Annotated in this window: 35 protein-coding genes, 1 rRNA gene and 2 riboswitches; of the genes, 7 read left to right on the forward strand and 29 right to left on the reverse strand. The window is 41.3% G+C overall.

Going from position 1 to position 45,042, the window contains the following annotated elements:
- The 9 genes from ACFPOH_RS02565 to ACFPOH_RS02605 all read right to left on the reverse strand — a co-directional run.
- Positions 1 to 405: ribosomal RNA gene (locus ACFPOH_RS02565) — 16S ribosomal RNA — on the reverse strand; the annotation flags it as partial.
- 364 nt (positions 406 to 769) lie between these two features.
- Complete coding sequence (locus tag ACFPOH_RS02570) at positions 770 to 2,074, reverse strand: NCS2 family permease (protein ID WP_342471112.1); 1,305 nt, start codon at positions 2,072 to 2,074, stop codon at positions 770 to 772.
- A gap of 130 nt (positions 2,075 to 2,204) precedes the next feature.
- Positions 2,205 to 2,306: riboswitch (purine riboswitch) on the reverse strand.
- A gap of 333 nt (positions 2,307 to 2,639) precedes the next feature.
- Complete coding sequence (gene guaA / locus ACFPOH_RS02575) at positions 2,640 to 4,187, reverse strand: glutamine-hydrolyzing GMP synthase (RefSeq protein ID WP_342471111.1); 1,548 nt, start codon at positions 4,185 to 4,187, stop codon at positions 2,640 to 2,642.
- 67 nt (positions 4,188 to 4,254) lie between these two features.
- On the reverse strand, positions 4,255 to 6,423 hold the full coding sequence (locus ACFPOH_RS02580) for a transglutaminase TgpA family protein (protein WP_342580526.1): 2,169 nt from the start codon (positions 6,421 to 6,423) through the stop codon (positions 4,255 to 4,257).
- Positions 6,420 to 7,601, reverse strand: coding sequence for a DUF58 domain-containing protein (locus tag ACFPOH_RS02585; RefSeq protein ID WP_342580527.1), 1,182 nt, complete (start codon positions 7,599 to 7,601; stop codon positions 6,420 to 6,422). The genes ACFPOH_RS02580 and ACFPOH_RS02585 overlap by 4 nt, the downstream gene beginning before the upstream one ends.
- A 2-nt stretch (positions 7,602 to 7,603) precedes the next feature.
- Positions 7,604 to 8,548 (reverse strand): AAA family ATPase, encoded by a 945-nt coding sequence (locus tag ACFPOH_RS02590; RefSeq protein WP_342580528.1) that lies wholly within the window; start codon positions 8,546 to 8,548, stop codon positions 7,604 to 7,606.
- 297 nt (positions 8,549 to 8,845) lie between these two features.
- The gene (locus ACFPOH_RS02595; RefSeq protein ID WP_342580529.1) at positions 8,846 to 9,190 is read right to left on the reverse strand and encodes a hypothetical protein; all 345 of its coding nucleotides are present in this window, start codon (positions 9,188 to 9,190) and stop codon (positions 8,846 to 8,848) included.
- Between the two features lie 225 nt (positions 9,191 to 9,415).
- Positions 9,416 to 10,282: an ammonia-dependent NAD(+) synthetase gene (gene nadE / locus ACFPOH_RS02600; protein ID WP_342471106.1), complete on the reverse strand. Its 867-nt coding sequence runs from the start codon at positions 10,280 to 10,282 to the stop codon at positions 9,416 to 9,418.
- A complete protein-coding gene (locus ACFPOH_RS02605) occupies positions 10,260 to 11,720 on the reverse strand; it encodes a nicotinate phosphoribosyltransferase (RefSeq protein ID WP_390308791.1) in 1,461 nt (486 codons plus the stop codon). Before ACFPOH_RS02605 ends, nadE begins: the two co-directional genes overlap by 23 nt.
- Before the next feature lie 217 nt (positions 11,721 to 11,937).
- Here ACFPOH_RS02605 and ACFPOH_RS02610 point away from each other — a divergent pair, with 217 nt between their 5' ends.
- The gene (locus ACFPOH_RS02610; RefSeq protein ID WP_342471104.1) at positions 11,938 to 12,150 is read left to right on the forward strand and encodes a hypothetical protein; all 213 of its coding nucleotides are present in this window, start codon (positions 11,938 to 11,940) and stop codon (positions 12,148 to 12,150) included.
- 118 nt (positions 12,151 to 12,268) lie between these two features.
- Positions 12,269 to 13,246, forward strand: coding sequence for a proline dehydrogenase family protein (locus ACFPOH_RS02615; RefSeq protein WP_342471103.1), 978 nt, complete (start codon positions 12,269 to 12,271; stop codon positions 13,244 to 13,246).
- A 53-nt stretch (positions 13,247 to 13,299) separates the two neighbouring features.
- On the opposite strand, the gene ACFPOH_RS02620 is transcribed toward ACFPOH_RS02615, so the two are convergent.
- The 9 genes from ACFPOH_RS02620 to ACFPOH_RS02660 form a co-directional block, all read right to left on the reverse strand.
- Positions 13,300 to 13,908, reverse strand: coding sequence for a response regulator transcription factor (locus ACFPOH_RS02620; protein WP_342471102.1), 609 nt, complete (start codon positions 13,906 to 13,908; stop codon positions 13,300 to 13,302).
- The gene (locus ACFPOH_RS02625) at positions 13,905 to 15,038 is read right to left on the reverse strand and encodes a sensor histidine kinase (RefSeq protein WP_465270735.1); all 1,134 of its coding nucleotides are present in this window, start codon (positions 15,036 to 15,038) and stop codon (positions 13,905 to 13,907) included. The genes ACFPOH_RS02620 and ACFPOH_RS02625 overlap by 4 nt, the downstream gene beginning before the upstream one ends.
- An 87-nt stretch (positions 15,039 to 15,125) precedes the next feature.
- Positions 15,126 to 16,151, reverse strand: a complete 1,026-nt coding sequence (desA, locus tag ACFPOH_RS02630; RefSeq protein ID WP_342471100.1) for a Delta(5) desaturase DesA — start codon at positions 16,149 to 16,151, stop codon at positions 15,126 to 15,128.
- Between the two features lie 153 nt (positions 16,152 to 16,304).
- Positions 16,305 to 16,793, reverse strand: a complete 489-nt coding sequence (locus ACFPOH_RS02635) for a GNAT family N-acetyltransferase (RefSeq protein WP_342471099.1) — start codon at positions 16,791 to 16,793, stop codon at positions 16,305 to 16,307.
- 211 nt (positions 16,794 to 17,004) lie between these two features.
- Entirely contained in the window at positions 17,005 to 20,436 is a 3,432-nt protein-coding gene (gene metH, locus ACFPOH_RS02640) for a methionine synthase (protein ID WP_390308794.1), read from the reverse strand.
- Positions 20,429 to 22,276, reverse strand: a complete 1,848-nt coding sequence (locus ACFPOH_RS02645) for a bifunctional homocysteine S-methyltransferase/methylenetetrahydrofolate reductase (RefSeq protein ID WP_342580534.1) — start codon at positions 22,274 to 22,276, stop codon at positions 20,429 to 20,431. The genes metH and ACFPOH_RS02645 overlap by 8 nt, the downstream gene beginning before the upstream one ends.
- Before the next feature lie 101 nt (positions 22,277 to 22,377).
- Positions 22,378 to 22,481, reverse strand: a riboswitch (SAM riboswitch).
- 79 nt (positions 22,482 to 22,560) lie between these two features.
- Positions 22,561 to 23,952, reverse strand: a complete 1,392-nt coding sequence (gene hemG / locus ACFPOH_RS02650) for a protoporphyrinogen oxidase (RefSeq protein WP_390308795.1) — start codon at positions 23,950 to 23,952, stop codon at positions 22,561 to 22,563.
- A gap of 185 nt (positions 23,953 to 24,137) precedes the next feature.
- Positions 24,138 to 25,016, reverse strand: coding sequence for a tetratricopeptide repeat protein (locus ACFPOH_RS02655; RefSeq protein ID WP_390308796.1), 879 nt, complete (start codon positions 25,014 to 25,016; stop codon positions 24,138 to 24,140).
- A 16-nt stretch (positions 25,017 to 25,032) separates the two neighbouring features.
- Positions 25,033 to 25,920: a LysR family transcriptional regulator gene (locus ACFPOH_RS02660; protein WP_390308797.1), complete on the reverse strand. Its 888-nt coding sequence runs from the start codon at positions 25,918 to 25,920 to the stop codon at positions 25,033 to 25,035.
- A 221-nt stretch (positions 25,921 to 26,141) separates the two neighbouring features.
- Here ACFPOH_RS02660 and ACFPOH_RS02665 point away from each other — a divergent pair, with 221 nt between their 5' ends.
- Entirely contained in the window at positions 26,142 to 26,888 is a 747-nt protein-coding gene (locus ACFPOH_RS02665) for an alpha/beta hydrolase (protein ID WP_342471092.1), read from the forward strand.
- A 177-nt stretch (positions 26,889 to 27,065) separates the two neighbouring features.
- Here ACFPOH_RS02665 and ACFPOH_RS02670 read toward each other — a convergent pair whose 3' ends face one another.
- Positions 27,066 to 28,226 (reverse strand): endonuclease Q family protein, encoded by a 1,161-nt coding sequence (locus ACFPOH_RS02670; RefSeq protein WP_390308798.1) that lies wholly within the window; start codon positions 28,224 to 28,226, stop codon positions 27,066 to 27,068.
- Positions 28,227 to 28,496: 270 nt separating this feature from the next.
- Between ACFPOH_RS02670 and ACFPOH_RS02675 the strand changes: the two genes are divergently transcribed.
- Positions 28,497 to 29,942 carry a tryptophanase gene (locus tag ACFPOH_RS02675; RefSeq protein WP_342471090.1) on the forward strand — a complete coding sequence of 482 codons (1,446 nt, stop codon included), beginning with the start codon at positions 28,497 to 28,499 and terminating at the stop codon, positions 29,940 to 29,942.
- Between the two features lie 61 nt (positions 29,943 to 30,003).
- Here ACFPOH_RS02675 and ku read toward each other — a convergent pair whose 3' ends face one another.
- Positions 30,004 to 30,828, reverse strand: a complete 825-nt coding sequence (ku, locus tag ACFPOH_RS02680) for a non-homologous end joining protein Ku (protein WP_390308799.1) — start codon at positions 30,826 to 30,828, stop codon at positions 30,004 to 30,006.
- 96 nt (positions 30,829 to 30,924) lie between these two features.
- Here ku and ACFPOH_RS02685 point away from each other — a divergent pair, with 96 nt between their 5' ends.
- Positions 30,925 to 32,766 carry a DNA ligase D gene (locus ACFPOH_RS02685; protein WP_390308800.1) on the forward strand — a complete coding sequence of 614 codons (1,842 nt, stop codon included), beginning with the start codon at positions 30,925 to 30,927 and terminating at the stop codon, positions 32,764 to 32,766.
- Between the two features lie 30 nt (positions 32,767 to 32,796).
- On the opposite strand, the gene ACFPOH_RS02690 is transcribed toward ACFPOH_RS02685, so the two are convergent.
- The 6 genes from ACFPOH_RS02690 to groES all read right to left on the reverse strand — a co-directional run bounded on the left by ACFPOH_RS02690 (position 32,797) and on the right by groES (position 39,863).
- The gene (locus tag ACFPOH_RS02690) at positions 32,797 to 33,756 is read right to left on the reverse strand and encodes a cation diffusion facilitator family transporter (RefSeq protein WP_342580537.1); all 960 of its coding nucleotides are present in this window, start codon (positions 33,754 to 33,756) and stop codon (positions 32,797 to 32,799) included.
- A 46-nt stretch (positions 33,757 to 33,802) separates the two neighbouring features.
- A complete protein-coding gene (locus ACFPOH_RS02695) occupies positions 33,803 to 34,135 on the reverse strand; it encodes an ArsR/SmtB family transcription factor (RefSeq protein ID WP_342471086.1) in 333 nt (110 codons plus the stop codon).
- A 454-nt stretch (positions 34,136 to 34,589) separates the two neighbouring features.
- Positions 34,590 to 35,879, reverse strand: a complete 1,290-nt coding sequence (locus ACFPOH_RS02700) for a glycoside hydrolase family 18 protein (RefSeq protein WP_390308804.1) — start codon at positions 35,877 to 35,879, stop codon at positions 34,590 to 34,592.
- A 158-nt stretch (positions 35,880 to 36,037) separates the two neighbouring features.
- Positions 36,038 to 37,243 carry an EAL-associated domain-containing protein gene (locus ACFPOH_RS02705; protein WP_390308802.1) on the reverse strand — a complete coding sequence of 402 codons (1,206 nt, stop codon included), beginning with the start codon at positions 37,241 to 37,243 and terminating at the stop codon, positions 36,038 to 36,040.
- Positions 37,244 to 37,852: 609 nt separating this feature from the next.
- Positions 37,853 to 39,475 (reverse strand): chaperonin GroEL, encoded by a 1,623-nt coding sequence (gene groL / locus ACFPOH_RS02710; protein WP_342471083.1) that lies wholly within the window; start codon positions 39,473 to 39,475, stop codon positions 37,853 to 37,855.
- A 106-nt stretch (positions 39,476 to 39,581) separates the two neighbouring features.
- Positions 39,582 to 39,863: a co-chaperone GroES gene (groES, locus tag ACFPOH_RS02715; RefSeq protein ID WP_342471082.1), complete on the reverse strand. Its 282-nt coding sequence runs from the start codon at positions 39,861 to 39,863 to the stop codon at positions 39,582 to 39,584.
- A gap of 243 nt (positions 39,864 to 40,106) precedes the next feature.
- Here groES and ACFPOH_RS02720 point away from each other — a divergent pair, with 243 nt between their 5' ends.
- A complete protein-coding gene (locus ACFPOH_RS02720; RefSeq protein WP_096549776.1) occupies positions 40,107 to 40,838 on the forward strand; it encodes a CPBP family intramembrane glutamic endopeptidase in 732 nt (243 codons plus the stop codon).
- A gap of 70 nt (positions 40,839 to 40,908) precedes the next feature.
- Here the strand turns inward: ACFPOH_RS02720 and tatC are convergent, their stop codons facing one another.
- The 3 genes from tatC to ACFPOH_RS02735 form a co-directional block, all read right to left on the reverse strand.
- The gene (tatC, locus tag ACFPOH_RS02725; RefSeq protein WP_342471081.1) at positions 40,909 to 41,781 is read right to left on the reverse strand and encodes a twin-arginine translocase subunit TatC; all 873 of its coding nucleotides are present in this window, start codon (positions 41,779 to 41,781) and stop codon (positions 40,909 to 40,911) included.
- 19 nt (positions 41,782 to 41,800) lie between these two features.
- A complete protein-coding gene (locus ACFPOH_RS02730; RefSeq protein WP_096549778.1) occupies positions 41,801 to 42,055 on the reverse strand; it encodes a twin-arginine translocase TatA/TatE family subunit in 255 nt (84 codons plus the stop codon).
- A gap of 91 nt (positions 42,056 to 42,146) precedes the next feature.
- Positions 42,147 to 42,779 (reverse strand): redox-sensing transcriptional repressor Rex, encoded by a 633-nt coding sequence (locus tag ACFPOH_RS02735; RefSeq protein ID WP_342471227.1) that lies wholly within the window; start codon positions 42,777 to 42,779, stop codon positions 42,147 to 42,149.
- A 136-nt stretch (positions 42,780 to 42,915) separates the two neighbouring features.
- Between ACFPOH_RS02735 and ACFPOH_RS02740 the strand changes: the two genes are divergently transcribed.
- Positions 42,916 to 44,856: an ABC-F family ATP-binding cassette domain-containing protein gene (locus tag ACFPOH_RS02740; RefSeq protein ID WP_390308803.1), complete on the forward strand. Its 1,941-nt coding sequence runs from the start codon at positions 42,916 to 42,918 to the stop codon at positions 44,854 to 44,856.
- The last annotated feature ends 186 nt before the right edge of the window (positions 44,857 to 45,042 follow it).

The following is a 45,042-nucleotide window of genomic DNA, read 5'->3' on the forward strand; positions in this document are numbered from 1 at the left end:
TGCTCCATCAGGCTTTCGCCCATTGTGGAAGATTCCCTACTGCTGCCTCCCGTAGGAGTCTGGGCCGTGTCTCAGTCCCAGTGTGGCCGATCACCCTCTCAGGTCGGCTACGCATCGTCGCCTTGGTGGGCCGTTACCCCACCAACTAGCTAATGCGCCGCGGGCCCATCCTATAGTGATAGCAGAACCATCTTTCAACCCCGAAGCATGCGCTTCGATGTGTTATCCGGTATTAGCACGCGTTTCCGCGAGTTATCCCGGTCTATAGGGCAGGTTACCCACGTGTTACTCACCCGTCCGCCGCTAACCAATCAAAAAGCAAGCTTTCTAATTGGTCCGCTCGACTTGCATGTATTAGGCACGCCGCCAGCGTTCGTCCTGAGCCAGGATCAAACTCTCCATAAAAGAAAATTTGATTAGCTCAAACTTTTGTCCGTATNTTTCTTAACCGCTTCAACAGCGACGTTTAATATAATAACACGTTCCAAAAACCGTGTCAAGAACTTTTTTTGCTGTTTTTTATTTTCAGCAGCAACGTTTATTAATATAACACCGTTGATTTAGTTTTTCAAGCATAAATTAATAAAAAATCAATTCCTATTTTTCGCTCTATTCTAAAATTGACTTCATAGAATATGTACCCTCTATTAAATAAGATAAACTTTAAAAGAAAAAAACAGCCAAATGAAAAAGGAGAATTTGAGCAAACTCAAATTCTCCTTTTACTTAGGTTGGGGATTTCTGAATAATCGGTTTAAATTTGATTATATCAATGACCTGTTGTCGCCAAGAAAAGTAGGAAAATTACTGCAAAGACATACATGATCCAGTGCACTTCTTTTGCTCTTCCTTTTAGTACCATTGTGATTGGATAGAATAAGAAACCTACCGCGATACCAGTTGCGATGGATCCTGTAAATGGCATCATAACCATTGTCAAGAAGGAAGGCACTGCAATCTCGAATTTTTTCCATTCAATCTCACCTAAAGATGCAACCATCAATACTCCCACTACAATCAGAGCCGGTGCAGTAACCGCATTTGTTACTATATTTAAGACCGGTGAGAAGAATAATGCTAATAAGAATAAAATTCCTGTAACAAGGGAAGCAAAACCTGTTCTTGCACCAGCTGCCACACCTGAAGAAGATTCAATGTAAGATGTAACAGTGGATGTACCAAAAATGGAACCGATAATTGACGCAATTGAGTCAGAAATCAATGCTCTGCCCGCGCGAGGCAATTTGTTATCTTTTACAAAGCCCGCTTGGTTTGCTACGGCCATTAATGTACCGGCATTATCAAAAAAGTCTACGAATAAGAATGTTAAGATTGAAGTTAACATCGGAATCGTATAGAACGCCGGATCACCGAATGCGGAAAATAACTTGCCGAATGTCGGTTCAACACTTGGAGGTGTTGATAAAATACCGTTTGGCGTTTGAATAAGGCCAAAAATCATACCAACAATCGCTGTCAACACCATACCGATGAATACGGCACCTCTGACATTTAACACCATCAAAATGACGATTACAAAAATACCGAAAATCGCTAATAACACTTGAGGCTCTCTTAAATCACCGATGCTCAATAAATTATCCGGATCATCCACAACAATTCCGGATAGTTTTAAACCGATAAAAGCAATAAACAATCCGATTCCGGCACCTACAGCCAGTTTTAATTCCATCGGGATTGCATTAATCAATTTTTCGCGCAATCCAGTCAAAGTCAAAATAAAGAAGAAAAGTGATGAAATGAATACAGCCGCTAACGCATATTCCCATGGGAAACCATGTCCTAAAACCACTTCGAAAGTGAAGAATGCGTTTAATCCAAGTCCCGGAGCCAATGCAAGCGGATATTTGGCAAATAGTCCCATGATAAAACATCCGATTGCGGAAGAAACCGCTGTTGCAACAAATACCGCCCCTTGATTCATTCCACTTTCCGAAAGAATGGCAGGGTTAACAGCCAAAATGTAAGCCATCGCTAAGAATGTTGTAAGCCCACCGATAATTTCCTGACGATATGTGGTTCCCAGTTCATCAAATTGGAAATATTTTCTCATAATTTCCTCCGTCTTCCCGTCGCTTCTGTCGATTCAGCTTCAGTATGTCCCACCTTGCCTATAAAATTCAAAAAAATAAAAAGTCATGCCACATTTGCACGACTACAACTCCATAATAGAATCCAAAGGGAAACTCTATTAACAAAGTCGTAGTCAAGCCATTTACGGTAGCTTGGTAGAGACTATCGAGCCATATTCTCGACATTATACGACGTTTTATTTAATTATTACTCAAGTAATATAGCATCTATTTTTTCCTATTTCAATACCATTCACGAACATTTTTTATTTTTTTTATTTTAAAGTTCGTAAAAAACCGTACATTAATAACAAATTCTATATTTTGGTAAAAAACGTTCAGTTTTCATACAGGCGTAAAGTGATGGGCATTTTATCCTGCAAATCCTTCCACTGAGGGCGTTGCAGGAAGATTACAGAAACAGTTCCCAAATGACACATTGTGCAAAGTTGTCCATAAAAAACTCCCTTCCATTTAGTTATTGAAACTAAATAAAAGAGAGTTATCATGTGTTGTATTCAATTTAAATAGACTGATGTATGCAAATTACTCCCATTCAATCGTAGCTGGCGGCTTGGAAGTGATGTCAAGAAGCACGCGGTTGACATGAGGCACCTCGTTCACGATGCGTGTTGAGATTTTTTCCAACACATCATAAGGAATGCGTGCCCAGTCGCAAGTCATTCCATCGATGGATGTAACCGCACGAATGCCGATAGCGTAGTCATATGTGCGTTGGTCTCCCATGACGCCGACGGATTTGATTTCAGGAAGTACTGTGAAGTATTGCCAAATTTCACGGTCAAGACCGGCCTTTTTGATTTCCTCACGTAAGATGGCATCGGATTCACGAACGATTTCCAATTTTTCTTCTGTTACTTCGCCAAGCACGCGAATGGCAAGACCTGGTCCCGGGAATGGCTGGCGCCAAACAATTTCATCAGGCAACCCTAATTGAGTACCCAATGCACGAACCTCATCTTTAAACAATGTTTTTAACGGTTCGATCAATTCAAATTTCATATCTTCCGGTAAACCGCCGACATTGTGGTGGGATTTGATTGTTTGAGCTGTAGCCGTACCGGATTCAATGATGTCGGTATAAAGTGTGCCCTGTGCAAGGAAATCCATATCTTTCAATTTGCTTGCTTCATCAGAGAATACATAAATGAACTCGTTTCCGATAATTTTACGTTTTTGTTCCGGATCTGAAACGCCTTTCAATTTATTCATGAAACGTTCGCGGGCGTCGATTTTGATCACTTTCATGCCAAATTTGCCTTCGAATGTTTCCATTACGCTTTCCGCTTCGCCTTTGCGGAGCAAGTTATGGTCCACGAACATACAAGTTAATTGGTCTCCGATGGCTTTATGGATCAATACCGCAACAACGGAAGAATCGACCCCTCCTGAAAGAGCACATAATACTTTTTTATCTCCCACTTGTTCACGGATTTTTTTCACTTCCAGTTCAATGAAGTTTTCCATTGTCCAGTCGCCTTTTGCACCGCAAATATTGAATACAAAGTGGCGCAAAATATCATTACCATGAACAGAATGGCGTACTTCAGGATGGAATTGAACGCCGTAGATTTTGCGTTCCGTATTTTCCATTGCCGTAATTGGGCAGCTTGGGCTTGTCGCGATTGTTTCAAAACCTTCAGGCAATTGAGTCACCAAGTCGCCATGGCTCATCCAAACCACTTGTTGTTTTGGAAGGTCTGCAAACAATTGGTTGTCTTTTGTAATTTCAATTTCCGCTTTACCATATTCGCGGGTTTCCGCACTTTCCACTTTCCCGCCAAGGGTATGGGCAATCAATTGCATTCCATAGCAAATCCCTAAAATAGGTAAACCTAAATTAAAAATTTCTTCATCCACTTTAAACGCATTTTCATCATACACGGAATTCGGACCGCCTGAGAAGATGATTCCCACAGCGTTCATTTCTTTGATTTCCTGCGCAGAAATTGTATGGGGTTGTAGTTCGGAAAATACTCCAAATTCACGAATTCGGCGCGTGATCAATTGATTGTATTGGCTTCCGAAGTCGAGAACAACGATTTTTTCTTGCTCTTTTAATTGAGTCGTCACGTTTTACACCTCTTCTATATTTTCTGCCTTATAATTTTTTAAATTTTACTCTGACTCCCATTTAAAATCAACCGCTAGTACGATTGATTAAATTTTCCAAACTTTCTTTCACTTTTATATAATCGATTTTTGTTTTATTCCCGTAAAGATAATTTTCATATGCGGCCGTAATCTGCGACATATATGGGGAATCAAATGCTTCGTCCGCTTCTGTTGCAAAAGATTGCAGCGTTTGTCCTTCCTTCCTTTTCAGCCCTTTTAATTCTAACATTTTTAACAGTCTCATATAAATCTTTTCAAAGTTTGTTTCATTAATATTTTGATTTTTTAACCATCGGCTATACCATTTCGGCATCCATAACTTGCGGGAAAAGAACAGGATGATGCCTGCAACAGGCAGACCGATCAAGGCATAGTACAATAAAAAGCGGAGATTTTTGATGAAATCCAATAACCCTGCAAAAATGCCGTTCCCCTGTTTCATCGTTTCATCTTGATCCCGTTGGTTTTCCGGTTTTGTGTCATCATCGACTGTCAGCATTTCATCCTGATATGCATCGGTTTCAAAATCATATTCAATGTTGCGGTTTGTTGAAAAGCCGATCGTCGGTTCAAAAGGAACCCAGCCTACTTTAGGGATATAGGCTTCCACCCAGGAATGGGCATCGTTATTTGTAATTTCGAAAGTTTTCAGCTCTCCATCACTGGACACCATTTCTCCACCGGCAAATCCTTTTACCCATCTCGCGGGAATCCCCACGGCCCGCAGCATCACAACCATTGCCGATGAAAAATTGTCACAGTAGCCATATTTGGTTTCAAATAAAAACTGATCAACGTAGTCCTGGTCTTCTTCAGGAACAGGCACCCCTTCCGTTTCATACCGGAAGCCATTCGTTGCAAAATAACTTTCGATGGCCCGCGCCTTTTCATAATCATTGCCTTTGTCCTTCACGATCTCCCTTGCCAAATCAATGACTCTTTGCGGAAGGGAATCAGGCAGCTGCAAATATTTTTCCCGAATACTTATATCGATCGGTTGTTGGATTGTCGAAGTCAAATCGCTGTATAAATACTCCGGCGTGCTGTATTTAATATGATACATATACTCCCCCGTGTAATCGGTGGCGATTTTTTCCGTTTCTAAATTCATTGCCATATTCACTTGATCTGCCATATCACCGGAGACATTGATGGAAACAAGTCCGTATGGTTGAATAACAAAATCGTAAGGATACTTCGGTTCAATATGGGCAAATTGCTCCTCGCCTTCAGGACCTACCGGCAATGAATGATTGATAGGTTGTCCATAAGAGATTTGTTGCAATAAAATGGTATCGCCCGAAGACTCCCAACCTTTTGACGTATAGAAATCTTTCGTTTCCACCCGCCAATACTGTTTCGTTGCCGCTTGCGCAATGAAAACGACCGTGTCATCCCCTACAAAGGAACCCCCCAGCGCCGAATCATCTTCATCGTAACCGACTTTTTTCACCGGCTCTCCAAATATGCGTCCGCCCTGGTTTGCTGCGGATTTTATATACGGAACCGGATCAGGCCATTGGGGAGCCGCTTTTGGCAACAGGATCGCCACCGCCCCGACAACCCCGATCATCAACAGGACCGGCAATGCCAGCTTAAAATACTGATGCCAATTAAATGAAGCGCCAGATTGCAACATCAGTTTTTTAATATACAAAAATACAAGCATCAGCAATCCAATCAGCAGCACTTCAACAATGGCAACCGTACCATCATAATTGGTGAACGTGTCCAAGATTCCAATGAAAATCACCGTCAACACAAGGAAATAGAAGATGTTCAATCTTACCGTCAACCAATAATGCACGATATAGACGAGCATCCACATAAGCAGGAAAAATAAAACCGATTGGAAAGCGTTTGTGATATAAAAGAAACTTCCTTGCAGAATCAATGAAACATTATAATACAGTTCATTGAACAGAAACTGGATACCTTCCGATGAGAACAAGGAAAAATCGCTGTACACATAAACGATAAACCATGAAATATAGCATATTTTTACAACCCACGATATAAAAAAAGGGATGCGGAACAGACTGAACAAAAGGCACAATATGATGAACAACAAAATCAATTCCACATACCCCATACCCGTCAACATCATGATCGGCAAAAGCCATTCCCGCAATATCAAAAAAATCATAATGTCATATAATGCGAGCTCGAATTTATTGAAAACTTCATTTTTCACGGTTTTAACACCTCCGTGAACACTTCGCTGAACATCGGTTTTGTAATCGGCACAATTTTTACGTTGTAATAGTCCCCTTTCATTCGCAGCTGCTCTTCCTGCTTGGATGCAACCACAAAACAGATGATGCCCTTTGTCTTTCTCCCATGATTTTTAAAGAAACTTCTTAATGAATCGCTCAATTCCCCCGTAAATAGAAGAATAAAGGAATCGAGTGTCTTGCCTTCCTTCGTCAAAAGAAGCTCGATATTTTTTGAATCGCTTGCTTTCACCATCGCCAATTGCCGCATGATCCGCTCCAGTTGTCCCCGTTTCAAATGGGAATAAAATGTTTGTTCCTCTCCCGCAATGAAAAACGACACATCTCCTTGATGATCAACAATCGTTTGCAAAACAGAAGCCGCCAATTCAAGGGACTCTTCAAAATGGCTTTTCACTGTAGCATCCAGAACAAGCAATACTTCCTGGCTGTGCCGCACTTCAAAATCTTTCGTCCTCAATGTTTCATCCTTCGCAAAGGATTTCCAATGAATCCATGAAAATCGATCTCCCGCTTGATAATCCCTGACACCCGTTGCCATGGAAGTATCTTTCATAAAAGCGAAAGGAGCCAATACTACTCCCTGATCAAACTGCCTCCGCATTTCACGGTATTTCATCTTTGTGATTTTTGGATAAACCATCACCTTTTGTTTTTGAACGGCAAATTTATGTCTGACAGTCCATCCAAAAAGATCGGTGAAGGTGAATTGCAATGCGGAAAATTCAATGACACCCCGTTCCAAATCAGGTATTTCATACGTCCAAGAAAAATTCCTTTTCAAACCGACAAAAAATACATTGGAACTTCCCTTCATTTTTTCAACCATATCATCGTCCAGTCCAATCTCCCTGATTGTCAGAAACGCTAATGGAAACCAAGTCTTATTAATAAAATGCACCGTCACGGACGCTATATCGCCTCTTTCAAGTCTTGCCGGCTGAATCTCCCTCCGGACTTCCTCAATGCGGAGGGGGACAAAATGAAGAAGCAAAGAGTAGAGCAAAAAAGGAATCAACGTGTAAAACAGAAACCAGCTGACAAATCCCCCTTGAAACATCGCATAACTGAATGTAACGACAATCAATAAAACATTGACGACAAAGCGGCCAAACTTGCTGATTATTCCTTTCCACATGCTCATCTTTCTGCAAACCTTTTAATAGGGATGACGGACTCGGCAATGATATTGTTGATGATATCCTCCACCGTCACACCTTCATAGCGCGCCTCCGGTTTTAAAATGATCCGATGACCGAAGACAAAAGGCGCCAAATATTGGACATCATCAGGTTTTACGAAATCCCGGTCAAGCATTTTGGCATAGGCTTGGGATGCCCTCATCAATGCAATCGTTCCCCGGGGGCTGACCCCCAAATATACATTTTCATCGGTTCTGGTCGCCCGTGCTAGTTGCACGATATATCCTTTTACGGAATCATCCACGTAAACATTTTTCACTTCTTCTTGCAATTCCAATAATTCCCCGATGGTGATCACCGGTTCCAAAGTTTGAATGGGCACTTTATTTTCAGCGCGTCTTAAGATTTCGATTTCCTCCAGTGTTGTCGGATAACCCATGCGGATTTTCATTAAAAACCGATCCAATTGGGCTTCCGGCAATGGAAAAGTTCCTTCGTATTCAATCGGGTTTTGCGTGGCCATGACAAAAAAAGGTTTTGGCAACTGAATGACTTCCCCATCGATGCTCACTGACGATTCTTCCATACATTCCAGTAAAGCGGATTGGGTTTTAGGGGATGTACGGTTAATTTCATCAGCTAAAATAATATTTCCTACGATGGGGCCGGGTCTGAATTCAAACTGCATGGTTTTCGGATTATAGATGGAAACTCCGATGACATCAGAAGGCAACAAGTCAGGAGTAAATTGAATCCGCTTAAATTCCGCGCTCACGGATTTCGCAAGGGAACGTACCATCATGGTTTTTCCGACTCCCGGCACATCTTCAAGCAATACATGTCCACCGGCAAGCAAGGCGATTATGCTAAGTTCAGCCACTTCCCGTTTTCCTATCATTACTTTCTCTATATTACTGATAATTTTTTCGATTTTTTTGTGCATAAAGTATCCTCCTGAAACTCGGGAAAAAGTCAGAATTTACGAAAAATAATTTAATTCAAGCATAAAATAAAAACTGGATAAAAAACAACTAATTGCAATTCGAAAAAGGAAATTATATACCATTAGTATATTTTCCACCTTTATCCGAAAAATTAAACGAAAAAGAAAAGCGAAGTGTTGCCACTTCGCCCTCCATATTATCAAATTCCCTATTCAATTCTATATCCACCCCACTCTTTGAACACGGCCGATTCAGGAATTGCCAATTTCACCGAATTAACAGTTTATAAGGCGATATCAAATGGATTTACGGTAAGTGCTAATGAGAGCTTCCTTATTTCTTGCTTTTTGGATGTTCATTTGATGTTGCATTAAACGGTTGCGCATTTTTTCAACCGTTTCACTATCAAGTGGTTGCCCAATAATGACCATTCTTTTGGTATTGCGGTTTAAAATTGCATTCGATGAACGGTTTTGCTCCGTATTATTCCTTTTATTTTTTTGCTGTTCCCTCGGATTTTTCGAGAAAAAATGCCGTCCGCCACCGTCGTTCATCATTTTGAACACTTGATCATGACTGGAATGCAAATAACGTTTTGTGTAAGTGCTATTCACAACCGATTGAACGCGAGAAGTTCTCAAATGACACTCACCTCCGCTTCCTGTCTATACTATTTATTTCTATTAATATCGGTACATAACAATAAACTTCAATCTTTCCACCATCAAATAATACTGAATTTTCTTTCAATTGATCGCAAGAAAACCTTCGTTGTTTTATGGTATGCGGGTTTTTATAAAAAATTGTCTCCCACCTTAATCGTCCAGATGGGAGACACAGATCAACAGTTTTTTGCCTATCCGCCCTTACTTCCAAAAATCATCAAAGATGGTGATCGGCAAATGGCGTTTATGCTGCGAGCGTAAATAGTGGCCTTCGATTGTTTTTCTTGCTTCCTCCGGCACAGTTTTTCCTTCCAAATAATCGTCAATCATTTCATAAGATACCCCTAAAGCCGCTTCATCCGGCAGTTGAGGCCGATCATCTTCCAAGTCTGCGGTAGGCGTTTTTTTGTATAAATGTTCAGGGCAGCCTAAATATTGAAGCAGCTGCTTTCCTTGCCGCTTATTTAATCGGAAAATCGGCACCAAATCGACGCCTCCATCGCCGTATTTCGTGTAAAATCCCGTCACCGCTTCCGCCGCATGATCCGTTCCGACAACGACAGAGTTGGTCATTAAAGCGATGGAATATTGCACTTTCATCCGTTCGCGGGCTTTTTCATTTCCTTTCGCGTAATCGCTCAACACGATCCCCGCTTCCCGCAAGGCTTCGACACTTGCATCCACGGCCTTTTTAATGTTTACCGTAATGACTTTTGTCGGCTGAATAAATTGGATGGCATCCTGCGCATCTTGTTCATCCTTTTGTTCCCCATACGGAAGACGGACTGCGTAACAGGAATATTTCTGTTCACCGGCTTCTTCATTTAATTCATCGACGGCCATTTGCGTCAACTTTCCGACCAGTGTGGAATCCTGCCCTCCGCTGATGGCAATGACAAACCCTTTTATAAAAGGATGTTTCTTTGCATATTCCTTTAAAAATTCGACGGATTTCCGCACCTCTTCTGCAGGGTCAATTTCGGGCAAGACGTGCAACTCTTCAATAATCTGTTTTTGTAAACTTTCCAAATGAAGCCCCCCTAAACTATTCCAAATTTTCGACTGCATCACGGATTTCTTGAATTTTTTTCATTTTGTTATCCCAACATTTTTGGCTGAGGTCCACAGGATATTCTTCAGGATTCAATGAGCGTTTATATTCATCCCATAACAATTCCAAACTTTCCTTTGCATATTCGCGCATTTCCAGAACAGATGGGCTTTCATACACGATTTTACCTTCATCTATGATTTTTTTATGTAATTCTTTCGCTTCGAAGTTAGTCACAAATTTTGAGATAAAGGTATGCACAGGATGGAACATTTTTAAACGTTTTTCTTCCTGCGGGTTCTCATCCGCCAATGTAATGTAGTCCCCTTCCGCTTTTCCATTTTCTTTGTTGATAATGCGGAACACTCTTTTTAAACCTGGTGTCGTCACTTTTTCTGCATTGGAAGTAATCTTCAATGTATCTTCCATTTCACCATGTTCATTTTCAATCGCCACCATTTTATAAACGGCGCCCAATGCAGGTTGATCATAAGCCGTGATGAGCTTTGTACCAATTCCCCAAGAATCCACTTTGGCGCCTTGTGCTTTCAGGTTTAAAATCGTGTATTCATCCAAATTATTGGATGCAATGATTTTCGCATTGGTGAACCCAGCTTCATCCAACATGCGTCGTGCTTCTTTTGATAAAAAGGCGATATCCCCGCTGTCCAAGCGGATTCCGATAAAATTGATTTGGTCTCCCAATTCTTTGGCTACGCGGATGGCATTGGGAACGCCTGATTTCAATGTATTATATGTGTCGACCAGGAACACGCAATCTTTGTGTCTTCTTGCATAGGCTTTAAAAGCTTCATATTCATCTTTGTAAGCTTGTACAAAAGCGTGGGCATGTGTACCGGACACCGGGATATTGAATATTTTTCCTGCCCGGACGTTGGAAGTGGAATCAAAACCGCCAATAATGGCAGCCCGTGCTCCCCAAATGGCGGCATCCAATTCTTGCGCCCGGCGGGAACCAAATTCCGCAGCCGCTTCATCTTTGATAATCTGCTTAATCCGGCTTGCTTTAGTGGCGATCAAAGTTTGAAAATTGACAATATTTAATAGGGCTGTTTCGATAAGTTGCGCTTCTGCCAACGGTGCTTCAATACGAAGCAACGGTTCATTCGCAAAAACGACTTCCCCTTCCACGACCGAATGCAAGGAACCGGTAAAACGTAAAGATTTTAAGTAATCAAGAAATTCATCATCATAACCCAACTCTTTTAAATAGGCCAAGTCCGTTTCACTAAAGCGGAAATTTTTTAAGTAGTCGATAATCCGTTCAAGTCCCGCAAAGATGGCAAACCCGTTCCCGAAAGGAAGTTTTCTGAAGAAAATTTCAAAAACGGCTTTGCGATTATGAATACCGTCAGCCCAATAACATTCCACCATATTGATTTGATATAAATCCGTGTGCAAAGTTAATGAATCGTCTTGATACATTTCTTTCATTCAAGATCCCTTCTTCCATTATTCGTTAATTTTAGTATACACTATTCCAATTTTCTATTCGAAGTTTTCGGCAAAATTATCATACAAATCTCACATTCAAAAAACAAACAAATGAATGGCACACCGTTTTCTTTTCTTCACTTTTGATAAAAATTTATTATTTTCACTTTTTTCTGGCTTAAGACTCAATTATACTTATTTAGGATAGGAGATTGTGATGACAAACGCAATAATTCATTCTGAAATATGTTTGTCAGAAAAAATGGTTCGCTTATATCAGAAGAAGGTGCCGGTCATTTTCTACGTCGGCAAAATCGCCACAATTGCCGGTCCTTCAGATGCAGGAAAAACGTCCATTATTATATGGATTAATTTCCACTTCTTCGGGAAATATAATAACGGTAGGGAATATTGTATCGACATTATTTGATGAGCAATTGCAATTTTCACAAAAAAACAATAATTAGCGAATTATGTATTCTAAAGCTTCAAAATCTTCTATGCTATAATATTTTTGTATATCTTATCAGGAAAAGAGGAGATCGTTTATGCCAGTATTACGTGACTTTTTCATCGCACTATCAGAAAATCAGCTTTTGAATAAGGCAGCACAAAAATATGGTTTAAAACTCGGAGCTCAAAGTGTTGTTGCTGGTACAAATATCCCTGAAGTTATCGAAAGTATCAAAGAACTGAACAAACACGGTATTTCATGTACAGTGGATGTCCTCGGTGAATTTGTAAACGATCGGTCAGAAGCAATCAAAGCGAAAGATTACATTATCGAAACAATTGAAGCGCTTCATGAAAGCGGTGTCGATGCCCATATTTCAATCAAACCTTCCCAATTAGGTTTAAAAATTGACTTTGACTTCTGTTACGATAATGTGATGGAAATTGTAGGAACTGCCCATAAATATAATATGCACGTAAACTTTGACCAGGAAACTTACGATTTGTTGCAGCCTACATTTGAATTGATGGAAAAAGTGTCCGAAACTTACGATAATGTCGGTACGGTTATCCAAGCTTATTTCTTCAATGCGAAAGAAAATGCGGAAAAATATAAAGATTACCGCCTTCGCATCGTAAAAGGCGCTTATAAAGAATCGCCAAGCGTTGCTTATCAAGATAAAAGCGATATTGATTTGAACTTTATTGAAATCATTGAATACTCCTTATTGAATTGCAAATTTACGTCCATCGCGACACACGATCATAATGTAATCAATCACGTCAAACAATTCGTGAAAGATCACAATATTCCTAATGACCGGTTTGAATTCCAAATGCTTTATGGTTTCCGCAAAGATATGCAATTGGAATTGGCTAAAGAAGGCTATAATTTCTGTACTTATGTTCCTTTCGGCAGTGACTGGTACGGATACTTCATGCGCCGACTTGCTGAACGTCCTCAAAACATAAACCTTGTCACAAAACAAGTGTTTAATAAAAAGACGAATACAGTCATCGGCTTAATGGCTGCCGCCTTTGCATTGGGACGCCTTACGAAAAAAAATAAATAATGAAAATAAAAGGACATAACATCGGCTTAAACGCTTGTTATGTCCTCTCTTTTTTATTTATTCCACCCTTTTTCTTTAAAGCGGGAAATGGCTTCGATACGATTGCCGACGCCCAGCTTATCCAAAATGGTGGAGATGTAATTTCTTACGGTACCTGTGGATAAATATAACTCCGCAGCGATCTCCTTTGTGGTTTTTCCTTCCGCCACAAGCTCCAACACTTGACTTTCCCGTTCGGTCAATGGATTTTCGCTTTCTTCATCATAGACGATATCCACCAATTCCGGTGCATAGATCCGTCTTCCTTCCATAATCACCCGTATAGCGTTCACGAGCTCTTCAATCGGGCTGTCCTTCAACAAATAACCTCTCACTCCGGCTTTTCTTGCCCGGTCAAAATAACCGGGTCTTGCAAAGGTCGTTAAAATGATAATTTTGCAATCGGTTTTCCCATTCAACTCTTCCGCAGCATCAAGCCCTGTTTTCACCGGCATTTCAATATCCATAATGCAAATATCCGGTTTCAATTCGTCGACAAGCCGCACCGCTTCTTCCCCGTTTTTGGCAAGTCCCACTACTTCCATATCGTCTTCCATGTTTAGCAGTGAACTCAATGCGCCAAGCAACATCCCTTGATCTTCCGCAATCACAATTCTTATCATATTGCACTTCCTTCCTGGTGGATAATGGTGAGGGGTATCGTAATCTTCAATTTCACTCCAGGATTATTTTCAATCGTCACTGTTCCATTGATAAATTCCAATCGTTCACGCATCCCTTTTAATCCATTCCCTTCAAACCCGGCGTTTTCATTTAATCCTTTTCCATCATCTTGGATCAACAGCATCACTTCATTTTTATCCTGTTGAATTTCAACGGTGCAGTTCTTTGCACCGCTATGCTTCACAATGTTGGTCACCGCTTCTTTTAAACACATACTTAGTACATTTTCCACTAAAACGGGGATTTTTAATTTATGAATATCCCCGATCAACTGATAGTGAATCCCGGCAGCTTGCAACATTTCCTCCACCCGCTTGCATTCCTCGCTCAACTTGACAGCTTTCATATTCGAAACGAGTTCCCGCACTTCTTTTAATGCGATTCTTGCCGTGTGCCGGATTTCTTGAATTTCTTTGATTGCCGCTTTCGGATTTTTTTCCACAAGCCGGCTCGCCAAATCGCTCTTTAAACCGATCATGGAGAGCTTTTGTCCCAGCGTATCATGCAAATCCCTGGCAATACGCTGCCGTTCTTCGTGGATAATCAGTTCCGCAATCCGCTCTTTTGCACTTTCCAATTCACCTTCCAGATTTTCCTGCTTGTTCCTGCTATAGATGGCGATCGGCAAAATGACAACACCCACTACGGTGATGATGATAAATGGCGTCTGGTGGAGGAATGATTCCAATTCAATGAAATAACCGGCGACGATGGAAAGAATCGTAAATCCAATATGCAAGCCGTACATGATATAAAAACCGACCGTGCTTTTGATATTACCAATGAAGAAAGAGGTGAAGATGGATAAATACACATACCCGTAAAATAACGTCATCAAAATATTCAGCGCCATTCCGAAACTGACCCACATATAGACAACCCCGTTTTTGGAATGGACAGAAAAATAGTAAGATAAAAAATAAAGCAAAATCAAAACAACCCCGAAAAATATTTGCACTTGGGATAATGTCCGTACAACAAGGAAGTAAAAAGGGAGAATACAAAAGATGATCCATATATAAATGCTAATCCACTTGCTTCTCGGTAAAATCATGTACCAGCGCTTCATCGTTTTCCTCGCAACCTTTTTCTTTTCATTATACATTGTGAAAACACGAAAGTCCCAAAAGCAGGCTATACTTTTGGGACTCTTCCTTTAGACTTCAACCGACTTTACTTTTCCGGAATATAATTTTTCCACTTCTTTAAAAGTGACAAACCTTTTCTTCTCCGGATCGTACAATTTATAACGAATCGATTCGATACTTGTTTTAATCGTTATCGTTGTCGCCTTTTGAAGAGGAGGCACGGAATTATGGGCCGCTTCCAAATAATAATTTGGTACCCTCGGCGCCAAATGGTGCACATGATGGTAACCGATATTCCCTGTAATCCATTGCAGCACTTTCGGCAATTTATAAAAAGAACTTCCCTCCACGGCCGCCTTTACATAATCCCACTCCGGATCGTATTCAAAATATGAATCTTCATACGTATGTTGGATATAAAACAGCCAAATGCCAAGGGATCCCGCAATAAACATCGTCACTCCATGAACTAGAAGTACCGCTTTCCAGCCAAAGGCCAAAATCAGGGCTGTGATTAATAGCGCCACCATAATATTGGTGAAATACGTGTTCATGCGCTCTTTCTTCTTCGCATCTTTCCGGTTGAAACGATTTAAAACCAGCACTAAATACAATGGCCCCAACCCGAACATCACAAAAGGATTACGGTATAAACGGTAGAAAAATCTTTTGGTTTTTGAAAGGGCCAAATATTCATCCGTCGTCAACATATCAATATCACCGATGCCGCGTTTATCCAAATTGCCGCTTGTGGCATGGTGAATCAAATGCTCCCTTCTCCATTTCGCATAAGGGAAGGAAGTGAGGATTCCAGTAATGTTTCCTACAAAATCATTGGCCTTTTTGCTCTTGAAAAAGGATCCATGGGTGCAATCATGAAAAATAATGAATGTGCGCACGACAAATCCGGAAGCAAGCACGCCACAAAGGACGCCTATCCACGGATTGGTACTCGCAAAATAATATCCGATTCCCCAAATGATGAGGAGGGGAATGAGGGTATCCATCATTTGAAGGATACTTTTTTTCCTTTCCGATTTGGCAAAGGGTGCAACATCTTTACGTAATTTTTTCGTCTTTTCAGCATTAGTCATCGACATAGGTTCACCTATTCCTATAAATTAGTATTCTCATCGTACAATGGATTGTCACGGACCAATAGAATCAAATATCACCTTTTCCACATTACAAATGTCATATAAAAAGGATCCATCCCTGTTATTCTTTGAGATGGATCCCTTTTTCATTCAATAAAAATGCAATTGATAATATTCAATGTCCAACCATTTCCCGAATTTGTAGCCGATATTTTTTAATCGGCCGGCCAGGTGAAAACCGAACTGTTCGTGCAGCTTGATACTTGCGATATTTTCCGAATCGATGACAGCCACCAGTGTTCTCACATTCCGTTTCTTTGCTTCTTCAATGATTGTTTGCAAAAGCTTTTTTCCGATTCCTTTTCCTTGGTGTTTGGATGAAACATAAACGGAATGTTCCATGGAATATTTATAGCCTTCATTGGGATAAAATCGTTTGAATGTGGCAAAACCCGCCACTTCCCCATCCTCTTCATAGACAAACATCGGATTATGTTCCTTTTCATTTTCTATAAACCATTGCTTTCTTTCTTCCAACGTCTCCGGATGTGTGCGATAAAGGGATGTCGTATTCAAAATGGCTTCGTTGTAGATGGCTGATACACTTTCAAGATCTTCCGCCGTCATTGGCCGAATCATCCAATCTCCCTCCTTGATACGGTTCAGAAATATTTTGTTGATAAAAAGCAACCTGATGATATGGACACAAAAATCGGGGCGATTGTCACAATTTCTGTTGATACGGACACAAAACCTGTCATTAAAAACGGGAGATGTCGTTATGTTCACAAAATCAGGCGATAGCTTAATCTTAATAAAAAACATCCCCTTTCCCAGGGGATGCTCATTGTCATACGTTGAAATATCTCGCGCTTGGGTGGGCAAAGACGATGGCCGAAACGCTTGCTTCCGGCTCCATCATGTAACCTTCCGTCAAATGTACGCCAATTTGCTCCGGTTTCAACAATTTAAACAGCTTCTCCTGATCCTCCAAATTCGGACAAGCCGGGTAACCAAAGGAGAATCGCTGACCTTGATACTTGGCGGCAAAACGTTCCTTCATCGTAAAGTCTGTCGGATCCGGGAATCCCCAATCGTCTCGGATTTCCTGGTGCAATCGTTCTGCAAATCCTTCCGCAAGCTCCAATGCTGTGGAAAGGAGCGCATGGCTTTCCAAGAATTTTCCTTCTTCTTTTAATCGTTCCGCCTTTTCTTTTGCACCATGGCCGGCAGTAACCACCATGAGCGCCACATAATCCATTTCTCCGCTATCAACAGATTTCAAGTAATCGGCAAGACATAAATATGGTTCTACTTGTTGCCGTGGGAAATGAAATCGCTCAATTTCAGTTTTCATATCATCCGGGCTGTAAATGATCACATCGTCCCCATCACTTTGGGCAGGGAAGAATTGATACATGCCTGAAGGCTTCAAGACTCCGGAATTTAAAATGTCCATCACCAAATTGTATAACTCCACCGCCCGCGCGTCTTTCTCTGCCAGCAATTTCTCCACATTGCCTTTCAAGCCCAAATGATGGCCGAGCAATGTGCGCATATTGACATATGGCAGCAAATGTTGAACCGAATAATTTTTCTTAATATGCACTTTCAAATCTTTTGGTACGAACACCGGCGCATCTTCCACCGTTCTGGCTTGCTTTTTCGGCGCTTCTTTTTTCGGCCGGTTTGCCCGTTTCGCATCCGCTTCTAACCGTTTTTCACGGGATTCCCGAATTTCTTGCAGGAAGGCTTCCCGTTCGTTTGAATCCATCAAACGGTTGGCATGTTCCAACCCTTGCATCGCGTCTTTTGCGTAAATCACCGGTCCATCGTATTCCGCGGCGATTTTCGTTTCCGTAAAGCGTTTCGTCAAAGCGGCTCCCCCAACAAGAATCGGTACATCAATGCCGGCCGCTTTAAAGTCTTGTGCCGTCAACACCATTTGCTGTGCCGACTTCACTAGTAGTCCAGATAAGCCGACGATATCCGGTTTTTCTTTGCGGATGGCTTCAATCAATTCCGCAGGGGTTACTTTGATCCCTAAATCAATGACTTGATAACCATTGTTGCTCAAAATTATATCCACTAAGTTTTTCCCGATATCGTGAACGTCGCCTTTTACCGTAGCCAAAATGACTTTCCCTTTTCCGGCGCTGTCCTCCACTTTCTCCATATACTGTTCCAGGTGTGCAACGGCTGCCTTCATGACGCCGGCACTTTGCAATACTTCCGCCACGATTAATTGGTTATCGTTGAATAAGCGGCCGACTTCCGCCATGCCGTCCATAAGCGGCCCGTTTATAATATCGAGTGGCGTATCAAAGATTTTTCTTGCTTCCTCCAAATCTTCAATTAATCCTTCTTTTGTTCCTTCGACGATGTAATATTTCAAACGTTCCTCCACCGTCGCAGGAAGCTCGACCTTTTTCTCCTCTTTCTTTTTATCCCGGTAAAAGGCCGTAAATTTCGCCAAGGTTTCATCGTTCGTATTGAAAATCAAATCATTGGCAAGTTGAATTTCTTCTTCCGGCAACGAAGCGTAACGCTCCAATTTTTCCGTATTGACGATGGCATAATCCAGCCCCGCTTGCGTGCAGTGATATAAAAATACCGCATTCAACACTTCCCGTCCCACAGGTGGAAGACCAAAGGAAACGTTGCTGATGCCAAGCACCGTCAAAGCTCTCGGGAATTTTTGTTTAATGAGGCGAATTCCTTCAATCGTTTCCTCCGCGGCGCCAATGTATTGTTCATCCCCCGTACCTACTGGGAACACCAATGGGTCAAAAATGATATCTTCCGGTGCCAAGCCCCATTTTTCCGTCAAGATTTTGTACGAGCGTTCCGCAATGGCCAATTTTCTTTCGCGCGTAACGGCCATTCCTTCTTCGTCGATTGTTCCAACCACAACCGAAGCCCCGTATTTTTTTACAATCGGGAGCACTTTGTCGAAACGCTCTTCACCATCTTCCAGATTAATAGAATTGATGATGGCCTTTCCTTGGGAATATTTCAACGCCTCCTCGATGACGCGCTCATCCGTTGAGTCAATCACCAAAGGCACTTTCACTTTCTTCACAACTTCTTGCATAAACTTGCGCATATCCTCAAGCTCATCCCGGTCAGGATTTGCCAAACAAATATCGATGACATGCGCCCCGTTTTTCACTTGGGCACGGGCGATTTCCGCCGCTTCCTCGTATTTTCCTTCAATGATTAATTGCTTAAATTTGCGGGAACCGATGACGTTCGTTCTTTCACCAATAAACAACGGACGCATGGAATCATCATAAACAAGCGGTTCAATGCCGGATACGGCATGTCCGTGGGATTTTTCCTTCTTCGGACGCGGTTTGTAATCTTTGATCGCTTCACGAATGGCTTTAATGTGGGCAGGAGTCGTTCCGCAGCATCCTCCGACAATGTTTAGCCAGCCTTTTTCAGCAAATCCTTTCAATTTGGTCGATAACGATTCCGGTGTTTCGTGATAGTGCCCTTCTTCATCCGGCAATCCGGCGTTCGGATAACAGCTGATATAACTTGTGGACAATTCGGATAAGGAGCGGATATGGTCCGTCATAAACTCCGGTCCTGTCGCACAGTTCAGACCAATGGAAATTGGATGTATATGCTCAATGGAAATATAGAAAGCTTCAATGGACTGGCCGGCCAATGTTGTTCCCATCGGTTCAATTGTTGCGGAAACCATGACCGGAAGCTCTTTTCCCGTTTCTTCAAAAGCCCGCTTGATGCCAAGGGTTGCCGCTTTTACATTCAGCATATCCTGGCTTGTTTCAAGCAAAAGCAGGTCCGCTCCGCCGTCAATTAAGGCTTTGGCTTGAATATAAAAGTTTTCCGCTAGTTCATCGAATGTCACGCCGCCTGTGACAGACAATGTTTTCGTTGTCGGACCCATGGATCCTGCCACAAATCGAGGCCAATCACTGGTTAAATATTTTTCCGCTTCCACCTTTGCAAGTTCCACTGCCCTTTTATTGATTTCATAAGCTTTGTGCCCTAAGCCGTATTCGTTCAAAACAAGGGGCGTTCCCCCAAAAGTATCGGTCGAAATAATATCCGCCCCCGCCTCCAAGTAGGCACGGTGGATTTTTGAAATCACATCCGGTCTTGTCAAGACAAGATGTTCATTGCATCCTTCATATTGTTCGCCACCGAAATCTTCCGCTGACAAATTTTCCTGCTGGAGCATTGTACCCATTGCCCCGTCAATGATCAAAATTCGTTTCTGCAACTGTTCTTCGATTGGATGGTTAACCATTTGCTATAACTCCTTTGTTCTGCTCATCAAGTTGTTGGATATATTGCAATAGTTGTGATGTTATATCGTATCGCATAAACGGCGTGATCAAATAGATTCCGTTAAAGTATTTCGTTGCCGTATCTAACAACTCTTTCGCAATTTCAAGACCCACTCTTGTTTCTTCTTCTTTATTTCCGCTCACTTGTTTCATTCTTTCCAACACATCATCGGACAATTTGATTCCTGGCACTTCATGATGCAAGAACTCCGCATTTTTAAAGCTTGTGAGCGGCATGATTCCGATATAAATCGGTGTTTCCAAATGTTTCGTCGCTTCATATACTTCCACGATTTTTTCCTTGGAGTATACCGGCTGGGAAATGAAGTAATCCGCACCATGTTCGATTTTTTTCTCAAGGCGGCTTACCGCGCGATCAATCACCCTTACATTCGGATTGAAAGCGGCCGCTACAGAGAAGTTGGCTTTCTTTTTAAGGGCTTTTCCGGAGAAAGAAATCCCTTCGTTCAATTGTTTGATGAGGGAGATCAATTCCATGGATGAAACATCATAAACGCTTGTGGCGCCCGGAAAATCCCCCACTTTTGTCGGGTCTCCTGTAACGGCTAATACATCATGGAGACCAAGGGCGCTTAACCCCAACAAATGGGATTGCAACCCGATCAAATTCCGGTCCCGGCATGTAATATGGGGCATTGTGCGGATTCCGTATTGCAATTTTAAGATGGCCCCCATCGCCAAGTTGCTGACTCTTGGGGAAGCCAAGGAATTGTCGGCCATCATGATAAGGTCTGCCCCGGCCTCGTACAGCGCTTTGGCCCCTTCAATAAATTTGTCGATTTCAAGATGCTTTGGTGTATCCAACTCGACAATGACCGAACGTTCCCTTTTCGCTTTTTCATGAAGCGGCTCGAAACTCCGCGGTTCTGCTTCCTGAATGACAATTTCCCTTTGGGGTTTTGCCACTTTCTTTTCAACCGGCTGGAAATGGGCCAGTTTCTTTTTCATCGCTTCAATATGTTTTGGCGTCGTTCCGCAGCATCCTCCGATGAGCCTTACCCCTTCATTGCAAAGTTCCACTGCGGCACGGGCAAAATAATCCACTTCCGATTCATAAACGACGCGGCCATCCTCGATATCCAACAGGGATGCGTTCGGATAAGCCGATAAAAAGGCCCGTTCGGGAATTTCCACCTCTTCAAAGGCCTGTAATGTGTGATAAGGGCCAAGACGGCAGTTCACTCCTACGACATCTGCCCCCAATTGTTCAAGCCGCTTCAACGCATCATTCAATTTCATGCCGTTCAATAACACGCCAGGTTCCTGCATGGAAACTTGGGCGATGATAGGCATATCCGTCATTAGCCTTAGCATTTTCAACGTTTCCGTAAGTTCTTCAAAATCATAGTAAGTTTCAAGCAATAAACCATCCAACTGTCCGTCAATCAACACTTCCGCCTGTTCACGGACAGCTTCCAGAATTTCCTCCAATGTGTGGTCAACTTTCCGGACGCCGCGAATTCCGCCGATGGAACCCAAAACAAAGACGTTGTGGCCTTCTGCTGCACGCTTGGCTACAGCAATCGCCCCTTGGTTAATTTCCGCCACTTTGGACTCCAATCCATAACGGGCAAGCTTGATTCCATTGGCTCCATAAGTATTCGTTTGAATCACATCAGCGCCGGCCTGTATGTATTCGCTATGAATTTTTTCGATAATGTCCGGTCTTTCAATATTCATTTCTTCATGGCAGTATTCAAGTCCGTACGAATATAAAAGGGTTCCCATCGCCCCATCCGCAACCAACACTCTATTTCTTAAAGCTTCCAGTAGCCCCATCCAAATTCCCTCACTTTTCTTTACTTCTTAAATATTCAGTTAATTCATCTAAAAGAAAAAGCCTTCTTGCGAAAGAAGGCTTGTCATTTCCTTTTGAAGTCACCTTATCTTTCGGCCATTGCCGCTGGATTTAGCACCTTACTAATTTCATTAGTGGTTGCTGAAGCTTCACAGGGCCAGTTCCCTCCACTTCTCTCGATAAGTAATATTCAATTTTGAAATACCGATATAATAGCTTACATCATAAACGGTATTCTTCATTTTGTCAAGTTAACTAATCGGAATTAATGCGAAATGATATCGAAAATTTTCTCTGCCGTTTCTTTACCATTATCGATACATGCGCCGATTCCTACGCCGAAATAAGAACATCCTGCAATGAACAGATTTGGATAGAGCTGATCCAATTTTGCCAACACTTGATCCAATGCTTCGTGATGGGCCAAATCATAAGTCGGCATCGCTTCAATCCATTTCGTAATATTCACAATGCTAGGTTGCGCTTCTATATTCAAGCTGAGTTTAATATCGTTCAATGCCACTTTTGTCAGCTCTTCATCAGTCATGTTAATCAATTCTTGATAACGTGGATTGCTTTCCTTATAGAAGACGCGCACCAACAGGTTCCCTTCTTTGGACGTATGTTTCCATTTGCGGCTTGTCCAAGTGGATGCATTACATGCCAAATCGCTGTTATGGGAAACGATAAATCCGGTGCCATCCTGCGGCAATACGGAATCCGGCAGATCAAAGCCCAAATACATTGTGATGGCGGATGCATCTTTGAATTGGTTGAAATAAGGTTCCAATTCTTCATTATTCAAAAGATGTTTAATCACTTTGTTAGGCAATGCCAAAACAACAACATCCGATTCCATTTTATCGCCACTAGCCAAAGTGATTTCATAACGATCATTTTTCTTCTCGACTTGAACCGTTTCCGTGCCTTTATAAATTTCTACATCATCCAACAGTTCTTCCAATCGGTCGATCAATTGGCTTAAACCGTTTTTAAAAGACAAGAATTTTTTATTTGCTTCCCGTTCAAATTTTTCCCGATTCGCTTGCAATCCTTTCATCAGGCTGCCATATTCATTTTTATAATCGACCAAATACGGAATGGTGGAAGCGATGGACAATTTATAAATATCTCCGGAATAAACGCCGGCAAGTACTGGGGCAATCTGCTTTTCAACGATTTCTTTTCCCAAAAAGTATTCCAAAAATTCTCCGATTGAATTTTCCTTTGTAAATTTCGTATTCGGAATTTCTTCATCTTTTAAAAAGCGTTGTTTTCCTTCTTCTGAAATCAATGTGCTCGCATTCAATGATTCCACCGTCATCGGAATACCGAAAACAGACTCCTTAGGAATTGCATGTAATTCATTGTTCGTATGGATATAGGAAATCCCCGTTTCGTTATAAACAACTTCCGATTCAAAATCGAGTTCTTTTATCAGTTCTTGGACACTTGGATAACGGGCTACAATGGAATCCGCCCCCGTTTCCATGACGAATCCGTTTTCCCGCGCTGTGTGCATTTTGCCGCCAAGGTAAGGATTTTTTTCCAAAAGCACCAAACGGGCAGGAACATTTTTTTCTTTCAATTGTTTTTGCAAATAGTACATCGTGCAAAGTCCTGTAATTCCTCCACCAATCACTGTTACCGTTTTCATTCAATACAACTCCTATACATTCAATTTGACTATTTTAAGTATAATCGCTTTTTTTAGCTATTTTTGTGTCGGCTTTAGCAAATTTTATTGAATAATAGTCGAAAAATTTCATAATTCAATAGACTTCCACTCGAATTGTCCAAGGGAATGTGCATTCCAAGAAGTGGATGGAGGAAATTGCGGAATTATTGAACATATTCGTTTTCCATTTGTTGTCTTGCCAATTCCCGCCAACGGGAGGCAGCCTTCTTATCAACCTCGACATCGATTCCATTTTCATAAATATGGGCGATATTCAACTTTGCCTGATAATCGCCGAGCAATGAAGCCCGCTTATAATAGTAAAGCGCTTTCTTTCCATTCCTTTCCACCCCAATGCCGTTCTCATATAAATATCCCAAATTATAAATGGAATCGATATGATGGGATTCAGCCGCTTTCTCAAACCATTCAACGGCTTTTGAAATGTTTTTCTCCACACCCAATAGCCCGTCCAAATAGATGGAACCCATACGGTACTGGGCATCCTCATAACCGCCTTGAGCGGACTTCAAATAATAGTGAAAGGCCTTATCTTCATCTTTATTGATTCCGATTCCTTGTTCATACATGATTCCCAGCGTAAACATCGCTTCCACCACATCCTGTTTTGCAGCCTCTTTGAACCATTTCAATGCTTCCTTGTAATTTACAGGGACCCCTTCTCCGTTCAAATACATATCGGCCAAGTTATTTTGGGCATCCGGATGTCCCTTTTTTGCCGTCTTTTTATATAATTGAAAAGCCATCTTCACATCTTCTTCCACCCCAAGCCCTTCATAATAACAGTTTGCAAGCTGATAAAGGGCTTCACTATTCCCGGCTTTGCCGGCTTTTTGCAGCCAATATACCACGAGGGAATATTCTTCCATAATTTTATAAAGATAGGCCAATTCAATCATAGCTTCCACATTTTTTTCATGGGCAAGGCGATAAATATCTCTCGCTTGGATCAATTGCTCGACTGTCAGTAAATGCTGGAACCGCAGCAATAACTCTTCAAATTTATCTTGCTTATCTACCACGCCATCTACACCTTTTCTATTTTCCTTTGAAATATTCCACCAAATAATTTCGAAATTGATTCGTTGACGGAGAAATATATCTCCCTGCAACCCATGATACCCCAATTTTACGTTCACAAATTGGTTCTTTTACGGAAATTTTTTTGACATTATATTCCGATAATCCTTTAATGGATGGAATGATGGAAACACCATGGCCTGCGCTGACAAATCCCGCTACCGTATGCGGATCTTCCCCTTCAAATGTAATGTTTGTTTTGGAAATCCCTACATCCTTCAATAGTTTATCCACCATGTGACGCAGTGCATTTCCTTTTTTGATCGAAACAAAAGGTTCGTCTTTAATCTCCTTCAACTCGATAAAATCTTTTTTTGCCAAAGGATGATTTATGGGGACAATCACAAACAATTCTTCTTTCCACAATTCAATCCATTCTATTTCAACCACTTTTGACTCAATACGCTGGGATAAACATAAATCAATATCCCCTTTTTCCAAAAGTTCCAATAAATTCAACGAAGATGCCTGCGTCAAGTTAAACTTAATATTTGGATATTTATCATGGACATGGGCCATCAACTCGGGCACAATTTCCATTCCCAACGTATGAATAAATCCAAATGACACTTCACCGTAACCCGGCATGACAAGACCGCTGATTTCCTGTTTGGCCCTGCTGTATTCATCCAAAATCTTATTGACGCTTTCCAAAAACAGCTTCCCATAGCGGTTCAATATGATGGAACGCCCTTGACGATCGAAAAGGGGCACGCCAATCTCCTGCTCAATATTTGAAATGGATTTGCTCAGGGCGGGTTGGGAAATGTTTAACATTTCAGCAGCATGGGTCATATGTTCCGTTTCAGCCACTACTTTAAAGTACTCTAATTGTTGTATTTCCATAGCGAATTCCCTTCTTAAAAAATGATAACCGAATCGAATCAATTTGATAGAAATAATAAATTGTATTTATGTAAGTCTATATCTATAATAAAGTTAAACGTTGAGTTTGAATACCAAAAATCTTAAAAAAACACAAGTATTTTTCTTAAATTTTCAAACAATTTTCAAATTCTTTTTAAATTTTCTGTCACATTACGGTTAAAAAGGAGTAGTTCTTCAGAATGAAAATCATTTCGCCAAAACCATTTACGATTGAGGCGGGAAAACGTGCTGTCTTATTATTGCATGGCTTTACAGGCAACACAAATGATGTGAAACGTTTAGGCCGCTATTTAGCAGAACGCAACTATACGGTTCACGCTCCTTTGTATAAAGGCCATGGCGGTGATCCTTTAGCCCTCATTCAAACCGATCCGATTGAATGGTGGAACAGTGCAGTTGAGGGTTATGATGAGCTTCGAAGACGTGGCTATACAGAAATTGCCGTTGCTGGTGTTTCTCTCGGAGGCATTTTCTCATTGCGCCTTGGCGAAGAACGTCCAATCAAAGCGATTGTAACAATGTCCGCACCAGCATTGGATAAAAGTGTTGATAGCTTGCAACAACGCATCATTAGCTATACAATTAATTACAAAAAGCTGACTGGAACATATAATGAAGAAGAAGATAAACCAGAAGTTATTGCAAAAAGATATCAAATGCCGAAGCTTGAATATTTGCAAGGCATTATTAATGATACAAGCGCAAAATTGAATAAAATTGATAAACCTGTTCACATCTTGCGCGGCTTACATGATGATGAGTACTATTGCAAAAGCGCGGATTATATTTACAATTCCGTCAATTCGCGCATTAAATCGGTAAAAAGCTTCATCAATTCAGGTCACATTTTAACGGTTGACAAAGAACGTGAACTTGTATTTGAAGAAGTATACCGGTTCTTTGAAAGTTTGGATTGGGAAGAATAAAATTCGATTCTTCTTGCCATAATAATAATGTATCCCCTAGCAAATTCCCCAATTTGCTATGATATAAATATGTCCTTGAGACATACATCCCTTTAGCAAGCTACGAAAATGATCCCCGTCAAATTTCGTAGCTTGTTTTTTTGTGCAATGTTTCAGGATAAACTAAAGTGCCCGTTTTCATTCAACGACTTTCCCGTACACTCCGCCTCCACCCCTTTCAATATTCAATTCCCCTTTCCTTGCCAAATCGATCATTTTGGCGATTTTTCCAGGCACCACTTGACCGAGTTCTTCCAATGACACTTCATGCAGAATGGCCATTTCCGTTCCAAACGCATCAATCAGCCGTTGAATCGTCCTTTTTCCAACACCCGGTATAAAATCGAGCGGCACTTGATGGATATACGGGGGCCTTTGACGGGTAGGCCGTTCAAGATCCGTCAATTCCCGAATTCTTACCGAAACCCCTTTTACGAAATGATGGCTTCCGCATTTCGGACAACTTTCCCCTTCTTCCACCCGTTCACCACATTCCTGGCAAGCAGTGGAATAGTATTTTCCGAGTAGCGGGTTTAAGCCATAGTTGGCTACAATTTTTCTTTCTCCCTTTTCCTTGAGGGCCAATACGAGTTCTTGAAAATTCGGCTTTACCATCTGCACTTTTTGATATTCCCGCGCCAGTTTCCCGAGGGAATGGGCATCGGAATTGGTGACGAACGTGTATTTTTCCAATTCACTAATACCTTGCACCATGTATGTATCGGAACTTAATCCGAGCTCAACCGCATCAATCTTCTCAGGATCGAACACTTCCGTCAAACTTTTTTCGACCCCTTTTCCATATAAGCTTTTGAAAGGGGTAAAAACGTGGGCAGGTATGAAAAGCCCTCCCATTTCTTTGACTTTTCCCTGCAATTCCCTACCGCTGCAATAAATCCGCTGGGAACTTAAATGGATATTTTTGACGAACATTCGCATCCACCCGGAAAATTCTTTCATCCATTCGAGGGTTGGAAAAAAAGCAAGCACGTGGATGGGTCCTTTACAATGTTCATCGTAGATTTCAATTTCGGAACCCGGAATAAGGGTCGTCTTTTCAAATCTTAAACCGCCTTCCGGAAGAGGTTCCATCCTTCCATCATTCATCATTTCTTCCATTTCCTTTATGACTTCCGGTGAGTGGCAATCGATAATGCCGATCATATCAAGACCTTTTTGACTGGAAGCGGTTTTTAAAATATTTTTTAGCGTCAAATCTTTGCTTCCCGTTATTTTTACCGCACGTCCGCCCTCCGTTCTCCCGATATGTATATGTAAATCGACATAATAATTTTTCAAGATCATCCCGTCCTTTCTTTTATTTTATCATGTCTTTTCCGGTTGCTTTCTATGTAGTGGATCGAAACTTCATTTTCGCTATAACTTTTATTAATCAATTTTCTATTTAATATAAAGTTTTTAATCTAAAGTAACCATTTCTTCTAATGATATTAATAGCATCTTAATTTTTTTCAGAAATTATGTATGATTAAAATAGCAATGTTTCATCGAGTTGAAGCGTTGAAGCGTTAAAGTAATAAAGGGATAAAGAGGCAGGGGGAAGATCAAATGACTGTTAAGTTTTATTCAGGGGAAAAGATACCTTTGGAAATGCATAAAGTCCGCATCATTCAAAAACTTAATTTGCTGCCGGTGGAAGAACGTTTAAAGGCGATGAAAGAAGCCGGGTTTAATACGTTTCTTCTGCAAAATAAAGACGTATTTTTGGATATGTTGACAGACAGCGGTGTCAACGCCATGAGTGACCGCCAGCAAGCTGCCATGTTAGAAGCGGATGACAGCTATGCGGGAAGCGCTTCTTTCACAAGACTGGAAAAAACCATTCAAGAGATCTTCGGAAAAAAATATTTCCTTCCGGCTCACCAAGGCCGTGCTTGTGAAAATATTTTAAGCACTACATATGTAAGACCAGGCACATATGTTCCAATGAACTATCACTTTACAACAACCCATGCCCATATAACAAAAAACGGCGGAAAAGTTGTTGAAATCTTTACGGATGAAGCATTGAAATTAAACAGCGATCATCCTTTCAAAGGAAACATCGATATCGAAAAACTTATCGGCCTCATCCGGGAGGTCGGGGCTGAAAATGTCCCATTTGTCCGCATGGAAGCCGGTACAAACTTGATCGGTGGACAACCATTCTCTTTGGCCAATTTGCGGGAAGTGCGCAAAGTTTGTGATGAATACGGAATCAAATTGGTGCTTGATGCAAGCTTGCTGCAAGACAACTTGTACTTCATCAAACAGAGAGAAGATGAATGCAAGAATATGACAATCCGTGAAATCACACGGCAAATTTCCGACTTGTGCGATATTATCTACTTCTCTGCACGTAAACTCGGATTCGCCCGCGGTGGAGGCATCATTACAGATAGTGAAGAAGATATGCGTGCAATGCGTGAGTATGTGACACTATATGAAGGATTCTTAACATATGGCGGAATGAGTGTCCGTGAAATCGAAGCCATTGCCATCGGTTTGGAAGAAACAATGGACGAAGAAATGATCAACCAGGGACCGCTCTTCATCGAATACATGACGAATGAATTGCTTAAAAAGGGTGTGCCGGTTGTTACACCTCCTGGAGGTCTCGGCTGCCATATCAATGCAATGGAATTCCTGCCACATGTACCGCAACATGAGTATCCTGCGGGAGCATTGGCGGCTGCCATTTACATCGCAAGCGGAGTGCGGGGCATGGAACGGGGAACGATGTCGGAAGCCCGGGATGAAAACGGCGTAGAACAACTTGCCAATATGGAATTGGTTCGCCTTGCCGTTCCTCGACGAGTTTTCACATTGTCCCAAATTCAATATGTAGTCGACCGGGTTAGTTGGCTATATGAAAACCGGGACATCATCGAGGGCTTAAAATATGTGGACGAGCCAAAAGTATTAAGATTCTTCGTTGGAAAATTGGATGCGTTATCCGATTGGCCGGAACGCCTTGTCGAAAAATTCAGAGCGGATTTCGGCGACAGTTTATAATCCAAAAGATTAAGGACATTTCAAAGGCATCTCCTTTGGAATGTCCTTTTTTAATAAAGCGCTACGCTTCCTTCTTCTCTTTTGCCTTTTTCTTTTTGGCTGCAGGTTTCTTTTTCACTTTGTCCAATGATGCTTCGAGAGCGCTCATTAAATCTGTCATATCCGGCGGGATGGCCGGATTTTTCTCTGCGGCAGTCACCGTTTCTCCCGCTTTCTTCTTCTCGATCAATTCAAGAAGAGCTGTGCGGTATTCATCATGATATTTCTCCGGTTCGAATTTCACCGTCAATTGATCGATCAACATCAATGCCGTTTCCAATTCTTTTTCCACCACTTTTTCCGCACCGGGAATGTTTGGTACATCACTGGACTTTCTCACTTCATCCGGAAAATAAATGGTTTCCATCAACAAGGTATCTTCATATACTCTCACAACCGCCAACTGCTCTTTTGAACGGATCGTAATTTTCGCCACGCCTATTTTTCCTGATTCTTTCAAGGCTTGCCGGAGCAATGCGTAGGCTTTCATTCCTCCTGTATCCGGCGATAAAAAGTAGCTTCTTTGAAAATAAATCGGGTCAATCTCTTCCAGCTTCACAAATTCCAGAATCTCAACCGCTTTTTCTTCATTTTCTTTTCTTAATGCTTCCAAATCTTCCTCGTCCAGCACGACGAATTTATTCTTTGCATATTCAAAAGCTTTGACAATCTCCTCATTTTTTACTTCCCGGTCGCAAACGGGACACACCTTTTTATAATTGATCGGCGTATGGCATTCTTTATGGAGTTGCCTCAATTTCACATCTTTATCTTCTGTGGCCGCATGCAGCTTTACTGGTATGTTCACTAAACCGAAACTGATGCTGCCTTTCCACATCGTGTGCATAACGTCACCTACTTTTTTCTTATTATGCTTTATTGAAAAAGAACTATGTATATCCTTTGCGTGCCGTTGAACAATAATGAAAAAAGAGGTTATGCCATGAAACCGATGTTGTTGACATCCGCTGACGAATGGCCAACAGGAGATCAATGGATATATGAGGCAAAATATGATGGATATCGGGCGATTTTGCAATGGGAAGAAGAAGTTCCCGCAATCATCAGCAGAAATCATCGGGATTTGTCGCCCCTCTTTCCGGAACTGATCGATTTTTGCAAACATTCTTATCCAAAGGTGAAACCTTTTCTTCCGCTGACATTGGATGGTGAAATCGTCTACTTGGAAAACAATTTTCGAAGCAATTTCTCCGTCGTCCAATCCCGCGGAAAAACAAAATCCATTCAAAAAATCCGACAGGCAAGCAAACAATTCCCTTGCCAATACATCGCCTTTGATTTGTTGATGGCAAAGGGGGAAGATCTGCAAAGGCTTCCTCTCGTCGAACGGAAAAAACAATTATCCCAATTGTTTGGAAAAGCCGGAATTCCAGGAAAAACCACATTTTATCATCGCGGGCAAATCCAATGTATTGAAAGCTATGAACAAGGCGATGCACTTTGGAAAAAAATCAAAAAACATAACGGTGAAGGGATGGTCGCCAAGCGAAAAAACAGCCTTTGGACAAGCGGAAAAAGAACAACGGACTGGCTGAAAATAAAAAATTGGCGCTATGTATCGGTTATCGTTCACACTTTCAACAAAGAAAATGATTATTTCACCGGCGCCATATATAAGGACAATCAATTAATGGAAGTCACCGCTTTTAAACATGGCCTTTCCAATGAAGAATTTCAGACACTCGCCGCCTTTTTCCAGACAAAGGGAGAAAAAACTTTCGATTCCATTTGGACTTTGCCCCCTTCCATTTGCGTCGATATCGCATGCATCGATTTTGATGGAAAAAAATTGAGGGAGCCGAGATTCCATTCTTTCCGTTTCGACTTGACACCTGAAGAATGTAATTGGAAAACTTTCCAGAATCAACTTCATCCAATCCCCGAACAAGTGGAAATCACCCATCCGGATAAACCGGTTTGGCCGAAAATGAATTTGTTGAAAGTGGATTATCTACTTTATTTGGAAACCATTGCCCTTTATTTGCTTCCCTTTTTGCAAAACCGTGTTCTAACTACCATCCGGTTTCCCCACGGCGTACTTGAAGAACATTTTTATCAAAAAAATGTTCCGGATTATGCACCGGATTTTGTACAAACCAAACGGATCGATGATATTGATTATATTGTTTGCAATGACTTGGAAACCTTATTCTGGCTCGGCAATCAATTGGCATTGGAATTCCATATCCCTTTTCAGACGGTCGATACCGATTGTCCGACTGAAATCGTATTCGATTTGGATCCGCCGTCGGTGAATGAATTTCCGCTTGCAATGGAAGCCGCGTTAAGAATGAAAGCCATCTTTGACCAGTTTCAACTCCATTCATTCGTAAAAACCTCCGGCGGCAAAGGGTTGCAAGTCTATCTTCCCCTTCCAAAAAACCGGTTCACTTATGATGAAACCCGCATTTTTACTGAATTCATTTGCCGGTTCTTAGTCGATCGGAACCCGCAAATGTTCACATTGGAAAGGCTGAAAAAGAAAAGGGGCAATAAATTATACTTGGACTATGTGCAACATGCCGAGGGAAAAACCATCATCGCCCCCTACTCGCCGCGGGGAAATGAATGGGGATGTGTAGCCACACCGCTGCTATGGGAAGAAGTGAAGGAAGGATTGCATCCAAATAACTTTACCATTCCAACCGTCATGGAAAGGGTAAAGGCATCAGGAGATCCGTTCAACCACTTTTTTGAAGCGGGAGAAAAACAGCCGCTGAAAGAGGTCTTGGAAGAGTTAAAGAAAATATTGCAACAACGATAGCCTCCATCTTCCCTTGATGGAGGCTTCATTTTAGTGATGGTGATGGTGGTGATGATGGGAATGGCCGTTATTCTTGCATAAGACGGAATCATCATGCACATGTTCCCCGTCCTCAATTTGCACTGTCATATGGGCAATCCCCAAATGCAACAGTTCGTGTTCGATATTTTTTAATATTTTTTGTATGTCTTTTAATGATAAACTGTCTTCCACTACCGCATGGCACGATAACGCATTTTGACCGCTGGTAATACACCATACATGCAAATCGTGAATCCCGATAATGCCTGGCGTATTATTAAATAATGATATGATTTCATCGATGTTGACGTTGCTTGGCGTGCCTTCCATCAATACATGAATGGAATCTTTCGTCACCCGGTAGCCGCCCTTGATGATGATAAGCGCCACGATGATACTTGCCAGCGGGTCCATCCATTTCCAATCAAAAAGCATTATGAATATCGCGGCCAGAATTGCGGCAGCAGAGCCCAACATGTCACCGATCACATGGAGAAAAGCCGCCCGCATATTTAAATTATCGTGCGTATCTCCGCCGCGCATCAATATCCATGCCACAAGCATATTGACTGCCAATCCGACAATTGCAATCCCTAACATGCCATGGGATGAAATTTCCGTGGGGCGAACAAAGCGTTCAATGGCTTCAATAAAAATGAAAATGGAAATGATCATCAATGTGACCCCGTTAAAAACGGCGGCCAATATTTCAAAACGCCGGTACCCGTAAGTCCTGCTGTAATCCGCCACCTTCTCTCCAAACTTGAAAGCAAGGACACCGACACCCAATGAAATGGCATCGCTCAACATATGTCCGGCATCGGAAAGCAATGCAAGGCTGTTTGTCACTATACCGCCGATTGCTTCCACAACCATGTAGGCGGCGATGATAAAAAATGCGATGGTTAATGTTTTCTTATTGGCACCATGTGTATGATCGTGATGTGCATGATGATGTCCATGTCCCATCATCATACCTCCTTTTATATTAGTATATGTTCATATATATTTTTTGTTAATTATGCTGCGAATGCTCGATCGTTTGGTACAACATATGCATAATGTGGTCATCATCGGTGGAATAATACAGCGTCGTTCCTTCCCTCCGATATTTGACAAGGCGCAAGTTTTTTAAAAAACGCAATTGATGGGAAACGTTCGGTTGGCTTAAATTTAATTTTTTTGCAATCTCACTCACTGAACACTCTTTTTTGGAAAGCAAGTATAAGATCCGGATTCGGGTTGGATCGCTCAACGCTTTAAAGGTTTGGGATACTAAAAACAACGTCTCTTCATCCAAATCAAATAGTTCTTCATCGTTATCATGAAGTTCTTTATCGTTTTCCACTGCACTCACCACCAATTCGTATATAAACATTTATTCATATACGAATATTATAAACAATAACGAAGTCTTCGGGAAGCATTTTTTTATTTTTCAACTATCTGCCCAATACCAAAATATCCACCAATGAAATCATTGGTGGATAGTGGCTTGTTTAAAACTCAACGTCCATTTCAACCGCTTTGCGGGCAAATCGTACAGCGGACGTAACAAATTCAGTATATGTGACAGAGCGCTTCGGATTAAACTTGTTATTTTCTGCCGGTATGATTCCCAGCTCAATATACCGGTATTTGATTGCTATTATCAAGTAATTTTTTGTTATAAAAGAGAGAGTTTAAGACATAAACACAAAAAAGCCCGGTTCAATCCATTTGAAGCATCAAACCTTTCTGCCGGAAGCCGGGCTTTTCATTTGGAGGATTTCTTTTACTTTTTAACGGACACGAATACCCTCTCACCTTTTTGTCACGTTAAAATTGTCCTGGATCAACAACCAATTTTGCGGAAACGTAAAACTTAACTTCCAATAACTGATTCCGCGCAAATTCAATCGTTTCAGCAAATCGAACTTAGCCTGAATGGATCTGGCATCTTCAAACCACACTTCATGCCGGTTTCCTTCATCATCGATGTAATAGAAATATGGCGCTTGGGCAACGTAATCATATTGGATTTCCGCATGATGATCGCGGGCGATGGCAATAGCTTGCTGGGGACTGATGGCTCTCGCGTATTTTCCCCCTTCCACATAGGGAAGAGTCCAATCATAGCCATATAAATTTTGCCCCATCATAATCTTTTCCTGAGGAATTTCCGTCAAAGCATAATTCAATACTTTCTCCACTTCCGTAATGGGCGACACCGGCATTGGCGGTCCCCCTGAGTACCCCCATTCATAAGTCATTAATACAACAAAATCAACAATTTCCCCGTGGGCTCTGTAATCATGGGCTTCGTACCATTGCCCCGCTTGCTCCCGGGACAATTTCGGCGCTAACGCACTGGAAATCAGCAATCCTTCCGCATGTAGACGATCCGCCGCTTTCCTTAAAAAATTATTGTAGGCTTCTCTCTGATCCGGCGGCAAAAACTCAAAGTCAAAATGAATATCCGATACGCCTCCAATGCGTTTTGCTTCTTCAATGATGTTATCGAGAAGAACATCTTGCACGGCTGAACTTTGCAGTATATCCCTGCCCAGTTCCCCGCTAAACTGGCCATTTTCCAAATTCGTCACAACAAGCATCAAGGAAGCTCCACTATTGCGGGCCACCTCCGGGATTCCCTGAATCGGCATCGGCACAAGGCTGCCATCTCTTCTTGCCTGATAACTGAATGTCGCCAAGTAAGTGAGGTGTCTTCCCACCTCCCTGGCGCTGTTCAACAGTACTTGGCTGACTGCATCTCCGGTCGGTTCAATGTAAATATTCACTTCGGCATCCGTTTTCTGCCGCGGAGGAATGTATAATCTTAATCCTGGAAGCAATGGTTGATTGGGATTGAGACCGTTCACTTGCGCAAGGGTGATATAGTTCATCCCAAAACGTTGGGCGATGGTAAAAAGGGTATCCCCAGGCTGAACCCAGTAAAAGCTTCCTACAATCGGAATGACAATGGCTTGCCCTACCACTAATTCATCGGGGGCTTCGATTTGATTGGTTTGTATGATTGTTTGAGCATTTACATTGTAGCTTTGCGCGATTCCCCAAATCGTTTCTCCCGGCCGAACGACATGTATTTGTATGGCACTTCCTCCTTTACGCGCTTATGACAATCAATAGATTTTATGATGCCTTTGCAAGGAAAATTCGTTTTCCCTGCCGCAAAAAATAAAGCCATCCAGAAAGTCAGGCTTTCCGGACGGCCTCCGACACTGCTGTTGGTTGGTTATGAACAGCATCATCATATCAATAGGTTATGTTCATATAAATAATCGTGCGAAATGTCGACAAATAAATATTCATCGTCATCCAGTTTCATTGAAAACGTGCGCGTCAATTCCCCTGTCTTAATATCGCTATAGATATTTGACAATTCACCTTTCGCATCATCTTTTAATTTAATGATATTCAATAGAAAATATGGTCGCCAACTCCAGTTTTTTCCGAGCGCCTCTTCTTCCACTACCCATTCACCATTTTTGCGCACGATATTTGGTGAAATTTGAAAACCTTCTTCATTGCAAATATAAAATCGAAAAGCATATTGATTCAATTTTTTTGCCAACGCCAAGAGTGACTCCACATCATTGCTTTGTATTTTTGATTGTTCCACGATGGTCGAAATGTTTCGTTTCAATTTTTTCATTTCTTCATATTTCAATTCCAGCTGCTTTCTTTCCGTTGCGATAAACTGTTTGCAATCATTGCGGAACCGCTCTTTTAATGCATCTTTCGGATTCAACTGTGTAGAAGGTTTCTGTAAATATTCTCCCTTGAAATAACGGGCACCATGTTTCCAAGCATGATGCAATTGATAGTCCGTTTTAATATCATGAAACATTAAAGCGGCGCCCATTTTGATCGCCAAATTTTGAATAGTCGTAAAAACGGGATTTTGGGAACCCCATGCATCATAATTCAATTGGCTGATATTAATGATTAAGACGGCGGGCTCCAACATTAAAATTTGATCCAGATTGCTGTCTTTTCCGATTTCGTCCAAAGCAATTTTGACTCCATATGTTTTCATATACCGGATTGGATGATGCAAATCCTCGGCTTCCCCTTCATACTTATGCGCCGGAATCACCAGGTAGATTTTTGATAATAGCGATTCATCAACATTTTTCTTGATAGTTTGGAAATAGGCGTCACCTATATCCGTCATAAACAGATTTGGGTTGCAAGGAAGGTAAAGATAATATTCTTTTAGTGCGTCCTTCGTTTCCGACAAAGCTTTATCAATTAAATAAAGCTCCACTTCTTTCCGCAAATCTTCAGGCATCGTAGAATCGTATGTAAAATCGATAATATCGATCGTTTTGTCGTCTACTGTAAGTTTTCCGGAAACTTCATAAGCGACAATCGAATGCGAATCCGCACTAAAAATTGGCTCATAAAACACGGTCATTTCGTTTAAACTATCTAAAATATCTAATGCTTCCATAAGAAACCTCCACACACAATGATGTTTCATTACAAAAACTAGCTAATTGTATTATACATGAAAAGAAAATTATCAAAAAGAAACAGATATGGAACATTGGTTGCATCTTACATACGGTTGTTTTATATAATAAAACGATTTTGCACTTCCATTTGTTCTTCGTTTCAGATGATTTTCAATACCAACCCGTGAAAAATCTATCCAATATTCCTTTGAAATTTTTGTTCCATATAAAATACAACATAGCATAGTGAATTATTCATTATTATAAAATAATTTTTCAGATTTTAAAACATACTATTCTTATAAATTTTATTTTAAATTATAGAAATATAAAATCACCCCAAAAGTTTGATTCCAACTCCGGCTTTTGGGGCGAATTCTTCTTTTAGGTTTTATAGATTTAAAACTGCTAGTTCAATTATTTTATCTTGAAAGCCATGTAGAACGAAAGAGAAAACAGGTATCTTTTTTCCGCGCGAACAGATTATTCTGATTGAGCATAAATTTCAATATAAAAGCATAAAAAAGGGTTCTCTCCATTGGGATGGAAAGAACCCTTTAACCATATCACCGTTTCCAAAAGATGGTGTTATTGAAGTCTTTCGATTACATCATGCCGCCCATATCTGGCATACCTGGATTTTGTGCTGGTGGTTCAGGAATGTCAGCCACCACCGCTTCAGTTGTTAAGAACAATGCAGCAACAGATGCAGCATTTTGTAATGCGGAACGAGTTACTTTTGCTGGGTCAACAATACCAGCTTCGATCATGTTCACCCATTCACCTGTAGCAGCATTGAAGCCGATTCCCACTTCTTCGCGTTTTAAGCGGTCTACGATGATTGAACCTTCTAAGCCGGCATTTTCTGCGATTTGACGAACTGGTTCTTCAAGGGCGCGAAGCACGATTTTCACACCAGTTGCTACATCGCCTTCTGTTTCATCCAATACTTTTTCTACTGCTTTGTAAACATTTACTAATGCAGTACCACCACCTGCAACGATACCTTCTTCCACCGCTGCACGTGTAGCGTTTAATGCGTCTTCAATGCGAAGTTTGCGTTCTTTCAATTCTGTTTCAGTAGCAGCACCCACTTTGATTACTGCCACACCGCCAGCTAATTTCGCTAAGCGTTCTTGTAATTTTTCTTTATCGAATTCTGAAGTTGTTTCTTCGATTTGCGCACGGATTTGATTTACGCGTGATTCGATCGCAGCTTGGTCTCCAGCGCCTTCAACGATTGTAGTGTTGTCTTTGTTTACAACCACTTTGCCAGCGCGTCCTAGATGAGAAAGGTCAGCTGTTTTCAAGTCTAAACCAAGGTCTGAAGTGATCACTTGTCCACCTGTCAAGATAGCGATATCTTCAAGCATCGCTTTGCGGCGATCACCGAATCCAGGAGCTTTTACAGCCACAACTTGGAATGTTCCGCGCAATTTGTTCAATACTAATGTTGCCAAAGCTTCACCTTCAACATCTTCAGCGATGATTAATAATGGTTTGCTTTGTTGAACAACTTGTTCCAATAATGGAAGGATGTCTTGGATGCTGGAGATTTTTTTATCTGTAATTAAGATGAAAGGATTTTCAAGAACTGCTTCCATTTTGTCTGTATCAGTTACCATGTAGTGGGATACGTAACCGCGGTCGAATTGCATACCTTCCACTACATCCAATTCAGTAGCGAAACCTTTTGATTCTTCGATTGTGATAACACCGTCAGTACCAACACGGTCCATCGCTTCAGAGATGAATTTACCCACTTCTTCATCAGCTGCAGAGATGGAAGCGACTTGAGCGATTTCTTCTTTGTTTTGAACTGGACGGGAAATATTTTTCAATTCTTCGATAGCAGCAGCAACCGCTCTGTCAATCCCTTTGCGGATTCCAACAGGGTTTGCACCGCTTGTTACGTTTTTCAAACCTTCACGGATCATCGCTTGTGCCAAAACAGTTGCAGTTGTTGTACCGTCCCCTGCCACTTCGTTTGTTTTGGAAGCAACTTCAGCAACCAATTTTGCCCCCATGTTTTCATATGGGTTTTCAAGTTCGATTTCTTTTGCGATTGTTACACCGTCATTTGTGATTAAAGGTGAACCGAATTTCTTTTCAAGAACAACGTTGCGGCCTTTTGGACCCAATGTCACTTTCACCGCGTTCGCTAATTTATCAACACCTTTTAACATTAACGCGCGAGCTTCTTCTGCAAACTTAATGTCTTTTGCCATTTTGTCTTACCTCCGTATTTTTTCTTTCGGTAATCAAAATTGGGATAAAAATGCCTGCCATTTCATAAAAATTAGTAGGCGCAATTTTGATTGTTCGGTCTATTTATTATAAAACAGCTAAGATGTCGCTTTCTCTTAAAATTAAATATTCTTTGCCTTCGTATTTCACTTCTGTTCCCGCATATTTGGAGAAGATGATAACGTCTCCTTCTTTTACTTCAGGTTCAACGCGAGTTCCATTGTCCAATACACGGCCAGGACCTACTGCCACCACTTTACCTTCTTGTGGTTTTTCTTTCGCGGAATCTGGAAGTACAAGTCCGGAAGCAGTTTTTTCTTCTACCTCAACTAATTCGATAATCACGCGATCTCCTAATGGTCTTAGCAAGTGAAACAACCTCCTAAATCATATTTTAACTACCATTATTAGCACTCCACCCAACCGAGTGCTAACACAATTATATAATAATGAATCGTTCCTATTTTTGCAAGTGAGAAGTATAAAAAATTTCTTTTCTTTCTAACTTCCTCTACAATAGAATATGGTTAGTAAAAAGAAGCAATCACACTTGTCAGTTTATGCCTCCAATTACATTTTAAACATTTTTTCGGGAAAGAGGGAATCATACGATTGGCCAGTTCAAAAAATTTGCAAACTCAAAAAACTGCATTTTATGTATTAATCACTTACATCGCTTTTCAACTTTCTTCCTTTTTACTTTGGATACCTCCCCTAAAAAACTTCTTTTTAAGTTTCATTGATTTGGAAGGAAGTTCAGCGAATATTGCCTTGGCCGGATGGTGGTCTTCCATCACGGCGGGGATTGCATTCATCATCTCCATTCTTCTTATTTCAAGGAATAAAAACTTTTGGAATTGCTTAAAGGGAGAAAAAAAGCCGTTGCCCGTGGCCATTGTTTGGGGAATTGTCGGGTTTTTCATGATTTATCTTGGCCAAGTGATCGGCGTACAAATTGAATCATCATTAGGCATCAATCCCGGCTCCGAAAACACGGAAGCCATTATCAAAGTGACAAAAATCGCACCGGTGATGATTTTTGCTTCCGTATTTTTTGGGCCTGTCCTGGAAGAACTTGTGTTTCGCCGGGTAATTTTCGGTTCCATCATGCAAGCACAAAACAACTTTTGGGTGGCCGCATTTGTCAGTGCCATCTTCTTTGCCATCATCCATTTGGATTTCAGTCACATTATCCTTTATACAATTACCGGCTTTATCCTATCTTACTTGTATTATAAGACAAAGCGTTTAATTACTCCGATTATTGCCCATATGCTGTTGAATGGTTTCGTTACTTACTTGCAATTGAACATTGATAAAATCCAACAATTTTTCAATCATTGATTTTTGCAGGAATTTAAAGATGAAAAAAAAAAGCCTATTTTCAATGAATTCACATCATTGAAAATAGGCTTTAATTTTGTTCTTTCATTTGTTCGATTTGGCGGCGTTGTTCCGCCAGTGCCGCTTCCACCTGTTGTTTCTGTTCCGCTTCCTTTTCTTCCTTCAACCGCTGTTCTTCCGATTTTTCAAATTTCCTGTATCCGATTTTTGCAATCACAATGCTGAATTCATATAGAATGAACAACGGAATCGACAGGATGATATACGAAACCAAATCAGGCGGCGCAATCAGTACGGCAATCACAAAGAGCACGAAATAAGAATACTTTCTGAATTTGACCATCCACTTCGGATTCAATACACCGAGCCGTGATAAAAACAGGGTGATGACCGGGAGTTGAAACAAAAGCCCAAAAGGAATCACCAATTTGAAGAGAAAGGAAAAGTATTCGTTTATCCCAATCACTTGTTGAATTCCTAACCGCTCGGACAAATTCATCATGAAATTCATGACATTCGGAAAAAGGATAAAATAACCGAACAATACGCCCGCCAAAAACAGGATGAAAGCGTAAGGGATATATTTTAATGTCGCCTTCCGTTCCGCTTCATACAATCCCGGTGCAACAAACGCCCAAAGTTGATATAAAATCACCGGCGATGTCAAAATCAATGCAACAAAAAATGTCACTTCCAAATAAACGGTGAGCGGATCGGTCACTTTAAAAGCATTTAACGTGAGTTCATTTGATTGATCCAACTGTTCATTATTCTGCTTAAAGTGTTCGATAAATGGCTCTGCATCATACTGAATGTATTTGATAATCGGCTCCGCCAAGTAGAATCCAGCAAATAATGCAATAACGAAAAAAACCGCACATATGATTAAGCGCTTTCTTAATTCCTCTATATGTTCTATAACCGGAAGTTCTTTTGGATCCATTTGCTAGACATCCTCAAAATTACTTATTCTGTTCTCTTTCTTTCGTTTCAACCGTTTCAATGGATTTTTGCTGCTGATCTATTTCAATAATATTCTTTTTTTCTGTACTTTCGTTATCATCTAATAACCCTTGCGTACCTTTTTTGAACTCGCGCAATGTCGTTCCCATTGCTCGTCCAAATTCAGGCAATTTTTTCGGTCCAAAAATGATTAAAGCCACAATCCCTATAACGACAAGAGCTGCTGGTGAAATTGCACTTAAGTGCACAACCATTGATGCCACCTCCTCTAAATATGTAATTATTTTACCCCAATTCGACACATTTTGCATTACATATCAAATGAATGTTTGTGAAAACTTTTCATCAATCACTATTGCGAATTAAATAGATTAAAGCCTCCAATTCCACAGCCAAATCGATATTCATCACTTTCATCGTATCCGGAACGTTCAGCCGGACCGGTGTAAAATTCAATATCCCTTTTGCATTGATGGCTGCCAGGCGATCCGCAATGGCTTGGGCTGAACGCGAAGAAACCGTCAAGATGGCAAGCTCCGCATTATATTTTTGATACATTTCCTCTAATCGATCCGGATGATAAACCGGGATCCCATTGACTTCATGCCCCTCCATCGGCGCCTTCGTATCAAAAGCAACGACGATTCTTGTATTATGATTTTTCTGGAAGTTATATTTTAATAGAGCATTTCCTAAATTTCCCACACCAATAAGGGCAACGTTTGCCCCCTCATCCTGGTCGAGAATTTGCCGGAAAAATTCCAGCAAGTATGCAACATCATATCCGTATCCTTTTTTTCCTAAAGCTCCGAAATAAGAAAAATCTCTTCGAATTGTTGCGGAATCAATTTTCATTGCCTCGCTTAATTCTTGAGATGAAACTCTCTGTTTTCCGGCATTTGCGAAATTTTGCAAGAAGCGATAATAAAGAGGAAGTCTTTTTGTTGTCGCTTGTGGAATTTTTATATCTTTTTTCACCACGATAATCCCCCTGTTTACTTTCAAATCGAAATTGATTTTATATTACTAAACATAGCTCAATAAGTAAAGCATGCGCATTGCTTGAAATCCCCTCTTCTATTACACTATAGAAGAGTGAATTGAGGTGTAAAAATTGATCATACTTCAAGTGAATCAACTGTCGAAATCTTTCCTATCTGATGAAATATTAAGGGATGTCAAACTGGAAATTCAACATCGGGACCGCGTTGCTTTGGTTGGACGTAACGGGGCCGGGAAATCCACCCTGTTAAAAATCATCGCCGGTCAAATGTCATACGATTCCGGGGAAATCATCATTCCTAAAGATATAACAATCGGTTATTTGGAGCAACATACAGGCCTCGAATCGAAGCGGACCATTTGGGAAGAAATGATGACGGTCTTTGAACCGTTGAAAAAGCAGGAAATGCGGTTGCGTGAATTGGAGCAGCAAATGGCGGATCCATCCGTCTATGAAAATCCGACGAATTACTCCCGAATCATGGCGGAATATGACCAACTGCAGCATGCCTTCAAAGATGCGGGCGGTTACCAATATGAAGCGGATACCCGTTCCGTCCTCCATGGAATGAAATTTTATCCCGACATGTATGACCAACCCGTTTCTTCCTTATCCGGTGGTCAACGCACCCGTCTTGCCCTTGCAAAACTGCTGCTCAGCAAACCGGATTTATTAATTTTGGACGAGCCTACCAACCATTTGGATATTGAAACATTAAGCTGGCTTGAAAATTATTTAAAATCCTATTCCGGTGCCATTTTAATGGTTTCCCACGACCGCTATTTTTTGGATCAGATCGTCAATATCGTATATGAAGTATCAAGAGGCCGCGTCACAAAATATGTTGGAAATTACAGCGATTATTTGGATCAAAAAGCGAAGCAATATGAACGCGACTTAAAAATGTATGAACAGCAGCAGGATGAGAAAGCCAAGCTGGAAGAGTTCATTCAAAAGAACATCGCCCGCGCATCTACGTCCAAACTGGCGAAAAGCCGGAGAAAAATGCTGGAACGCATGCAATGGATGGATGCCCCGGCAGGCGATGAAAGATCCGCAAAATTCGGTTTCGACATTGAACGGCAAAGCGGAAACGATGTGTTATCCGTTGATGACCTGGCCATCGGTTATGATGAACATCATATCGTTTCGAGAAACATCAATTTGCGTATCTTCCGGCAGGATCGGGTGGCCATCGTCGGTCCAAATGGTGTCGGCAAGTCCACCTTTTTAAAAACCATTGTGAAAGATTTGCCGGCACTTTCCGGAAACATCCGATACGGAACGAATGTCAAAATCGGCTATTATGATCAAGATCAGGCAAAACTTCACAGTAATAAAACGGTGCTGAATGAACTGTGGGATGAATGGCCGTTACTGCCCGAGAAGGAAATCCGCACCGTATTGGGGCAATTTTTATTCAGCGGCGATGATGTGTTAAAACCTGTCAACGCACTGTCCGGTGGAGAAAAAGCCCGGCTTGCCCTTGCAAAGCTGATGATGCAAAAAGCGAACTTCCTTGTCTTGGACGAACCGACAAACCATCTCGATTTAGACAGCAAGGAAGTGCTTGAAAATGCATTGATGGATTATCCGGGAACCATTCTCTTCGTTTCCCATGACCGCTATTTCATCAATAAGATCGCCACTAAAGTCGTCGAACTATCTTCAACGGGAACGTTCGAATATTTAGGGGATTACGACTACTATGTTGAGAAAAAACAAGAATTGATGGAATTGGCAGAAATGAATGCGGCAAAACAGGCAGAAAAACAAGAAACCAAAACGGACCATTCATCAATGGCAAATGCGAAAGAAATCAGAAAAAGGGAAAGACAAATACAAAGAAAATTGGAAGAAATCGAAAAAGACATGTCCCAAATTGAAAATAAAATCAATGACATCGAACTTGAGCTCTGCAAACCTGAAATTTTCAGCGATTACGAAAAAGCATTGGAGCTACAAAACGAGTTGGACTCATTAAAACAAACCCACAGTGAGCTGGAACTCGAATGGCTTGAACTGCATGAAGAATTGGAAAATCTGAAATAATGTCGAGGCTGGGACATAACTAATAAAGTGAACGAGCTGCAAAAAGATTTTTTTGTAATAAATTGATTGGAGTGACGGGGCGAGTGCTCCTGTCGCGCACGCTTAGTCGCAAAGCAAAAGCTTTCCTGCGACGAGCCCTCTCGAGACCCCGCAGGAGCGAAGGATTGAGCTCCGAGGAGGCTCGAG

The organism is Ureibacillus suwonensis (genome assembly GCF_042655065.1).
Lineage (GTDB): Bacteria > Bacillota > Bacilli > Bacillales_A > Planococcaceae > Ureibacillus > Ureibacillus suwonensis.

Bases quoted from the DNA above. Each gene is read 5' to 3' on its own strand.
- ACFPOH_RS02635 (WP_342471099.1), bottom strand. From the start codon at position 16,793: ATGATTCGGCCAATGACGGCGGAAGATCTTGAAAGTGTATCAGCCATC.
- ACFPOH_RS02730 (WP_096549778.1), bottom strand. From the start codon at position 42,055: ATGGTTGTGCACTTAAGTGCAATTTCACCAGCAGCTCTTGTCGTTATA.
- metH (WP_390308794.1), bottom strand. From the start codon at position 20,436: ATGGTTAACCATCCAATCGAAGAACAGTTGCAGAAACGAATTTTGATC.
- desA (WP_342471100.1), bottom strand. From the start codon at position 16,151: ATGACTAATGCTGAAAAGACGAAAAAATTACGTAAAGATGTTGCACCC.
- ACFPOH_RS02685 (WP_390308800.1), top strand. From the start codon at position 30,925: ATGAAACCGATGTTGTTGACATCCGCTGACGAATGGCCAACAGGAGAT.
- ACFPOH_RS02690 (WP_342580537.1), bottom strand. From the start codon at position 33,756: ATGGGACATGGACATCATCATGCACATCACGATCATACACATGGTGCC.
- ACFPOH_RS02665 (WP_342471092.1), top strand. From the start codon at position 26,142: ATGAAAATCATTTCGCCAAAACCATTTACGATTGAGGCGGGAAAACGT.
- ACFPOH_RS02625 (WP_465270735.1), bottom strand. From the start codon at position 15,038: ATGAAGCGCTGGTACATGATTTTACCGAGAAGCAAGTGGATTAGCATT.
- groL (WP_342471083.1), bottom strand. From the start codon at position 39,475: ATGGCAAAAGACATTAAGTTTGCAGAAGAAGCTCGCGCGTTAATGTTA.
- ACFPOH_RS02585 (WP_342580527.1), bottom strand. From the start codon at position 7,601: ATGTGGAAAGGAATAATCAGCAAGTTTGGCCGCTTTGTCGTCAATGTT.
- ACFPOH_RS02570 (WP_342471112.1), bottom strand. From the start codon at position 2,074: ATGAGAAAATATTTCCAATTTGATGAACTGGGAACCACATATCGTCAG.
- ACFPOH_RS02660 (WP_390308797.1), bottom strand. From the start codon at position 25,920: ATGGAAATACAACAATTAGAGTACTTTAAAGTAGTGGCTGAAACGGAA.
- ACFPOH_RS02590 (WP_342580528.1), bottom strand. From the start codon at position 8,548: ATGCACAAAAAAATCGAAAAAATTATCAGTAATATAGAGAAAGTAATG.
- ACFPOH_RS02615 (WP_342471103.1), top strand. From the start codon at position 12,269: ATGCCAGTATTACGTGACTTTTTCATCGCACTATCAGAAAATCAGCTT.
- hemG (WP_390308795.1), bottom strand. From the start codon at position 23,952: ATGAAAACGGTAACAGTGATTGGTGGAGGAATTACAGGACTTTGCACG.
- ACFPOH_RS02610 (WP_342471104.1), top strand. From the start codon at position 11,938: ATGACAAACGCAATAATTCATTCTGAAATATGTTTGTCAGAAAAAATG.
- tatC (WP_342471081.1), bottom strand. From the start codon at position 41,781: ATGGATCCAAAAGAACTTCCGGTTATAGAACATATAGAGGAATTAAGA.
- nadE (WP_342471106.1), bottom strand. From the start codon at position 10,282: ATGCAGTCGAAAATTTGGAATAGTTTAGGGGGGCTTCATTTGGAAAGT.
- ACFPOH_RS02705 (WP_390308802.1), bottom strand. From the start codon at position 37,243: ATGGAAGCATTAGATATTTTAGATAGTTTAAACGAAATGACCGTGTTT.
- ku (WP_390308799.1), bottom strand. From the start codon at position 30,828: ATGCACACGATGTGGAAAGGCAGCATCAGTTTCGGTTTAGTGAACATA.
- ACFPOH_RS02675 (WP_342471090.1), top strand. From the start codon at position 28,497: ATGACTGTTAAGTTTTATTCAGGGGAAAAGATACCTTTGGAAATGCAT.
- ACFPOH_RS02645 (WP_342580534.1), bottom strand. From the start codon at position 22,276: ATGGGGCTACTGGAAGCTTTAAGAAATAGAGTGTTGGTTGCGGATGGG.
- ACFPOH_RS02620 (WP_342471102.1), bottom strand. From the start codon at position 13,908: ATGATAAGAATTGTGATTGCGGAAGATCAAGGGATGTTGCTTGGCGCA.
- ACFPOH_RS02605 (WP_390308791.1), bottom strand. From the start codon at position 11,720: ATGAAAGAAATGTATCAAGACGATTCATTAACTTTGCACACGGATTTA.